49 protein-coding genes, 1 pseudogene and 1 riboswitch (2 of these 51 only partly in view) are annotated in these 56705 nt (G+C 64.6%); of the genes and pseudogenes, 18 read left to right on the forward strand and 32 right to left on the reverse strand.

The window, feature by feature from the left end:
- Together AC0IYS_RS21370 and AC0IYS_RS21375 are read right to left on the reverse strand one after the other, a co-directional pair.
- Positions 1-1275: the 5' portion of a flagellar assembly protein A gene (locus AC0IYS_RS21370; protein ID WP_471707067.1), read on the reverse strand. Its footprint begins 636 nt before the window's first position; 1275 of the gene's 1911 nt are visible here — the first part of the coding sequence; its start codon is at positions 1273-1275; the stop codon falls past the left edge of the window.
- Between the two features lie 253 nt (positions 1276-1528).
- Entirely contained in the window at positions 1529-1864 is a 336-nt protein-coding gene (locus AC0IYS_RS21375) for a hypothetical protein (protein WP_471708917.1), read from the reverse strand.
- 245 nt (positions 1865-2109) lie between these two features.
- Between AC0IYS_RS21375 and ompR the strand changes: the two genes are divergently transcribed.
- From ompR to AC0IYS_RS21390, 3 genes are read left to right on the forward strand one after another with little or no spacing between them, the layout of a single operon-like run.
- Positions 2110-2877: an osmolarity response regulator transcription factor OmpR gene (gene ompR, locus AC0IYS_RS21380; protein ID WP_090314399.1), complete on the forward strand. Its 768-nt coding sequence runs from the start codon at positions 2110-2112 to the stop codon at positions 2875-2877.
- A 24-nt stretch (positions 2878-2901) separates the two neighbouring features.
- Entirely contained in the window at positions 2902-4269 is a 1368-nt protein-coding gene (locus AC0IYS_RS21385) for a sensor histidine kinase (protein WP_471707068.1), read from the forward strand.
- Positions 4266-5015, forward strand: a complete 750-nt coding sequence (locus AC0IYS_RS21390; protein WP_471707069.1) for a hypothetical protein — start codon at positions 4266-4268, stop codon at positions 5013-5015. Before AC0IYS_RS21385 ends, AC0IYS_RS21390 begins: the two co-directional genes overlap by 4 nt.
- On the opposite strand, the gene AC0IYS_RS21395 is transcribed toward AC0IYS_RS21390, so the two are convergent.
- Positions 4999-5487, reverse strand: coding sequence for an Imm26 family immunity protein (locus AC0IYS_RS21395; RefSeq protein ID WP_471707070.1), 489 nt, complete (start codon positions 5485-5487; stop codon positions 4999-5001). The two genes, AC0IYS_RS21390 and AC0IYS_RS21395, sit on opposite strands and share 17 nt — an antisense overlap.
- A gap of 197 nt (positions 5488-5684) precedes the next feature.
- A riboswitch (TPP riboswitch) is annotated at positions 5685-5783 on the forward strand.
- A 56-nt stretch (positions 5784-5839) separates the two neighbouring features.
- On the opposite strand from AC0IYS_RS21395, the gene AC0IYS_RS21400 reads away from it, so the two are divergent.
- A complete protein-coding gene (locus AC0IYS_RS21400) occupies positions 5840-8005 on the forward strand; it encodes a TonB-dependent siderophore receptor (RefSeq protein WP_471707071.1) in 2166 nt (721 codons plus the stop codon).
- Positions 8006-8039: 34 nt separating this feature from the next.
- On the opposite strand, the gene AC0IYS_RS21405 is transcribed toward AC0IYS_RS21400, so the two are convergent.
- The 9 genes from AC0IYS_RS21405 to AC0IYS_RS21445 form a co-directional block, all read right to left on the reverse strand.
- A complete protein-coding gene (locus AC0IYS_RS21405; RefSeq protein ID WP_471707072.1) occupies positions 8040-8576 on the reverse strand; it encodes an AAA family ATPase in 537 nt (178 codons plus the stop codon).
- Positions 8573-9250, reverse strand: coding sequence for a nicotinamide riboside transporter PnuC (gene pnuC, locus AC0IYS_RS21410; protein WP_471707073.1), 678 nt, complete (start codon positions 9248-9250; stop codon positions 8573-8575). The genes AC0IYS_RS21405 and pnuC overlap by 4 nt, the downstream gene beginning before the upstream one ends.
- A complete protein-coding gene (locus tag AC0IYS_RS21415) occupies positions 9250-11388 on the reverse strand; it encodes a S46 family peptidase (RefSeq protein ID WP_471707074.1) in 2139 nt (712 codons plus the stop codon). Before AC0IYS_RS21415 ends, pnuC begins: the two co-directional genes overlap by 1 nt.
- A gap of 90 nt (positions 11389-11478) precedes the next feature.
- Positions 11479-13233, reverse strand: a complete 1755-nt coding sequence (locus AC0IYS_RS21420; protein ID WP_471707075.1) for a sensor histidine kinase — start codon at positions 13231-13233, stop codon at positions 11479-11481.
- The gene (locus AC0IYS_RS21425; protein WP_471707076.1) at positions 13230-15830 is read right to left on the reverse strand and encodes a chemotaxis protein CheB; all 2601 of its coding nucleotides are present in this window, start codon (positions 15828-15830) and stop codon (positions 13230-13232) included. The genes AC0IYS_RS21420 and AC0IYS_RS21425 overlap by 4 nt, the downstream gene beginning before the upstream one ends.
- A 147-nt stretch (positions 15831-15977) precedes the next feature.
- A complete protein-coding gene (locus AC0IYS_RS21430; protein WP_471707077.1) occupies positions 15978-17435 on the reverse strand; it encodes an efflux transporter outer membrane subunit in 1458 nt (485 codons plus the stop codon).
- A complete protein-coding gene (locus AC0IYS_RS21435) occupies positions 17432-20725 on the reverse strand; it encodes an efflux RND transporter permease subunit (protein ID WP_471707078.1) in 3294 nt (1097 codons plus the stop codon). The genes AC0IYS_RS21430 and AC0IYS_RS21435 overlap by 4 nt, the downstream gene beginning before the upstream one ends.
- Positions 20722-23841 (reverse strand): efflux RND transporter permease subunit, encoded by a 3120-nt coding sequence (locus AC0IYS_RS21440; protein ID WP_471707079.1) that lies wholly within the window; start codon positions 23839-23841, stop codon positions 20722-20724. The genes AC0IYS_RS21435 and AC0IYS_RS21440 overlap by 4 nt, the downstream gene beginning before the upstream one ends.
- Complete coding sequence (locus AC0IYS_RS21445; protein ID WP_471707080.1) at positions 23841-25211, reverse strand: MdtA/MuxA family multidrug efflux RND transporter periplasmic adaptor subunit; 1371 nt, start codon at positions 25209-25211, stop codon at positions 23841-23843. The genes AC0IYS_RS21440 and AC0IYS_RS21445 overlap by 1 nt, the downstream gene beginning before the upstream one ends.
- Positions 25212-25498: 287 nt before the next feature.
- Between AC0IYS_RS21445 and AC0IYS_RS21450 the strand changes: the two genes are divergently transcribed.
- Together AC0IYS_RS21450 and AC0IYS_RS21455 are read left to right on the forward strand one after the other, a co-directional pair.
- Positions 25499-26233 carry a response regulator gene (locus AC0IYS_RS21450; RefSeq protein ID WP_471707081.1) on the forward strand — a complete coding sequence of 245 codons (735 nt, stop codon included), beginning with the start codon at positions 25499-25501 and terminating at the stop codon, positions 26231-26233.
- Entirely contained in the window at positions 26233-27510 is a 1278-nt protein-coding gene (locus AC0IYS_RS21455) for an ATP-binding protein (protein WP_471707082.1), read from the forward strand. The genes AC0IYS_RS21450 and AC0IYS_RS21455 overlap by 1 nt, the downstream gene beginning before the upstream one ends.
- Positions 27511-27567: 57 nt before the next feature.
- Here AC0IYS_RS21455 and sppA read toward each other — a convergent pair whose 3' ends face one another.
- The 3 genes from sppA to AC0IYS_RS21470 all read right to left on the reverse strand — a co-directional run bounded on the left by sppA (position 27568) and on the right by AC0IYS_RS21470 (position 31810).
- A complete protein-coding gene (sppA, locus tag AC0IYS_RS21460) occupies positions 27568-29442 on the reverse strand; it encodes a signal peptide peptidase SppA (RefSeq protein ID WP_471707083.1) in 1875 nt (624 codons plus the stop codon).
- 32 nt (positions 29443-29474) lie between these two features.
- On the reverse strand, positions 29475-30938 hold the full coding sequence (locus tag AC0IYS_RS21465) for a sodium:solute symporter (RefSeq protein ID WP_471707084.1): 1464 nt from the start codon (positions 30936-30938) through the stop codon (positions 29475-29477).
- 89 nt (positions 30939-31027) lie between these two features.
- Positions 31028-31810: a DeoR/GlpR family DNA-binding transcription regulator gene (locus tag AC0IYS_RS21470; RefSeq protein WP_471707085.1), complete on the reverse strand. Its 783-nt coding sequence runs from the start codon at positions 31808-31810 to the stop codon at positions 31028-31030.
- Positions 31811-31994: 184 nt separating this feature from the next.
- Here AC0IYS_RS21470 and AC0IYS_RS21475 point away from each other — a divergent pair, with 184 nt between their 5' ends.
- The gene (locus AC0IYS_RS21475) at positions 31995-32525 is read left to right on the forward strand and encodes a sugar O-acetyltransferase (protein ID WP_471708918.1); all 531 of its coding nucleotides are present in this window, start codon (positions 31995-31997) and stop codon (positions 32523-32525) included.
- A 13-nt stretch (positions 32526-32538) separates the two neighbouring features.
- On the opposite strand, the gene AC0IYS_RS21480 is transcribed toward AC0IYS_RS21475, so the two are convergent.
- The gene (locus AC0IYS_RS21480; protein WP_471707086.1) at positions 32539-34173 is read right to left on the reverse strand and encodes an ATP-binding domain-containing protein; all 1635 of its coding nucleotides are present in this window, start codon (positions 34171-34173) and stop codon (positions 32539-32541) included.
- 154 nt (positions 34174-34327) lie between these two features.
- Positions 34328-35539 carry an MFS transporter gene (locus AC0IYS_RS21485; protein WP_471707087.1) on the reverse strand — a complete coding sequence of 404 codons (1212 nt, stop codon included), beginning with the start codon at positions 35537-35539 and terminating at the stop codon, positions 34328-34330.
- A 194-nt stretch (positions 35540-35733) separates the two neighbouring features.
- Here AC0IYS_RS21485 and AC0IYS_RS21490 point away from each other — a divergent pair, with 194 nt between their 5' ends.
- The 3 genes from AC0IYS_RS21490 to AC0IYS_RS21500 all read left to right on the forward strand — a co-directional run bounded on the left by AC0IYS_RS21490 (position 35734) and on the right by AC0IYS_RS21500 (position 37381).
- Positions 35734-35943: a DUF3820 family protein gene (locus AC0IYS_RS21490; protein WP_471707088.1), complete on the forward strand. Its 210-nt coding sequence runs from the start codon at positions 35734-35736 to the stop codon at positions 35941-35943.
- Positions 35944-36032: 89 nt separating this feature from the next.
- The gene (locus AC0IYS_RS21495) at positions 36033-37064 is read left to right on the forward strand and encodes a M4 family metallopeptidase (RefSeq protein WP_471707089.1); all 1032 of its coding nucleotides are present in this window, start codon (positions 36033-36035) and stop codon (positions 37062-37064) included.
- 17 nt (positions 37065-37081) lie between these two features.
- Positions 37082-37381 carry a protealysin inhibitor emfourin gene (locus AC0IYS_RS21500; protein WP_471707090.1) on the forward strand — a complete coding sequence of 100 codons (300 nt, stop codon included), beginning with the start codon at positions 37082-37084 and terminating at the stop codon, positions 37379-37381.
- Here the strand turns inward: AC0IYS_RS21500 and AC0IYS_RS21505 are convergent.
- The 6 genes from AC0IYS_RS21505 to AC0IYS_RS21530 form a co-directional block, all read right to left on the reverse strand.
- Entirely contained in the window at positions 37378-37767 is a 390-nt protein-coding gene (locus tag AC0IYS_RS21505) for a PPC domain-containing DNA-binding protein (RefSeq protein ID WP_471708919.1), read from the reverse strand. The genes AC0IYS_RS21500 and AC0IYS_RS21505 overlap by 4 nt on opposite strands.
- Entirely contained in the window at positions 37767-38132 is a 366-nt protein-coding gene (locus AC0IYS_RS21510) for a glutaredoxin (RefSeq protein WP_471707091.1), read from the reverse strand. The genes AC0IYS_RS21505 and AC0IYS_RS21510 overlap by 1 nt, the downstream gene beginning before the upstream one ends.
- A 130-nt stretch (positions 38133-38262) precedes the next feature.
- Positions 38263-38844: a BPSL1445 family SYLF domain-containing lipoprotein gene (locus tag AC0IYS_RS21515; protein WP_471707092.1), complete on the reverse strand. Its 582-nt coding sequence runs from the start codon at positions 38842-38844 to the stop codon at positions 38263-38265.
- A gap of 108 nt (positions 38845-38952) precedes the next feature.
- The gene (locus AC0IYS_RS21520) at positions 38953-41124 is read right to left on the reverse strand and encodes a putative bifunctional diguanylate cyclase/phosphodiesterase (RefSeq protein WP_471707093.1); all 2172 of its coding nucleotides are present in this window, start codon (positions 41122-41124) and stop codon (positions 38953-38955) included.
- Positions 41117-42127: an EAL and HDOD domain-containing protein gene (locus tag AC0IYS_RS21525; protein ID WP_471707094.1), complete on the reverse strand. Its 1011-nt coding sequence runs from the start codon at positions 42125-42127 to the stop codon at positions 41117-41119. The genes AC0IYS_RS21520 and AC0IYS_RS21525 overlap by 8 nt, the downstream gene beginning before the upstream one ends.
- A 112-nt stretch (positions 42128-42239) precedes the next feature.
- The gene (locus AC0IYS_RS21530) at positions 42240-43172 is read right to left on the reverse strand and encodes a LysR family transcriptional regulator (protein ID WP_471707095.1); all 933 of its coding nucleotides are present in this window, start codon (positions 43170-43172) and stop codon (positions 42240-42242) included.
- Between the two features lie 161 nt (positions 43173-43333).
- Between AC0IYS_RS21530 and AC0IYS_RS21535 the strand changes: the two genes are divergently transcribed.
- The 4 genes from AC0IYS_RS21535 (at position 43334) to AC0IYS_RS21550 (ending at position 47498) form a co-directional block, all read left to right on the forward strand.
- Positions 43334-44035, forward strand: a complete 702-nt coding sequence (locus tag AC0IYS_RS21535) for a pirin family protein (protein WP_471707096.1) — start codon at positions 43334-43336, stop codon at positions 44033-44035.
- A gap of 137 nt (positions 44036-44172) precedes the next feature.
- The gene (gene ribA, locus AC0IYS_RS21540; protein WP_315214733.1) at positions 44173-44826 is read left to right on the forward strand and encodes a GTP cyclohydrolase II; all 654 of its coding nucleotides are present in this window, start codon (positions 44173-44175) and stop codon (positions 44824-44826) included.
- A 30-nt stretch (positions 44827-44856) separates the two neighbouring features.
- On the forward strand, positions 44857-46500 hold the full coding sequence (locus tag AC0IYS_RS21545) for a S1 family peptidase (RefSeq protein WP_471707097.1): 1644 nt from the start codon (positions 44857-44859) through the stop codon (positions 46498-46500).
- Positions 46497-47498: an FHA domain-containing protein gene (locus tag AC0IYS_RS21550; protein WP_471707098.1), complete on the forward strand. Its 1002-nt coding sequence runs from the start codon at positions 46497-46499 to the stop codon at positions 47496-47498. Before AC0IYS_RS21545 ends, AC0IYS_RS21550 begins: the two co-directional genes overlap by 4 nt.
- An 82-nt stretch (positions 47499-47580) precedes the next feature.
- On the opposite strand, the gene AC0IYS_RS21555 is transcribed toward AC0IYS_RS21550, so the two are convergent.
- Positions 47581-48189: a TetR/AcrR family transcriptional regulator gene (locus AC0IYS_RS21555; RefSeq protein WP_471707099.1), complete on the reverse strand. Its 609-nt coding sequence runs from the start codon at positions 48187-48189 to the stop codon at positions 47581-47583.
- Positions 48190-48291: 102 nt separating this feature from the next.
- Between AC0IYS_RS21555 and AC0IYS_RS21560 the strand changes: the two genes are divergently transcribed.
- Positions 48292-49545 carry an MFS transporter gene (locus AC0IYS_RS21560; RefSeq protein WP_471707100.1) on the forward strand — a complete coding sequence of 418 codons (1254 nt, stop codon included), beginning with the start codon at positions 48292-48294 and terminating at the stop codon, positions 49543-49545.
- Between the two features lie 98 nt (positions 49546-49643).
- On the opposite strand, the gene AC0IYS_RS21565 is transcribed toward AC0IYS_RS21560, so the two are convergent.
- Positions 49644-49946, reverse strand: a complete 303-nt coding sequence (locus AC0IYS_RS21565; protein ID WP_471707101.1) for a hypothetical protein — start codon at positions 49944-49946, stop codon at positions 49644-49646.
- A 189-nt stretch (positions 49947-50135) separates the two neighbouring features.
- On the opposite strand from AC0IYS_RS21565, the gene AC0IYS_RS21570 reads away from it, so the two are divergent.
- A complete protein-coding gene (locus AC0IYS_RS21570) occupies positions 50136-50438 on the forward strand; it encodes a BrnT family toxin (RefSeq protein ID WP_471708920.1) in 303 nt (100 codons plus the stop codon).
- Positions 50338-50832, forward strand: coding sequence for a DUF433 domain-containing protein (locus AC0IYS_RS21575; RefSeq protein WP_471707102.1), 495 nt, complete (start codon positions 50338-50340; stop codon positions 50830-50832). Before AC0IYS_RS21570 ends, AC0IYS_RS21575 begins: the two co-directional genes overlap by 101 nt.
- Here the strand turns inward: AC0IYS_RS21575 and AC0IYS_RS21580 are convergent.
- Positions 50824-51729 (reverse strand): LysR family transcriptional regulator, encoded by a 906-nt coding sequence (locus AC0IYS_RS21580; protein ID WP_471707103.1) that lies wholly within the window; start codon positions 51727-51729, stop codon positions 50824-50826. The genes AC0IYS_RS21575 and AC0IYS_RS21580 overlap by 9 nt on opposite strands.
- Before the next feature lie 98 nt (positions 51730-51827).
- Here AC0IYS_RS21580 and AC0IYS_RS21585 point away from each other — a divergent pair, with 98 nt between their 5' ends.
- Entirely contained in the window at positions 51828-52550 is a 723-nt protein-coding gene (locus tag AC0IYS_RS21585) for an NmrA family NAD(P)-binding protein (protein ID WP_471707104.1), read from the forward strand.
- A gap of 10 nt (positions 52551-52560) precedes the next feature.
- On the opposite strand, the gene ispF is transcribed toward AC0IYS_RS21585, so the two are convergent.
- The 6 genes and pseudogenes from ispF to nuoN all read right to left on the reverse strand — a co-directional run.
- On the reverse strand, positions 52561-53049 hold the full coding sequence (gene ispF / locus AC0IYS_RS21590) for a 2-C-methyl-D-erythritol 2,4-cyclodiphosphate synthase (RefSeq protein ID WP_471707105.1): 489 nt from the start codon (positions 53047-53049) through the stop codon (positions 52561-52563).
- 13 nt (positions 53050-53062) lie between these two features.
- Complete coding sequence (ispD, locus tag AC0IYS_RS21595; RefSeq protein ID WP_471707106.1) at positions 53063-53767, reverse strand: 2-C-methyl-D-erythritol 4-phosphate cytidylyltransferase; 705 nt, start codon at positions 53765-53767, stop codon at positions 53063-53065.
- A 5-nt stretch (positions 53768-53772) separates the two neighbouring features.
- On the reverse strand, positions 53773-54474 hold the full coding sequence (locus AC0IYS_RS21600) for a hypothetical protein (RefSeq protein ID WP_471707107.1): 702 nt from the start codon (positions 54472-54474) through the stop codon (positions 53773-53775).
- A 4-nt stretch (positions 54475-54478) separates the two neighbouring features.
- Positions 54479-55033, reverse strand: coding sequence for an NUDIX domain-containing protein (locus tag AC0IYS_RS21605; protein ID WP_471707108.1), 555 nt, complete (start codon positions 55031-55033; stop codon positions 54479-54481).
- A 30-nt stretch (positions 55034-55063) separates the two neighbouring features.
- Positions 55064-55368 (reverse strand): annotated as a pseudogene (locus AC0IYS_RS21610) (DUF2818 family protein).
- A protein-coding gene (gene nuoN, locus AC0IYS_RS21615) for an NADH-quinone oxidoreductase subunit NuoN (RefSeq protein WP_471707109.1) crosses the window boundary here: on the reverse strand, positions 55368-56705 show its 3' portion. It continues 168 nt past the right edge of the window; 1338 of the gene's 1506 nt are visible here — the last part of the coding sequence; its start codon lies off the right edge, out of view; its stop codon occupies positions 55368-55370. The pseudogene AC0IYS_RS21610 and the gene nuoN overlap by 1 nt, the downstream one beginning before the upstream one ends.

A 56705-nucleotide genomic window follows, 5' to 3' on the forward strand; every position in this document is an offset into this window, starting at 1 on the left:
GGCCACCGAGATCACCACCTCGTCGCCGATGATCTCGCAATTGGAGGCCTCGTCGATCCTGACGCTGCTGCCCGAGATAACGCAATTCTCGGCGCGCGCTATCGTGATCGCGCCGCCGCTGGTGTGGATCACCGAATTCGACGCCACGCCGGCGATGCTGATCGAGCCGAGCGCGTTCTGCACGCTGCCGCTCACCAGGTTCTGGTCCAGCACCACGACGCCGCCGCGCGAATGGATATTGCCGTAGACGTTGCCGTGCACCGTGATGTCGCCGCCGGTGACGTCGCGCTGCTCCTGCACGTCGCCGTATTCCTCGTAGGCGCCCGCCAGCTGCAGGTTGCCCGTGGTCCGTCCGCTAACGCCTTCCAGGCTGACGATTTTATCGGTGATGGAAATGCGGTTGGACTTCGCATCCACGCTCAAGAAGCCCTCGCGGGTGGACACCAGATATTCGCCATCCTCCAGGGTTTGCGCCTCGGTGCCGTCGCCGGCATAGAAGCGCAAGGTCAGGTCCTGCGGCGGTTCCGGCGCCGTCATGCGTCCGGACAGATCGAAACCCGGCTGGCCGGGCACCGCCGGCACCTTTTTCAGCAGCCTGACATTCGCCTTGATTTGGGGGAAGCGGTTCTGGAAGCTTTGCAGATCGATGCGGCCGTCGGCGCGCGCCTTGGGGGCGTCGCTGCGGTGCAGATCGGACGACACCTCCATCACGGTCGCGTTCTGTCCCGGCTCCGGTTCCAGATCGGTGGCGAAGGTGATGCGATCCGGCTTGGCGGCCGCCATCGCCGACACCACCGCCGCCACCTCGATACCGAACCGTATGCCCTTGCCCCACATGTCGGCGACGAATTCGTCGACGTCCAGGCGGGTCTGGCGCTCCGGGATCACGGTGCCGTCGGGGAGCACCTCCTCGTCCAGATACAGCGGCTCGAAGTAGTATTCGGCGTAGCCGTGCCCCATCTTGGGATTTTTATACAACGGCACGCGCAGCGGGTCGAACAGGCGCACGTCGTCGCACAGGCGCACCGCCTGCGCCGCGCCCAGATCGGGGCCGACGCCGTACAGCGCCTTGATCATCAGCGGATAATTGAGGCCCGGCAGGTAATAACCGCTGCGGAATACCTGATTCATCGCGGCGATCAGCGCCGGCTGCGGCAGGCCGACATCGATATAAACGCCGTCGGCTCTGCGGACCAAACCAACAGGCAGGCCGGCGTCGGGAGCCGATGGCTCGTCAACGGGAAAGGGCGCTGCGGGCGCAACGTCTTGAACCACGATTTTCCTCCAGGCGTCACGCGGCCGAAGGGCGTTGCGTGCAATTAATTAATATTACACACAGACAAAGAAAAAGATAGCGATATTCGTGGTAAAAGCTCTACAACTGTAATGTTATTGTCACACATCAATAGCGATTTGCTATTTTTCGCGTCAAAAGAGCCTGAACAGCGCGGCGGACGCGTGCGGACGGAGGAAAAACCAAGGAAGGCAGGAAGAAATGGAGCACGGCCGGTGCGATCCCGGCCGATGCTTAGCGGCGTGGCGGATTGGCGTAAATATCCTGGCCCACTTCGTTGATTTGGCGGCGCAGATCGCGACGCTCGTCGGGCGTCAGGCGGCCGACGCGACGGTTCATCTCGGCGTTGCGGCTGGCTTCCTGCATGGCGCGGCGTTGCTCTTCCGCACGTGCCTCATAGTTATTGCGCTGCTCCGCCTGGCGCTGCTGGTCGGCCTGGCGCGAATCGGCTTGGCGCGGCTCGGCCTGGCGCTGGATTTGCACCTGCTGAGGACGATTATCATCTCGTCGCGGCCCGTCACCGGGCTCGGCATAGGCGTGCCCCACTCCCAACAAACCGCAGCACAGCAATAACGAACCCATGGAGGATCGAACGCAAAAAGATGCGCTTGCTGCCGCGTGTATTTTTTTGTGATCGATGAACATGATGTTCCTAAAAGCTGAATCCGTGCTTGAAGTGTATGATGCTTTAACCGAGGGGGTAAGACCAATTGGGTAAAGTTTGTAACACTTTGTAATGGGTCGTCACAGACGTTTTCGCAAAGCGGATATGACGTTACCATAGCAACATCAATAAGACAATTCTGACAGAGCAAATGACTAGCACAACGACTGAATCCGGCAACAACTCCGCCAACCAGCATGGCCATCAAGCCAAGATCATGGTAGTGGACGACGACGTTCGTCTGCGCGATCTGCTGCGGCGCTACTTGACCGAACAGGGCTTCAACGTCTTCACCGCCGAAAGCGCGACCGCCATGAACAAGCTGTGGCTGCGCGAGCGCTACGACCTGCTGGTGCTGGACCTGATGCTGCCCGGCGAGGACGGCTTGTCGATTTGCCGCCGCCTGCGCGGCGCCGGCGACCAGACGCCGATCATCATGCTGACCGCCAAAGGCGAGGACGTGGACCGTATCGTCGGCCTCGAAATGGGCGCCGACGACTATCTTCCGAAACCGTTCAACCCGCGCGAACTGGTGGCCCGCATCGGCGCCGTGCTGCGCCGCCGCGGTCCGGACGAAATCCCCGGCGCGCCGTCGGAAACGCCGCAATCGTTCGAATTCGGCCAGTTCGTCCTGGACCTCGGCACGCGCACGCTGAAGAAAAACGGCGAGACGGTGCCGCTGACCACCGGCGAGTTTTCGGTGCTTAAAGTATTCGCCCGCCATGCGCGCCAGCCGCTGTCGCGCGAGAAGCTGATGGAACTGGCGCGCGGGCGCGAATACGAAGTGTTCGACCGCAGCCTGGACGTGCAGATTTCGCGCCTGCGCAAACTGATCGAACCCGATCCATCGAGCCCGCTGTACATCCAGACCGTCTGGGGCCTGGGCTATGTGTTCATCCCGGAGGGGCAGCCGCGCTAAGTCGCGACAACCGCGAAGATGCGCATGAAGTCTCTTTCGAAGTTCCGTTTCGCTTTTCGGCTGGCCAGCATGAAAAGCGGCCTTTTCTGGCGCACCTTCTTCCTGCTCGGCGCCTTGACGACCACCAGCATGACCGCGTGGGTCGGCATGATCAGCGTGGTGCAGCACGAGCCGCAGGTACAGCAGATCTCCGCGCAGGTGATCTCGGTCGTCACCATCACCCACGCCGCCCTCACCCATTCCGCGCCCGAACTGCGGCGCGAGCTGCTGTTCGACCTGGTGTCGAACGAGGGCATCCGCGTGTTCCCGCTGGAGGAGGACGACAAGGTCGAACCGCCGCCGAAGAACGCGCTGATGCCCGACATCCAAAAACTGGTCAAGGCCAAGCTTGGCGCGGACACGCGCTTCTCGGCCAAGGTGAACGGCGTCTCCGGCTTCTGGGTCAGCTTCAAGATCGATGACGACCAATACTGGCTGATGCTCGAACGCGAACGCATACGCGGACTGACCGGCATCCAGTGGCTAGGCTGGGCCAGCGTGGTGTCGGTGGTGTCGCTGCTTGGCGCGGCCTTCATCTCCAGCCTGATCAACCTGCCGTTGCGGCGCCTGACCAAGGCCACCCGCGCCTTCGCGCAGGGCAAGCGGCCGGACCCGCTGCCGGAAAGCGGCCCGGCCGAAATCATGGAGGCCAACCGCAGCTTCAACCAGATGGTCGACCAGCTGCAGCAGGTCGAATCCGACCGCGCCGTGATCCTGGCCGGCATCTCGCACGATTTGCGCACGCCGCTGGCGCGCATGCAGCTCGAAGTGGAAATGGCCAATCTGTCGACCGAGGCGCGCGAAGGCATCCAGTCCGACATCGGCCAGATGGACGCCATCATCGGCCAGTTCCTCGACTACGCCAAACCGACCGAGGCGTCGAGCTTCACCAACGTCGACATCAGCGAACTGCTGGCCGATACCGCGCACGAAGCCGGACGTTTGCAGGACGTGCGCGTGACCACCGACATCGCCGCCGACGCCCATGTGATGGGCAACGGCACGGACCTGAAACGCGTTTTCAACAACCTGGTCGAAAACGCGCGCCGCTATGGCAAGACACCGGACACCGACATCACCGAGATCGACATCCAATGCGCCGTTAAAGGCGCGGGCGCGTCCAGGCGCGTCGTCATCGAGGTGGGGGACCATGGCTGCGGCGTGCCGGACGACCAGATCGAACAACTGCTCAAGCCCTTCACCCGGCTCGACGCCGCGCGCGGCCAGGCCAACGGCGCCGGACTGGGACTGGCGATCGTCGACCGCGTGCTGCTGCGACACGGCGCCGAGCTAACCTTGAGCAACCGGGAAGGCGGCGGCCTGGTGATCCAGATCGCGATGAAGGCGGTATGACCCGGCTGACCATTTTTGCGAGCGCGTTTTTATCGGCGTTGCTGGCCGCGCCGAGCGCCGGCGCGGCGGCGCCCTTGAAAGCCGGCACCGGCTCCGGGCCTGACAAGGCAGCCAAGCCGCGTATCGAACAACGCGCGCCGACGGCCGAGGAGCGGGAATCCTTCGATGATTTCTTCCGCGCCCGCAACGCGGCGCAACCGCAACGGCCGTGGGGCGCCGCGCCGCTGTTCGCCCCCGCGTTCGAGATCGAACGCCAGCGCGGCAAGCCATGGCACGTGATCGCCCGCGTCGACTCCGCGCCGCGCCGCTCGGCGCCGGAGCTGTGCCGCCAGATCCGCTCCAGCTTTGTCTACGACGCCGCCAAACCAAGCGGCGAACGCTGGAGCGACGCCGCCGAGGCGCCGCAATGGTATGTATGGCTGGCGCAACCCAACGTTCCATGCCACGCGGCCAGATATACGGTATTGATGGATCAGGCAGTGCCGCAGGCCGATGCGGTGGCCTTGCTGTGGCAGCACCGCGAGCTGCTACTGCGCGCGCGTCTGCTGTTTGCCGGCAACTCCGGCTGCGCGCGGCAACGCGCCCTGACCTTCCGGCTGGCCGCGCTGAAACCGGCGGCCGCGATGGCGGGCGCGCCGGTGATGTTCGGACTGGTGTTTGAAAGCGACCGCGACACTGTCGCCACGGTCGCCGTGCGCAAGCACCGTGGCGAATACGCCGCGTGGAACGTCAGTTGCTCCGGTTGATCGGATGCTCGCGCGACTCCAGTAGCTTGGTCAGCAACAACTCGGTGGAACCGTAGCCGTACAGCGAATCGGCCTCCAGGCCGGGCGTATCGTAGGGCACTGATTCTTCCCGCTCGGAACGGCTTGGATCGTTGTCGGAATAGGTCACGCGCCAGGCCCGCTTCAGCGCGTCGGCGCGGCGCAGGAACTGCGGCATCGGCCACAGCGCCGGATTCCAGTCCACCGCCTCGCCCAGCACGCGCCAATGACCGCTGGCCAGCGCCATGTCGCCCACGCGCAGCACCTTGACGGCGTCCTGCGGCTGCAGGGTGTTGAGTTCTTCGATCGACGGTATCCTGTCGAGCTTGGGCCCGAACAGATAGGCCAGCATGATCTTGCTGCCCGGCGACAAGCGCGCGACGAGCCCCCAGCCGTAGCCACCGTCGAGCAACGGCACCGCAAACCAGCTTCCTTCATGATACGACTGCCTCATTCCACTCCTTTCGCTAGCACGAACCAGCAAAGTGGCGCCGAAATGCACTGACGAACAGGACATACCGCCGCCTCCACATATGCTGTGACTGCTTCATTGGCGCCGTGCGGCGCAAATCCAAAGTGTATCGGCGCGCCGCAAATTGTGTCGCACGCCACTGCGCGCGCGCCGGCCACCGTAACGAGTGTGATACACTGCCGGCTCGCTAGGGGTCCTGGGCATTTTGTTCCGGGTGAGAGATACCCTTCGTACCTGATCTGGATAATGCCAGCGAAGGAAAGCGCAAAGTAGTTCTCCCCTCCTTTGATGGCTCTCCTCGCGGCTTCCAGCCGAGAACAAGTAGAGAGCAGACATGTCCACACCACATTTCGCAGTTTCGGTCATCGCCTTGGCGGTGTTCCACGCATTTTCCGGCGCCGCCATCGCTGCCGACACCCCCTTCGCCACTGACGCTGCCGAGGCCGCCGCTGAGCAGTCCATGCCGGAAGTTATCGTCAGCGCCACCAAAGTGCGCGCCAACACCGCCTCGGTCGCCGGCTTCGGCAACGCCCCACTGCTCGAAACGCCGGCTTCGGTCAGCGTGTTGACGTCGCAACAGATGCTGGACCTGCAAATCCGCTCGACCACCGACGCCGCCAAATTCGACGCCAGCCTGAGCGACTCGTACAACGCCGTCGGCTATGCCGAGCAGTTCTCGATCCGCGGCTTCAAGCTCGACAACGCGTCGAGCTATCGCAAGGATGGCATGGTCATCCCCGGCGACACCCAGATCCCGCTGGAGAACAAGGAGCGCCTGGAAGTGCTCAAAGGCCTGTCCGGCCTGCAGGCCGGCGTCTCGGCGCCGGGCGGCATCGTAAACTACGTCACCAAGCGGCCGACCGACACCCCGGTGCGCACCGTCGTTCTGGAGGCGCGCGAGCGCGGCACCCTGTACGGCGCCGTCGATGTCGGCGGGCGTTTCGAGGACGACCGTTTCGGCTACCGCGTCAATGTCGCCGGCGAGCGCCTGCGCTCCTATATCAAGGGTGCGGACGGCAACCGCAAGTTCGTCTCCGCCGCCTTCGACTGGCGCATCTCGCCGCGGGCGCTGCTGCAGATCGACGCCGACTACCAGCGCAAGTCCCAACTGACCGCGCCGGGCTTCCAGCTGTTGGACAATACCACCTTGCCGGTGGTCGACGCCGACACGATGCTGAACAATCAACCGTGGAGCCGTCCGGTGGAAACCACCACCAGCAACATCGGCGCGCGCTTCGAATACAAGTTCTCGTCCGACTGGAGCACCACGGTCAGCGCCAACCAGCACCACTTCAAGCGCGACGACTACACCGCCTTCCCTTATGGCTGCGGTCCCAATTTCTACCCCGGCTACTGCGCCAACGGTGACTACGACGTCTATAACTACGTCAGCCTGGGCGAGAAGAAATCGCCGCTGACGGTGCAGGCGCTGGTGCAGGGCCGCTTCGCCACCGGCGCGCTGGCGCATGAATTCACCGGCGGCGCGTCGTTCCAGAAGAACAGCGAAAAATGGGGCGATTACATTTACACGGAATCAGGCCGTAGCAACATCTACCGGCCGGTAGTGGTTGCGCCGGTGGGCGGCGATGTCAACTCCCCCGCCTTCGAACGCCGCCACGGCAACGAGCGCTCGTTGTTCGCGCAGGACATCGTCAGTTTGAATGCGCAGCTCAAGCTGCACGCCGGCGCACGCTATGTTCAAGTCAGACGCGTGGAGTACGTGGGACCCAACGACAAGAATGTCATGCTGCCGGATGCGAATACCGACGTTGGTTTCTGGCTACCGAATGTGGCGCTGGTGTACAGCCTGCGTCCCAACGTCTCGCTCTACACCTCGTACGCGCAGGGTCTGGAGCTTGGTGGCATCGCGCCGATGCAGACCGAAAACGAAGGCCTGGCGCTGACGCCGTCGAAGTCCAGGCAGGTGGAAGTCGGTATCAAGGCCGACATCCGGCCGGACCTGAGCGCCACTATCGCGCTGTTCGAGATTCGCAAAGGCCTGGAATACACCGATGCGCAGAGGTTCTTCGTGCGTAATGGCGAAGCCCAGAACCGCGGTCTGGAAATGGCGTTGAACGGCCGCGCCACGCGCGAGCTGACGGTCGGCGTTTCGGCCACCGCGCTCAATACCCGGCAAAGCGATACGGGCTTGGCCAGTTTGGACGACAAGCGCGTGACCAACGTCGCCGCTTTCAAATCGTCGGTGTATGCGGATTACGCGGTGCCGCAGATTGAAGGCCTGAAGCTGAACGCGAACTGGCAGTACTCGGGCAAGAAGGCGTTCGATCCGGAAAACCAGGTGTTCGTGCCAAGCTACCACGTGCTGAACTTGGGGGCGTCGTATGCCACGCGCATCGGCGGTGTATCGACGACCTTGCGCGCCAGCGTAAACAATGCGCTGGACAAGTTCTACTGGCGCGATGTGACGCAGGATCTGGGTGGATATTTGATGCCGGGGGCTTCGCGCACGTTCCGCGTGTCGGCCCAGTTCGACCTGTAACGCCTATAGCCGCAGGTGGATCGGCGATGGCGGATTACCGCGTCGCGCTCAACAAGCGCTCCACCTGCGCCAACCGCTGCTGCGGATCGCCGGCTACCAGCACATAAGGTATCCGGCGCGCCGCCAACTCCTCCATCAACATTCGGTTGATGATCACGCTGACTTCTTCGCAATCGCGCTGCAAACCATCGGCGACCCATGGAATATCGGGCGCGGTCACCACCGTGAGCGCATAGTCGCGCTGGTGCTCGTCGGCCAGCCGCGCCAACTGGTCATCGATGCCGCCAAAATAATGACGGCTGTAGATCGCCGTCATCAGCGGCGCCGTGTCGCAGAACAGATACTTGTACGCCTGTTGCGCCGACGCGTTCTCGCGTTCACGCTGCGTACTGGCGATATAAAACTGGTCCGCAGCCACCGGCACCCGTCCCTCCACATCGACGAACTCGCGCAAATACTCCGGCACCCAAACCGTCCCATGGCGCTCGGCCAAAGCGGCCGCCAAGGTGGTCTTGCCCGAAGAAGCCGGCCCCAATATCGCCACGCGTTGCGGCAACCCCGCCGATGTCATTCGAGCACCAGCCTGCGGCCGCCGGTCTCGTCGCCTTTATCGCCACCGCCCGTCCCCATGCCGGCCGACTGCTGCCAGGTGCGCAGGCCGACCACCGCCATGCCGACGAAGACGGCGTACAAGATCGCCGTCAGCATCAAGTGCTTGTGCAAATACAGCCCGACGTACAGTACATCGACAACGATCCAGACGTGCCAGTTCTCGATCTTCTTGCGCGACAGCAGCAGCTGTCCGACCAGGCTGCCGGCGGTCAGGAAGCCATCGGAGCGCGGCACGTCGGTATCGGTATAGGTCTTGAGGAACCACGCCAGCAGCACAAAGCCCGCCAGCCACGCCGCCACGGCGATCCAGCGGCCGCGCGCGTCGAGCGCGGTGACCGCCAGCCGTTCGTGGCGTTCATCCCCGTGCAACCACTGGTACCAGCCGTAAAACGAAACGCTGATGAACACCAGTTGCAGCCCCATGTCGCCGTACAGCCGCGAGCCGTAGAACACCAGCCCGTAGGTGGCCGACGAGATGATGGCGAACAGCCAGGCCCAATGGCTCTGGCGGATGTTGAGCCACACCGTGGCCACCGCCAGGATGAACGACACCAGTTCCAACGGGGTCGTGGCGAATACCGCCAGATGCAGCGGCAAATTCAGGTACCCCAACAGAACCGATAATTCGTGCATTATTTTTTCGCCGGATATTTGATCGTCATCTCTTGGAGCACGTTGTCGGCGTGATCGACTTCGCTCATCACCCACAGCATATACCGGATATCCAGATGGATAGCGCGGGTGATGGCGGGGTCGAAGTACCAGTCCTTGGTGATCGACTCGTAGGTCGAATCGAAGTTCAGGCCGATCAATTCGCCCCTGCGGTTCATCACCGCCGAACCGGAATTGCCGCCGGTGGTATCGGCGCTGCTCAAAAAGTCGACCGGCACGGTGCCGAGGATGGGATCCTTGAACCGCCCGTAGCGCTTGGCCTTGATGGCGTCGAGCTGCCTTTGCGGCGCGTTGAACGGATCCTTGCCGGTATGCTTCTCGACGATGCCTTCGACGGTGGTGAACGGCCCCTTGCTGATGCCGTCGCGCGGCGAGTAAGGCGCCACGGTGCCGTAGGTCACGCGCAAGGTGCCATTGGCATCCGGGTAAACCGGCTTGCCCTGCGATTTCTTCCACGCGATGACGGCCGCCATATAGCGCGGGATCACGCGCTCCAGATTGCCGTCCAGTTCCTTGCGGCGCTCCTTGAGCGACTGCGCCGCGTCGTCCAGCTTCGCCGCCAGTTGCATGAACGGGTCATCCGAGGCCTTGACGGCGGCGGCGTCCTTGCCGATCCACGCCAGCCGCGTGGCGGTGTCGCCCAGCCGCGTCTTCGCATACATCGCCGGCACCGCCTCCGGCGCAGGCAGCAGCGGATCGAGGCCCGCCACATGCATGGACTTGGGCAGTTTGGCGTAGCGCCGCAGCGACGCCACGAAACGCGCCTGGTCCACCTCGGCCACGTACGACTGCTCCAGACGGTTCAGGCGCGCCTTGATGAAGGTGGCGTCGCGCTGCTGGAAGCCGGTTTCGCGTTCGGCGTCCGGCTTCGCGCTTTCCAGCGCAAGGCGGTGCAGCGTATTGGCGCTTTTCAGCAGATCGCCGGTGGTGGCGACGCTGTAGCCGAATTCCTCGTCGCTCAAAGCGATATCGGCCGCGATCACCGCGTCCAGTTCGGCCGGCAGCGTTTTCGACACGTCCTTCTGCGCCGCGTACCAGGCGCGGAACTCCGCGTCCTGCACGTCCTTGACGGCGGCGATGTCCTTGCGCGCGAAGCCGTCCATCAGGCCCTGCGATTTCTTCATCACGTTGTTCAGGCCTTTGGCGACGCTGGCGTAGCGCACTTCGGCAGCAGGGCTGCCCTTGGTGGCGGCGGCGATGACGTCGAGATCGGCCTGAATTTCGGCCACGCGTGCCGGATAGCCGACATCGCGCGCGGCGCGGATTTCCGACGGCAGCTTGTAGCGGCTGGTGCGGCCCGGATAGCCGGCCAGCAGCACCGGGTCGCCGTTCTTCAGTCCCTCGGCCGACAGCACCAGGAAATCCTTCGACCGATAGGGTACGTTGTCCGGCGACGGATCGGCCGGACGGCCGTCCTTGCCCACGTAGGCGCGCAGGAACGCGAAGTCGCCAGTATGGCGCGGCCATTCGTAGTTATCGACGTCGCCGCCGTAGTTGCCGATCATGTCGGGCGGCGCGTAGACCAGGCGCACGTCGCGTATCATCATCTGGCGGATGCGGTAGTATTCCAGCCCGCGATGGAAGGCCGGCACCGAGCAGCGGTAGCTCTTGTCGCTTTCGCATTCGGCGATCAGCGCCTTGACGGCTTTGTCCACCGCATCGTGGCGCTGCTTGCCGCTCATCGACGACGTCACGCCTTTGAGCACGCGGGCGGTGACGTTTTCCACCTTGTCAGTCACGTACACCAGCGAATTCGGGCCACCCGGCAGCTCTTGCGCGCGGGTCCTGGCCAGGAAGCCATCGACGATGTAGTTGTGCTCCGGCGTCGCGTTGCGCTGAATGGCGCCATAAGCGCAGTGGTGGTTCGTGACCACCAGGCCGGCGTCGGACACGAACGACGCCGAACACCCCGGCAGCGCGACAATGGCGCTCATCGGATGCTTCGACAGGTCGGCCAGCTTTTCGGCCGGGATGGTGATGCCGATACGTTGTAGTTCGGATTTCAGCTGCGGCAATTGGTATGGCTGCCACTGCCCTTCGTCGGCGTGAGCCGCCGCCGCGCCGAGGATAGCGGCCGGCAGCACTAGATATTTTAACAAGATAAAAGCCCCTGATTGAGTCCGGCAGTATATTCCTTATGCGGATGGCTGAAAATGCTTTTTGCGCATCCGGCGCCGCCACCAGCGCAGCTAACCGGCACCGCTTTCCTCCGGCAGGTCGAAGCCCAAGGTCAGCTTGCAGCCGCCGTCCGGCACATACTGGCCGATCTCGAAGCTGCCGCCCAGCGCAGCCACCCGCTGCGCCATGCCGATCAAGCCGAAGGACTCGCTCTTGGCCCGCTGGTGCGGCGCGATGCCGATGCCGTTATCGGCCACATTGAAGACCAGGCGCCCGCCGCGCACCGCCAGTTCGATGTCGACATGGCTGGCGTGGGCGTGGCGGCGCACATTGCTCAGCGCTTCCTGCATGCCGCGGAACAGCACGATCGCCATGTCCGACGTGATCGTCGCGAAGGTCGCCTCGTCGGGCAAGGTGAGCGCGCAGGTCATGCCGCTGCGCTTGCGGAATTCGGCGGCCTGCCACTCCATCGCCGCCTGCAGGCCCAGGTCCAGCACTGCGGGGCGCAATTCGTTCATGATGCCGCGCACATTGCGGATCGTCGTGTCGATATTCTCGAGCACCCCGTTGACGCGCCGGTGCAGGCGCGCGTGCCGCTCGCCGGTGCGGGCGCTAAGCATGGAAATGTCGATGCGCAGCGCCAGCAGGTTCTGTCCCAGTTCGTCGTGGATGTCGCGGGCGATGCGCTTGCGTTCATCCTCCTTGACCGTCTCCAGGTGCTCGGCAAGTTTGCGCAGCTGGTCGCGCGATTCGTGCAGCGCGGCTTCGGTGCGTTTGCGCTCGGCCACCTCCAGCATCAGCAGCCGGTTCGCCTCGGTCAGCTCGGCGGTGCGCGCCGCCACGCGCCCATCGAGCTCGCGCGACAGTTTCAGCAGGTCGGCCTCGGCGCGCTGGCGCGCCGTAATGTCGGAGAACACACCAATGAAATGGCTGATGGCCCCGTCCTCGTTCCGGATAACCGTCAACGACATCGCAGCGACGTAAGGGACGCCGTCGCGCCGGCGGTTGAACACCTCGCCCTGCCATTTCCCATAGGTGCACAGGCAACGCATCGCCTCCGCGTGGTAACCCACGGGATGGGCGCCGGGCCGGCCCAGGAAGCGCGGATCGCGGCCCAGCGCCTCCTCCACCGGATACCCGGTGAGCGCGGTGAAGGCGGGATTGACGGAGACGATGCGCTTTTCGACGTCGCACACCATCACACCCTCGCCCATGCTGTCGATCACCTGGAAGGCACGGCGGCGCGCGGTCTCGCGGGCATCTGCGCTGCCGATATCGGTCAGGATCATGCGGCACTTACGCGCGCCGGTGTCCAGATTGGCCTCGATGTGCACCCGGCGCTGCGCGTCGCCTCGTTGTGCGGCAAACAGCGGCACCTCCAGCACCCCGCGCCGCCCGCTCACCAGCAGCTCGGCCAGGAACCGGCGCAGGCCGGCCTGCGCCTGCGGCGCCACGAACTGCTCGAACGACCGGCCGGGCAGCTCCTCGCGGCGGCAACCCAGCAAATCGCCGGCGGCGTGGTTGGCGCGCGTGATGCGGCCTTCGGGATTGAGCGACAGGTAACCGGCCGGCGCCTGGTCGTACAAGGCCGCGTAATGCTCGCGCGCCGCCTCGGCCAGATCGCGCTCGGTCTGGACCTCGGCCAGCGCCACGTTCTGCATATCGAGCTCGATCTGGCTCACCTGCAGCTCGTGCCAGCGCTTGAGCGTCTCGCTGTCGGCGTCGGCGGGCGGCGGACGGCCGGTCTTGGCCAGCGCCGCAACCGCCTGCTCGGCCACATAGCGTAGCCGGTCGGGATCAAGTTCGGGGCGCTGGCGCTTGTTCATGCCGGCCCAGGACCTTTTTGCATGGAACGCAGCTGCGCCTCCAGCAGTTTCGATTCGGTGATGTTGATGAAGGTGACCACCACGCCGTCGATCACGTTTTCCACCGTCCGATACGGCATGATGCGCACCGTGTACCAGCCGCCGCTGCGCGTGGGGATCTGCTTTTCGCAGAACACCAGCGTGCGCAGCACTTCCTGCGCGTCGGCCTCCAGCTCCGGATACTGCAGGTCGTTGACGATGTCGCCCAGCGGCCGCTGCACGTCGCTCGGTATCAGCTTGTAGATCTGGGTGGTCTGGTCTGTGAAGCGGCGGATGCGCAGCTTGTTGTCGAGGAAAATGGTCGCCACGTCGGTGCTATTGAGCAGATTTTTCATGTCGCCGTTGACCAGCGACAGATCGTCCACCTTCGACTGCAGCTCGGCGTTGACGGTGTACAGTTCCTCGTTCAGCGACTGCATCTCCTCCTTGGAGGTGGTCAGCTCCTCGTTGGTCGATTGCAGCTCCTCGTTGGTCGACTGCAGCTCCTCGTTGGCCGACTTCAGCTCCTCGCGCGAGGCCTGCATCTCGTCGCGCACCGCCTGGATCTCCAGGCGCGCCTGCGCCAGTTGCTGCTCCAGCTCCAGCACCTGCGGGTTGGCGGAGCGCGAGCGGCGCTTTTCCGGCGGCAGCGGCAAGGTGGAGAAGGTTAGCATGACGGTGCCAGACAGCGGTCCCGAATCGGGCATCGCCTCCGCCGTCAGGTCCAGCGCCTGCGACGGTTTTCCGGCCGCGTCGCGCTGAATCAGGCCGCGCACGGCAATCATCTCTTCGCTCTGCGAGGCGCGTTTGAGCAGGTCGGTCAGTTCGTGGCGCAGGCTGTCGCGCGCCATCGCGTGGATGTTCCAATTGGCCTTGCCGGCGGCCGGCTCCAGGTAGGCGCCGGTGCGGCCATGGATGTACAGGATATCGCCATGGACGTTGAGCAGCACGGCGGCCGGCGCGTGCTTCTTCAGCAGCAGCTGCTCGACCTGGGTTTGAAGATTTCCGTTCATGGATGGGTTGATAGGCTCGCTAACAGAAGGAATCGACACGCTGTTGACACGCGTGGGGAAGTAGTTGGCCACGCGGTGGGTGGAAGCGTCCAGCCGCCGGTAGATGCGGCCGGCGCCGGTCATCGGCGCGAATAGTTCGTTGAAGTGGCCGGGCGTGTCGGCGCTGCCGAGCATCAGCAGGCCGCCGGTCTTGAGCGCGTAGTGGAACAGCGGGATCAGTTGTTCCTGCAGCTTGGCGGTGAAATAAATCAGCAGGTTGCGGCAGCAAAGGATATCGAGCTTGGTGAACGGCGGATCGGAAATGACGTTTTGGCACGCGAAAATGATCGTGTTGCGCACGTCCTTGCGGATCCGGTAGCCGCCCTTCTCGGCCGGCATGAAGTAGCGCTGCAGCAGTTCGCTCGAGACGTCGGCCTCGATGGCGGCGTTGAAGACGCCCTGGCGCGCGCGGTCGATGGCGTCTTCGTCAAGGTCGGTGGCGAAAATTTGCAGCGTGTAGCGCGCCGCGGGCCGCAGCCGTTCGAGCACCTCGTTGAACGCGATCGCCAGCGAATACGCCTCCTGCCCGGTCGAGCAGGCCGGCACCCACGCTTTGAAGGCGGCGCCGTCGGGGTGTTCCGCCAGCAGTTGCGGCAGCGCGCTCGCCATCAGGTATTCCCACACCTTGGGATCGCGGAAAAAGCTGGTCACGCCGATCAGCAGTTCCTTGAATAGCAGCTCGACTTCGGCCGGATTGGCGGCCATGTGGCCAACGTAGGCGCCCAACGAGGCGCACTGGCACAGCTTTATGCGGCGCTCGATGCGGCGCATGACGGTGCTCAGTTTATAGTCGGAGAAGTTGGCGCCGGTTTGTTTGAGCAGCAGCTGGAACAACTGCTGCAGGGCCTCGCGCTGTGCCGACGCCTGCGCCGGCAAGCCGCCTTCGTGCCCGCCGCGCCATTCGGCGATATGCGCCGGCATCTCCGCAGGCGGCGCGACGATGTCGACCACCTCGGCGTCGACGGCGCTGCGCGGCATCGGATCGAAACGGGCCGACCCGGGCGGCTGCGCCATGGTCAGGCCGCCGTTATCGCGGATCGCCGCCAGCCCCTGGGTGCCGTCCACGCCCATGCCGGAAAGGACGATGCCGACCGCGCGCTCGCGGCCATGTTCGGCCAGCGCGCGGAAAAAGCTATCGATCGGCAAGCGAAAGCCGCGTTGTCCCGAAGATGGCAGCACGGCGAACCGGCCATCGTCGAAGCCAAGGTCGCGGTCGGGCGGAATCACGTAGACATGGTCCGCTTCGACCGGCATGGCGTCGGTCACCTCGAGCACTTTCATCGGCGTCACCCGCTGCAGCAATTCGGGCAACATGCCCTTTTGTACCGGGTCGAGATGCTGCACCACCACGTAGGCCAGGCCGCTGGAGGATGCCACCGCCACGAAGAACTCGCAGATCGGATCGAGGCCGCCGGCCGAGGCGCCGATGCCCACCACCGTCACCGGCGCGACGGACGAACGCACCGGCGCGCTATCGACGACAGCGAGCGGCGGGGTTGGGGCGTTGGAAAGCGGGCGTTTCGTCATCGTGGCATTAAACCAACCGTCGGGCCCCGCCGCCTGCTACACAACAAAGGATGCGGGCAGCAGGGAATGTGGTTTTTGTCTACATCTTGCCAGATGATTATACAAAGGTCGCGCCCAAAAACCAAGCGGGCGCGCCCCTCCACCGCCTTAGTCGCTTGCGGAATGCCAGCCGCCGCCCAGCGACTGGATCAATGCGATCGCCGTGGTCTGGCGGTCGGCCTGCGATTGCACCAGCGCGCGGCGCGCGTTCAGCGCCGTGGTCTGCGCGGTCACCACATCGGTGTAGCCTACCTGGCCGGCGCGGTAGCGGTTCAGCATCTGCACCTCCACCTGGTCGGCCGCCTCGGAGGCGATCCTGCGCAAGTCCTGCTGCTGCGCCAGCGCCCTGGTGGCCGACAGCTGGTTTTCGACGTCGGCGAACGCGGTCAGCACCGTCTGGCGGTAGCGGGCGATGGCGGCGTCGCGCGAGGCTTCGGCGCCGGCCACGCGGGCCCTGGTGGCGCCGGCGTCGAACAGCGTCTGCGCCGCCGACAGTCCCAGCGACCACAGGCTGTTGGAGGCGTTGAACAGGCCCGATGCCGCGTTCGAGCCGAAGCCGTAGGAGCCGGTCAGGTTCAGGCTGGGGAAATAGGCGGCGCGCGCGATGCCGATTTGCTCGTTGGCGGCGGCCACCGAGCGCTCGGCCGAGGCGATGTCCGGACGGCGCTGCAGCAAGGTCGAAGGCACGCCCGCCGGCACGTCGGGCACCGTCACATTCCACGGCGCCGGCGCCAGCGCGAAATCGCTGGCGGCCTTGCCCAGCAGGACCGCGATCGCGTGTTCGAGCGTGGCGCGCTGCTGCACCAGCGTGACCTGGTCGATGCGGGCGTTGGCCAACTGGGTTTGCGCCTGCAGAAGGTCCGACTTGGTGGTGACGCCGGCGTCGAAACGGTTCTGCGTGATCTGCAGCACGCGCTCGTAGCCCTCGGTGGTGGCGTCGAGCAGCGCTTTTTCGGCGTCGGCCTGGCGCAGCAGGAAGTAATTGGTGGCCAGCTCGCCCTGTGCGGACAAGCGGGCGGCCGCCAGGTCGGCGGCGCTGGCCTGCAGGCTGGCCTGGGCGCTGTTGGTGCCGGCGCGCAGCCTGCCCCAGATATCCGGCTCCCAGCTGCCGCCGATGTTGGCGCGGTACTGGCTGATGTTCTGGGTGTTGCCGCCGCCACCGGAGCGGGTGGCGCTGCCGTTCAAATCGACCGCCGGGAACAGCGCGGCGCGCTGCTCGCCGACCAGCGCCCGCGCCTGCGCGTAGTTGGCGGCGGCGATGGCGACATTCTGGTTCGAGACCTCGATGCTGTCGGCCAGCTGGTTCAGCAACGGGTCGCCGAACAACTGCCACCACGGCCCGCGTTCGAGCGTGTCGGCCGGCGCGGCGGCGGTCCATCCGGCGGCTGCCTTCTCGGCATCGGTGGCGGTTTCCTTGAAGGCCGCCGGCGACGGCGTCTCCGGCAGCTTGTAGGCCGGACCGACGGCGCAGCCGGCGGTCGCCAGCGCGGCCAGGGTCAGGACGGCCAGCGCGATGGCGCGATGGCGCGGCGCCGGACGGATGATGGTTGGTGCGTATGTGCTCATGGTGTGCTCGGCGACGGGTCGCTGTGAATTTTGCTTAATTGTTCTTCGGACGGGCCGCGGCGGCGCAGCTTGTCCATCAGGATGTAGACCACCGGCGTGGTCAGGAGCGTCAGCAACTGGCTGGCGATCAGGCCACCGATGATGGCCACGCCCAGCGGCCGGCGCAGCTCCGAGCCCTCGCCGAAGCCGATCGCCAGCGGCAGCGCGCCCAGGGCGGCGGCCAGTGTCGTCATCAGGATGGGACGGAAGCGCAGCAGGCAGGCTTCGCGCACCGCTTCGAGCGGCGACAGGCCGCGCGAGCGCTCCGCCTCCAGTGCGAAGTCGATGATCAGGATGGCGTTCTTCTTGACGATGCCGATCAACAGGAAGATGCCGATCAGGGCGATGGTCGAGAACTCCATCTTGAAGATCAGCAGCGCCAGCACCGCGCCCACGCCCGCCGACGGCAAGGTGGTGAGCACGGTCACCGGATGGACCAGGCTTTCGTACAGGATGCCGAGCACGATGTAGATCACCACGATGGCGGCCAGGATCAGCAGCGGCAGCGACTTGTTGCTGTCCTGCGCCGTCTTGGCGGCGCCGGCGAAGCTGCCGCGCACATTGTTCGGCATGCCGATCTCCGCCTCCGCCGCCGCGATGTCGGCGGAGGCGTCGGACAAGCTGGCGCCGTCGGCCAGGTTGAAGGCGATGGTCGTCGCCAGCTCGCCGTCCTGGTGGTTGATCGACGTCGCCGTCGAGCTTTCCGCGAACCTGGCCATCGCCGACAGCGGCACCATGGTGGTGGCCGTGGTGCTCAGCGCGGAACCGGACGATGCGTCCCGGACCGCCGGCGCGGCGACGTTGGCGGCGGTGGCCGTGCTGGCGCCGGCGCCGGCGGTGGTCGCGCCGGCCGTTGTCGTCGCCGTCGCGGCGACCGTCGGCGCGCCGCTCGGGTTACTGGCCGTGGGCGCCGGCAAACCCTTCGACGGCACATAGACGTCCTTCAGCGATTCCGGGCTCCTGCTGTAGTCGCGCGCCACCTCCATGATGACGTGGTACTGGTTCACCTCACCGTAGATGGTCGCCACCTGGCGCTGCCCGAAGCTGTTGTACAAGGCGTTGTCGATATCCTTGGCCGACACGCCCAGCCGCGAGGCGCTGTCCTTGTCGACGGTGACGAAGGTTTCGACGCCGTTTTCCGCCTGGTCGCTGTCGACATCGACCATCGACTTCCTGGCCTTCATCGCGTCCGCCAGACGGGTGGCCCATTTCTTCAAATCGGCTTCGTTGTCGCTTTTGAGCGTGTACTGGTTGTTGGCGTTGGCCGAGCGTCCGCCCGCGCGCAAATCCTGCACGGGACTGAGGAACAAAGTCACGCCCGTCACCCTGGCCAGCTTGGGCCTCAGGCGCGCGATGACGGCGTTGCCCGCCACGGTGCGTTCGCTGGCCGGCTTCAGGTTGATGAACATGAAGCCGCCGCCGGCGCGCCGCCCGCCGGTGAAGCCGACCACGGTGGCGACATCGGGATCGTCCTTGATGATGTTCACCAGCTGGCGCAGTTTGCCCTGCATGGCCTGGAACGAAATGCTCTGGTCGGCGCGGATGCCGCCGCTGATCTGGCCCGTGTCCTGTTGCGGAAAGCCGCCCTTGGGAATGGCCGCGAACAGATAGACATTCAGGCCGATCACGAACACGAGGCTGAGCATCACCAGCCAGACGCTCGACAGCGCCCAGTCCAGGCTATGTTCGTAGCCTTTGAGGACCCGGTCGAAGCCGGCCTCGAAAAAGCGCGCCACGCGGCCCGGCGGCTTGCCATGCTGGTCCGGCTTGAGCAGCCAGGCGCACATCATCGGCGTGGTGGTCAGCGAAATCACCAGCGAAATCATCACGGCCGCCGACAGGGTGATGGCGAACTCCTTGAACAGCGCCCCGAACTGGCCGCCCATGAACAGCAGCGGAATGAACACCGCGATCAGCGAGAGGCTGATCGACAGCACCGTAAAGCCCACCTCGCGCGCGCCGAGCAGCGCCGCCGACAGGCGGTCCATGCCGGCCTCGATATGGCGCTGGGTGTTTTCCAGCACCACGATCGCATCGTCGACGACAAAGCCGGTGGCCACGGTCAGCGCCATCAGCGACAGGTTGTTCAGGCTGAAGCCGAGCAGGTACATCACGCAGAAGGTGCCCAGCAGCGACACCACCGTCGCCACAGCCGGCACGATGGTGGCGCGCAGGTTGCGCAGGAAGACGCTCACCACCAGCACGACGAGCAGGATCGAAATGATCAAAGTGACCTCGATCTCGTGCAGCGACGAGCGGATCGAGTTGGTGCTATCGCTGGCGATGGCGACGTTGACGTCGGGCGGCATCTGCGCCTGCAGCGCGGGCAGCTGCGCGCGCACGCTGTCGACCGTCTCGATCACGTTGGCGCCCGCCTGCGGCCGGATCAGCACGACGATCGCCGGCTGGCCGTTGAACAGGCCCAGATTGTTCACGTCCTCGACCCCGTCGACCACCTCGGCCACGTCCTTGAGGCGGATCGCCGTCTCGTTGCGCCATCCGACCACCAGGTCCTGATAGTCCCTGGCGTTGCGCCCGCCGCTGGCGTTGGCCGACTCGGTGTAGATCTGCAGGCGGCGGCCCTGACCTTGCAGCGCGCCGCGCGGGCGGTTGGCGTTGGTGGCCTGGATCGCCGCGCGCACATCCTCCATCGACAGGCCGTAGCGGTTCAGCGCATAGGGATTGAGTTCGACGCGCACCGCCGGCAGCGAGCCGCCGCCCAGTTCCACGTCGCCGACGCCGGTCACCTGGGACAGGCGTTGCAGCACGGTGTTGGAAACGGCATCGTAAATCTGGCCCGGCGTGCGCGTTTTGGACGTCAGCGCCAGGATCATCACCGGCGAGCCGGAAGTGTTGGCCTTGCGGTAGGTCGGATTGCTGCGCAAGGTGGCCGGCAGGTCGACGCGACTGGCGTTGATCGCCGCCTGCACCTCGCGCGCCACGGCGTCGACGTTGCGGTTCAAATCGAACTGCAAGGTGATATTGGCGGAGCTGGTGCTGGAACTGGACGTCATTTCATTGACGCCCGCGATCACGCCCAGATGGCGCTCGAGCGGGGTCGAGACGCTGCTGGCCATGGTCGACGGGCTGGCGCCCGGCAGGTTGGCGTTGACCGTGATGATGGGGAAATCGACCTGCGGCAGCGGCGCCACCGGCAGCACGAAGAACGCGCCGATGCCGGCCAGCGCGATGCCGATCGTAAGCAGGACGGTGGCGATCGGCCGTTTAACGAAGGGCGACGACAGGTTCACAGCGCACCACCTTCGGCGGGCGCCGGTTTGGCCGCCGGCGCATTCGGCTTGCCGCCGCCGAAGCGGCGCGCCAGGCTATCGAAGCCCAGGTAGATCACCGGCGTCGTAAACAGGGTCAGAAGCTGGCTGACGATCAATCCGCCGAAGATCGCCAGGCCCAGTGGGCGGCGCAATTCGGCGCCCTCGCCCCAGCCCAGCATCAGCGGCACGGCGGCGAACAGCGCGGCCAGGGTCGTCATCAGAATGGGACGGAAGCGCAGCAGCGCGGCCTGGTGGATCGCCTCGCGCGGCGGCTTTCCGCCCTCGCGTTCGGCCTCGATGGCGAAGTCGATCATCATGATCGCATTCTTCTTGACGATGCCGATCAGCAGAATGATGCCGATGATGCCGATCACGCCCAGATCCTGGCCGCTGATCCACAGCGCCAGCAAGGCGCCGACGCCGGCCGACGGCAACGTCGACAAAATCGTCAGCGGGTGCACATAGCTTTCATACAGCACGCCCAGCACGATGTAGACGCACACCACCGCCGCCAGGATCAGCCAAAGCTGGTTGGACAGCGAGGCCTGGTAGGCGCCGGACGCGCCGAGGAAGGTCAACGTCACCGACGGCGGGAACTTGATCTCGGCGGCGGCCTGCTTGATGCTGTCGACCGCCGTGCCAAGGGAGACGCCCGGCGCGGTATCGAAACCCAGGGTGGTGGCCGGATACTGCGCCACGTGCGTCACCTGCAAAGGCGCCGCGCGCTCGCTGATGGTCGCCAGCGCCGACAGCGGCGTCGATTTGCCGGAACCGGTGCGCAGTTGCAGGTTGCCCAGGTCCTGCGGCGTTGTGATGTCGTCGCTTTTCGCCTCCAGGATTACGCGGTACTGGTTGGTCTCGGTGAAAATGGTCGAGACGATGCGCTGGCCGAAGGCGCTGTACAGCGCATCGTCGATCGAGGCGGCGGTGACCGACAGGCGCGAGGCGGTATCGCGGTCGACGGTGATGTAGGCGGCGTTGGCGCTGGCGCCGACGTCCGAGACGACGTTGCGCAGCTCCTTCTTGGTGCGCATCTGCTCGGCCAGCCTGGTGGCCCACTCGTTGACGGAGGCGTTGTCGGCGCCTTCGATCGACACGCGGAACTGGGTCGGCCCGGTTTCGGCGTCGATGGTCAAATCCTGGGTCGGCTGCAAATACAAGGTCAGGCCTGGGATCGTCGCCACGCGGTTGCGCAGGCGCTCCATGGTTTCCTGCTGGTTGCCGGTGCGCTCGCGCTTCAGGTTGATCAGCATGCTGCCGGTATGGAGCATGGTGTTGTTGGCGGCGTCGACGCCGACCACGGAACTGAGCGTCGCCACGTCCGGGTCTTCCAGCACCAGGCGGGCGGCCTGCTGCTGCAGCTCGGCCATCCTGGCGTAGGAAACGGCCTTGCCGGTTTCCAGGCGCGCCTGCAACTGGCCGGTGTCCTGGGTCGGGAACAGTCCTTTAGGGATCACCACGTACAGCAGCACCGTCAACAGCAAGGTGGCCAGCGCCACCAGCAAGGTCAGGCCGCTGTGTTTGAGCACCCAGATCAGCGCGCGGTCGTAATGGCCGATCACCCAGTCGAAGAACTGCTGGAAGCGCACGGCGAAACGGCTCGGCTGCTCTTCCCCGTGGCCCTTCAGCCAGCGCGCCGACATCATCGGCACCAGGGTCAACGACACCACGGCGGAGATCAGGATCGTGATCGCCAGCGCCATCGCGAACTCGCGGAACAGCCGGCCCACCACGTCGCCCATGAACAGCAGCGGTATCAGCACCGCGATCAGCGACACAGTCAGCGAGATGATGGTGAAGCCGATCTGCTTGGCGCCCTTGAGCGAGGCTGCCATCGGCGTCTCGCCCTCCTCGATGTAGCGGGCGATATTCTCGATCATGACGATCGCATCGTCGACCACGAAGCCGGTGGCAATGGTCAGCGCCATCAGCGACAGGTTGTTCAGGCTATACCCGAGCAGATACATGATGCCGCAGGTGCCGATCAGCGAGATCGGCACCGACAAGCTGGCGATCACGGTGGCGCGGATGCTATGCAGGAAGGCGAAGATCACCAGCACCACCAGCAGCACCGCCAGCACCAGCTCCATGCCGACGTGGGTGACCGAGGCGCGGATGCCGGTGGTGCGGTCGCTCAGCACCTCCAGCTTCATGGCGCCGGGCAGGCCGGCCTCCAGCTCCGGCAGGCGGGCCTTGATGGCGTCGACGGTGGCGATGACGTTGGCGCCAGGCTGGCGCTGCACGTTGAGGATGATGGCCTGCTTGTTGCCGGACCACGCGCCCAGCTGCACGTTTTCCGCGCTGTCGACCACCTGCGCCACGTCGGCCAGGCGCACCGGGGCGCCGTTCTTGTACGCCAGGATCAGGTTCTGGTAGTCCTTGGCGGCCACCAGCTGGTCGTTGGCGTTGATGGTATAAGCGCGGGTCGGGCCGTCGAAACTGCCCTTGGCGCCGTTGGCGTTGGCGGCGGTGATCGCCGTGCGCAAGGTGTCCAGGCCCAGGCCATAGGACGCCAGCGCGTTGGTGTCGGCCTGGATCCGCACCGCCGGACGCTGGCCGCCGCTGAGCGTCACCAGGCCGACGCCGGAGACCTGACTGATCTTCAGCGCCAGGCGCGTGTTGACGATATTTTGCACCTCGGTCAGTGGCATCGTGTCGGAAGTGATGGCCAAGGTCAGCACCGGCGCGTCGGCCGGATTGACCTTGGCGTAGATCGGCGGCGCCGGCAAATCGGTCGGCAGCAACGAGGAGCCGGCGTTGATCGCAGCCTGCACTTCCTGCTCGGCCACCTCCAGCGTCTGGCCCAGGCCGAATTGCAGCGTGATGATGGAGACGCCGGCGGCGCTGGTGGAGCTCATGCGCTGCAGGCCCGCCATCTGGCCGAACTGGCGTTCCAGCGGCGCCGTCACGGTCTGCCCCATCACCTCCGGACTGCCGCCCGGGTACAGCGTTTGCACCTGGATGGTGGGGAAGTCGACCTGCGGCAGCGCCGACAGCGGCAGGAACTTGAAGCCGACCAGGCCGGCCAGCACGATCGCCAGCATCAGCAGCGAGGTCGCCACCGGCCGCTGGATAAATGGAGCGGATGGACTCATTATTGTGCCGCGCCCTGTTCTTTACGGTGGCGGCGCTCGGCGGGCGGCGCCGACGCGGCGTCGGCGGCGGCCGGCGTGCCCGCGGCGGAACCGGCAGCACCAGCGCCATGCGCGCGGCGACCGCCCCCGGCGCCCGGCAAAGTCACCTTGGCGCCTTCCTTGAGGCGGTCGGCGCCCTCGGTGATCACCTGCTCGCCCGCTTGCAGGCCGCTGGCGATCTGCACCCTGTCGACAGTCGCCTCGCCGCGCGTGATGCTGCGCATGGTCACGCTCTTGTCGTCCTTGAGCACCCAGACGAAATCGCCCTTGGTGCCATGGCGCACGGCGTTCACCGGCACCATGATGGCGTCCTTGATGGTGCGCAGCTCCAGGCGCACGTTGACGAACTGGCTCGGGAACAGGTTCGACTTGGCGTTGTCGAAGCGCGCCTTGGCCTTGACGGTGCCGGTTTGCGTATCGACCTGGTTGTCCATCGCCGCGAACTTGCCGCTGTCGAGGGTATTGGTGCGGGTGCGGTCCAGCGCCAGCGCCGGCAGCGCGGCGCCCTCGTTCACGCGCTGCATCACGCCCGGCACGCTGTCCTGCGGAATCGAGAATTCCACGTCGATCGGCGACAGCTGGGTGATCACGGCGATGCCGGTGGCGTCGCCGGAGCCGACCAGGTTACCGATATCGACCACGCGCAGGCCGACCCGGCCCGTAATCGGCGCGATCACCTTGGTGTAGCCCAGATTGAGCTTGGCCGTGCCCTCGGCGGCGCGGTCGGTCATGACCGTGCCTTCGAGCTGCTTGACCAGCGCCGCCTGCGTATCGACGTCCTGGCGGGCGATCGAGTCCTGCTTGAGCAGCGTTTGATAGCGCTGGAGCGTCAGTTTGGCGTTTTCCAGCTGCGCCTCGTCGCGCTGGCGCTGGCCGCTGGCCTGCAGCAGCGCCATCTCGAACTGGCGCGGATCGATCTGCGCCAGCACCTGGCCGGCCTTGACCATCTGGCCTTCCTTGAACAGCACCTTCTGCAAAATGCCCGATACCTGCGGCCGCACGGTGGTGGTGGCGGCGGCGGTCACGGTGCCCAGCGCATCGAGGGTCACCGGAATATCGACCTTGAGCGCCGTCGCCACGCCAACCGTGGTTGCGGGCGCGCCGCGCCGGCCGCCGCCCGCTCCCGGGCCACCGGGCCCGCCGGGGCCTCCCGGACCGCCGGCACCCGGCGGCCCGCCGGCCGTCGTCGGCGCCGGCTGGTGGGTCAGATACCATGCCAGGCCGCCCAGCGCCGCCATCGCGGCGACAGCGATCACGCCGCCGACGACTTTACTGCGGCGGCTGCGCTTCGGTGGGTTGACGTTCTGAGTCGGCGTGGCTTGCGAATCCATTGTTATCCTTTTAGAGGCTTGCGTGTCCATGGCAAAAACACCATGGCGGTTGATGCGTGGACTCTAGCATATGCACCCTTGCCTGTCAGGGGCCCGCAACCCCGGGTTACAAACTCGCTACAAAACAGACGATTTCCCCACGAAGTGTTCATCCCGCTTTACATTTCTTTACGGGTTTGACATTCCCGCGACATGCTGAAACAGCACACTTGCACCTTTGAGACCTGGTACATGGCGGCGGGTGCCCAACCTTGTGAAGCCGCGCGCCTGTCCGTAGAATGAACCGCATGAATACGACAAACGACCGCATACTGCTGGTGGAGGACGATCCCCGCCTGGCCGAGATGCTCACCGAATACCTGAGCCAATCCGGCTTCCGCGTCACCCACGCGCCCAATGGCCGCACGGCCGTCGGCCACATCGGCGCCGGCGAGGTCGACGCCGTGGTGCTGGACCTGATGCTGCCCGATATGGACGGCCTGGAGGTCTGCCGCCAGGCGCGCGCCGTCTCGGACGTGCCGGTGCTGATGCTGACCGCGCGCGGCGACGCCATCGACCGCATCGTCGGCCTGGAAATGGGCGCCGACGACTACCTGCCCAAGCCTTTCGAGCCACGCGAGCTGCTGGCGCGCCTGCGCGCCATTCTGCGCCGCCGGGTCGATCTCGGCCATCTGGACAGTGCGCCGCGCGGGGCGGGAACGCTCGGGCGAGGCGAATTCCTGCGCTTCGGCCGGCTGGAGATCGATCCCGATTCGCATTCCGCCCGGATCGACGGCGTGCCCTGCGAACTGACCGCCTACCAGTTCGACCTGCTGCTGGTGCTGGCGCGCCACGCCGGGCGCGTGCTCTCGCGCGACAGCCTGATGGAACTGCTCAAGGGCGAGCCGATCGAAGCGTTCGACCGCTCGATCGACGTCCACATGTCGCGCATCCGCGCCGCCGTCGAGGACGACCCCAAAAAACCGCGCCGCATCATTACCGTGCGCGGCGCCGGCTACCTGTTCGCCAAGGTGCAGGATTGATGAAGCGCCCGAACTTCGGCATCGGCGTCGGGCTGCCGCGCCTGTACCTGCGCTTCTACGCGGCGATCCTGATCATCCTGTTGCTGTTCTCGCTGGCGGTGAAGCAGGTGTGGAGCCGCAGCGGCGGGCCGCTGGAGCGCTCCAACGTCACCTTGTCGCGGGTGATGCAGAACGTGCTGGCGCCGCCGGACGCGCCGCGCGCTCAGCAGCAGGCGGCGCTGGAGAACGTGGCCAGGGGCCTGAACGCGCACATGACGCTCTACACCCGCGACTGGAGGGCGCTGGCGGTGGTCGGCGAGCAGATCCCGGCGCGCCACTGGCGCCAGCGCGGCATCACCGGACCGCCGCCGGAATCGTTTGTGCGGCTGCCCGACGGCCGCAAGCTGCTGTCGAGCGAGCCGCTGGGCTTCGCGCGCCCAAGGGGAATGCTCAACAACGCGCTGATGCTGCTGGCGGTGGGACTGGGCATCGCCGCCTTTCCACTGGTGCGCGGGCTGACCAAACGGCTCGAGCGCCTGCAGCACGGGGTGGACTTGCTGGGCGCCGGCGATCTGAAGGCCCGCGTCCAGGTCGAGGGCAAGGACGAAGTGGCGCGACTGGCGCTCAGCTTCAACCGCGCCGCCGACCAGATCGAGCAGCTGGTCGGCGCCCACAAGACGCTGCTGGCCAACGCCTCGCACGAATTGCGCACGCCGCTGGCGCGCATCCGCCTGGCGCTGGAGCTGATCAAGGACGGCGTCGACGCCAAGCGCCGCGCCGGCCTGGAACAGGACATCGCCGAACTCAATGAACTGCTCGACGAAATCCTGCTGGCCAGCCGGCTGGGGGCCGTGGTCGACGACACCACCCTGGAGGAAATCGACCTGCTGGCACTGGCGGCGGAGGAATGCGCGCGCTACGACGAAGCGGTGCTCGATGGGGAATCGGCGGTGATGCAGGGCGATCCGCGCCTGCTGCGACGCTTGTTGCGCAATCTGCTGGAGAACGCGCACCGGCACGGCAAGCCGCCGGCGAATGTGAGCATCGCCAATGACGGCGGCACGGCCAGGCTGACGGTGTGGGATAACGGACCGGGCGTGCCGGAAGCGGAATTCGAACGCGTGTTCGAGCCGTTTTATCGCCGCCGCAATACGCGGGACAACAGTGGCGCGGGGCTTGGATTGGCGCTGGTGCGGCAGATCGCGCGCCGCCATGGCGGCGAGGCGCGTTGCGTGTTGATGGCCGATGGGCGGAGCGGTTTCAAGATCACGTTACCGCTGGCATCGGGTAAAGCATAAAGAATAGCGCATAAAACGTCGGCGGCCCGCACAAGCGCCGCCGACAACGTCAATCAATTATGGCGACTCGCACAGGCAATGCGTGATCGCGGTGAACGGCTTGCGCGACGCCGTCAATTCGGACAACCAACCCAGATCCTTGGCAATGCCGGTCGCCGCGCCAGGCGGCAAACCGGTGCTGGCCGCCACGCCCAGATTCACCTGCCGGCTGATCGCCTTGGCCACCGCCTGCGCCGCCGAACCGCCCAGCATATCGACAATGCGATCGAACTTGCTGGTTTCACGCTCGATATACACCACGCGGAAATCGCCGCCAAGGCTGGCGCGCTTGGCCGCCGACTTCAACGCATCGTTGTAGCTGCCCAGCGTATCGACCAACCCGCGCTCCTTGGCCTGGGCGCCGGTCCATACACGGCCCTGCGCCACCGCGTCGATTTTCTCCGGCGTCGTCTTGCGCGCCTTGGCCGCGCGGGTCGTGAACTCGGCGTAGATATGGTTGATGCTGCCCTGGATGACCTGCGCGAAGCGCGGATCGAGCGGACGCAATGGATTGCCCGCGTCGCCCAGCCAGGTGGTCGGCTGGCCGGCGGTGTGGATGCCCAGCTTGTCGATCACCTTGTCGGCGGTCGGCAGGATGGCGAACACGCCGATCGAACCGGTGATGGTGTTGGCGTCGGCGATCACCTCGTCGGACGCCATCGACATCCAGTAACCACCGGAAGCGGCCACGTTGCCCATCGAGACCACCACCGGCTTGCCGGCGGCGCGGGTCAATTCCAGCTCGCGGCGGATCAGCTCCGAGGCGAAGGCGCTGCCGCCGGGCGAATCGACCCGCAGCACGATGGCCTTGATGCCGTTGTCCTCGCGCGCCGCGCGTATCAGTTTGGAGGTCGAATCGCCGCCGATGGCGCCGGGACCGGCGGTGCCGTCGCTGATCTCGCCCTGCGCCACGATCACGCCGACGGCGTCGCCGGTCAGCTTGTGCGGCGCGCGCGCCAGGTATTCGTCGAAGCCGACCTGGCGGAAGCTCTTGCCGTCGAGGTCCAGCGCGCCGCGATTGATCATCATCTGGCGGATTTCATCGCGGGTTTTCAGGCCGTCGACCAGCTTGGCCGCCAGCGACAGCTTGGCCAGGTCGCCGTTGACCGCGACCACCTGCGCCGGCAGGTCGTTGATGGTCTTCATGATCTGACCCTGCGGCATCTTGCGCGCCTTCTCGACGTCGTTGGTGTAGGACGTCCACAGCGCGGTGTTCAGATACGACTCAGCCTCGCTGGCCGCCTGCGACGGGCCGTTGGCGATATACGGCTCTCCGAAGCTCTTGTAGGTGCCCACGCGCAGCAGGTTGACCGTCACGCCGACTTTATCGAGGGCGTCGCGGTAGTAGTTGCGATAGCGGCCGAAGCCCTCCATCAGCACCATGCCCATCGGGTGCATATAGACCTCGTTGGCATGGGCGGCCAGCAGATACTGGCGCTGGTCGTAGCTGGAACCCCAGGCCACCACCTTCTTGCCGGACGCCTTGAAGCGATCTAGGCCCGCCGCCACTTCGCGCAGCATGGCCTGGCCGCCGCCTTCCATTTCGTCGGTCAGCAGCACGGCGGCGCCGATCGACGGATCCTTGGCGGCCGTGTCGAGCACCGTAAGCACGTCGCGCAGCTGGATCATCTTCAGCGTTTCGCCGCCGCGCGCGCTGGTGACCAGCGCCTCGCGCGCGCTGACGCTGGACTGTTCGACCAGTTGCCCTTTCAGGTCCAGCACCAGGGTGGTCTTCGGTCCCAGCGGTTTGAAGCCGCCGCCGAAGATGGCGTAGGCCAGCGCGATCAGCAACGCCAGGAACAGCAGGTTCAGAATCGTGCGGCGGCCGGCGTCGAGCGCCCGCCAGAAGAAAGCGAAGCCGCTACGAATATAGGAAAACGGTGATCGGGCCATTGATACTCCAAGTGATTGCGTAATTTACAAGATCATACTTCATGCGGCCTGCGCTGTCCCGGTACGGAAATAAGGAGCAAGCCTCCAAACACCAGCAAACCGTTCATGATAAGCAATTCCAAGCCCAAACGATAGTTACCAAATAGTAATTTCTGATTGACGTCAACGATGTAACACAGCGCGGGACCGGCCAGTGCCACCAGCGGCACCCAGCGGTCGTGCACCGCGCGGCGCGTCAGGATGCCGAAGGCGAACAGGCCCAGCAACGGACCGTAGGTATAGCCGGTCAGCTTCAGCACCAGTCCCACCATGCTGGCGTTGTCTATCCATTTGAACATCAGCACCAGCAACAGGAACAGCGCGCAGAAGCCCAGATGGACGCGATGACGCCATCGTACCTTGGCCGCTTCGGCCAGATCGGTGCGGCGCTGCACGCCGAGGATATCGATGCAAAAGGTGGATGTCAGCGCGGTCATCGCCCCGTCCGCGCTGGGGAACAGCGCCGAGACCAGGCCGATGAAGAAAATCAGTTGCAGCGCCGCCGGCATGTGGCCCATTACCACCGCCGGGAAGATCTTGTCGCCGCTGGCCGTCAGCCCCACCGTCGGCGCGTACAGGTACAGCAGGCCGCCGAGGAACATGAACAGCACCAGCACGGTGGACAGGATCACCGTTAGCATCAGCATGTTCTTTTGCGAGTCGCGCAAGGTCTTGACGGAGATATTCTTCTGCATGATCTCCTGGTCCATGCCGGTCATCGCCAGCACGATGAAGAAGCCGGCCAGCACCTGTTTCCAGAAATAGGCGGGACTGTCGACCGACGTCGTGATCACGTGGGTCAGGCCCTGGGCCTGCATGCGCGCCAGGCTCTCGGGCAGGCTGAGGTTCATGGCGTGCAACAGCCAGCCGACGCAGACCACCAGCCCCAGCACCATGCCGGTGGTTTGCAAGGTGTCGGTCCAGACGATGGTTTTTACGCCGCCCTCGTAGGTGTACAGCAAGATCATGCCCAGGATCACCAGGGTGGTCAGCCAAAATGGCACGCCCAGGTTGTCGAGGATGGTGATCTGCAGGATGTTGACAACCAGATAGAGCCGAGCGGACGCGCTCAAGGTGCGCGACAGGATGAAAAACGCGGCGCCGCTCTGATATGAGCGCTTGCCGAGCCGGACATCGAGGTAGTGATAGATCGAGGTCAGCTTGAGGCGGTAGTACAGCGGCAGCAGGATGGTGGCGACGGCGATATAGCCGAGCACGTAGCCGAGGATCACCTGCAAATAGCCGAACCCGTCGCGCCCCACGGCGCCGGGCACGCTGACGAAGGTGACGCCGCTCAGGGTTGTGCCGACCATGCCGAACGCCACCAGCATCCAGTTGCTGCTTTTATTACCGATAAAGAAACTGTCGTTGGTAGCGTTGCGGGAGGTGCGCCAGGCGACCGCCAGCAATAAGGCGAAGTAAGCGAAAACCAGGCAAAACAGCGTGACAGCAGACATAAGGATTATCCAGCGGCAAGTAATTCAAATCGCCGCCAATATACACCCCGGCCCTCTTCCCCGTGCGGGACCTTACGCAGGCTGGCGAATCACGCCGCTTCCCATGGTCCCGCTCTGGACACCACGGCATCCGCTTCCAGCAGCGGCTGGAGCGCCGCGTCGGTCACATCATGCTCGAGGATGAAGCCGCTGATGCCGTTGATGTGCGCCACGCGGAACGGCGCGCTGGTGCCGAGCTTTTCGTTGGTGGCCAGCACCGTGATCCTGGCGCTGGCGGCGACCAGCGCCCGCTTGAACTGGGCGTCGGCCGGGTCGAAGGCGCTGACGCCGGTGGACGCGGCGATCGCGCACGCGCCGAGGAACAGGCGGTCGATATTCATGCCCGACACGGTGGCGATGGCGCCGGCGTCGACGCTGCCGCCCAGCGCCGGCGTAACCACGCCGCCGACCAGGATCAGCCGCAGATCGGCGCGCTTGAGCACGGCGGCGGCGATGTCGATGGAATTCGTGGCCACCGTCAAGTCCAGGCCGTCCCTCAGAAACTCGACGATGAGCAGGTTGGTGCTGCCGCAGTCGAGAAAAATCAGCTGTCCGGGCTCGACCGTGGCCGCCGCCGCGCGCGCCAGCGCCGCCTTCTGACGCTGCGCGGTCTGTTTTCTGACCGCGATCGGCTGTGCCGCCGCCGAGGTCGGCATGGCGCCGCCATAGATGCGCTGGCACAGTCCCTCCGCCGCCAGCGCGCGCAGATCACGCCGCACGGCATCTTCGGAGACGGCGAATTCGGCCGCCAGCAAGGCGGCGGAAACCGTTTGGCCATCGGCCAGCCGCTGGGCGATGGCGGCGCGCCGTTCAAGAGGGAGAATTGGGTTCATGCGTCATGATAACACGCACAAACGTGCATAAACAATCGACAATCGTCGCCTTCCAATGCGCCGAATGTGCGTAAAACCGTTGCATTGAAGATGGGATTGGCGTATCTTCGCATCCACGTTAGTGCACGTTCATGCACGTTTATGCATAAAGGATACGAAATTGGAACAAACGCAAAAACAGAAAATGCTGGCTGGCGACTTCTACAACGCCGCCGACGCCGAGATTCAGGCCGACCAAGCGGCAGCGCGCGACTGGATGGAACGCTACAACCGCAGCGTTGGCTTGACGCCCGCGCAGCACCGTGACGTGCTGGTCGAGCGCCTCGGCGGCGTCGGCGAAGGCGTGGTGATCCGCCCGCCGTTCCACGTCGACTATGGCTACAACATCAAGGTCGGCAACGGCGTGTTTTTAAACTTCAACTGCGTGATCCTGGACGTGGTGCAAGTCGAGATCGGCGACATGACGCAAATCGGCCCTGGCGTGCAAATCCTCACCGCCGACCACCCGCGCGAGCCGGCGCTGCGGGCGCAAGGGCTGGAGTTCGGGCGTCCGATCCGCATCGGCCGCAATGTGTGGATAGGCGCGGGCGCGCTGATCATGCCTGGTGTGACCATCGGCGACGACGCGCTGATCGGCGCCGGCAGCGTGGTCACGCGCGACGTGGCGCCGGGCGTGACGGTGATGGGCAATCCGGCGCGGCCGCGCTCCGCCTGAGCGCGGGGGCGGGTCACATCCGGTCGAGCAACTGCTGCCCGGCGCGCTCGCTGAGCACCAGCACCAGCTTCAGCCTGGCGCGCGTCATGCCGACGAACAGCTTGCGCAGCACCCGGTCGTCGATCTCGGCGAAGTCGATCTCGGTGAAAATCACCGCCGGGGCCGACTGGCCCTTGAAGCGGTAGACCGACTCGGCCAGCAAGCCCCCTTCGCGGTACTCGGGGTTGCCGAACAAGTCATACACGCCGGTGAACGACTTCAAGGTGTGGGCATCGCTCAGTTTGTCCAGATTGAGGATGGCCGACTTTTCGCGCCCGCGGAACGAGGCGATGGCGATATCCTGGCGCGCGAAGCCGGCGCCCAGGCACAAGGTGACGGCCTTGCGGGTTTGCGCCAGCATCGCCTCGGTATCGCCTTCCGGATACATCAACTCCTCGATATCGGCGCCCTTGAACGGGCTGCCCGCCTCCACCGGCGAGGTGGTCGCGCCGATCGAGGCCAGCATATCGACGATCTGGCGCGGGCTGCGGTAATTGGTGTTCGAATGCAGCGTGACCCAGCCCGGCAGCGGCACCATCGCGCGGCCATACAGGTTCTGGTTGGGGTCCTCGAGCCAGATCGCCCGGCCGTCGTCCTTGAGCATGCGCAGCAGGATATCGCGCCAGGCCGGCGAAAAATCCTGGCCCTCGTCGACGATCACCACGTCGTAGCGCCACTCGCCGGGCAGCGGCGAGGCCGTCATCTTCGCCTCGATCTCTTCCCACACGCCGGGGGCGCCGTACTCGGGCACCTGGTCCTGGGCACGCATGAAGGCGTCGCTGAGCATGTGGAAACTGGCGACCTTGCCGCCGGGCGGCACCAGGCGTTCGATATGGTCGGCCAGCGGCCGGTTGTAGCAGACGTACAGCGGCGACAGGCCGGCATCGATGGCGGCGGAATATTCGGCCAGCGCCAGCTGCGTTTTGCCGCTGCCGGCGGTGCCCACCACGTGCAGACGGAACGGCGTAAACTCCAGCCGCCGCGCCCAGGTCGCCAGGCCGCCGGACAGCCGCGCGACCATTTGCGCGGCGTTGCCGATCATCGAACTGGGATCGGGCCGCAGGCTCAGCATGTTGCCGAGGAAGCGCGTGACCTTGTCGAATTGTTCGCCGGGCTTGGGATCGGTGATGGGCAGGATGTCGCGCACCACTTGCGCCAGGCGGTCCTTGCTGGTGGCGTCGATGATGTGGCGCGGATCGATGCCGGCCAGATTCGCGTTGCGTACGGTGTAGTCGGGGCAGTACAGCAGGTAATCGATGGAGACCTCGCCGCCGAAGCGCTCGGTCAAGCCCTTGATCGAACGCATGATGTGGTTGGCCACCTTGCGCGGTTTGCCTTCATAGTTGCGGACCAGGCCCTCCTGCGTCTCGTTGAGGAAACCGGACTTCTGCTCGATCAGCAGCATGCGCCCGTTGGGGGCGACGATGATGAAGTCGATCTCGCCGTACGCCGAGAAACCGTTCTCGACATTGGTCCAGTGGACGCCGTGATAGATGCGATAGGGAGCGCTGGCGAGCGTGGCGTCGAGATAGGTCAGCGTCTCGATCTCGCGGGCGGCGGTGCCGGTGACGGCCATCTCTTGCCAGCCGGTAGGATGAAGATGAGCCATGAAATGTGGGCGGGTCTGCCGTCAATGGAAAAAAACATTGTAAAACAGATCCGGGGTCAGGTCCGCCATTGCTACACGAGCTCTGCGTAATAGCGCTCATACGGACCAGCACGTGTAGAATTGGCGGACCTGACCCCGGAGTATCCACAGAGTATTAGTGGGCGGCGACGCGGGCGCGCTTGGCTTCGCCCGCCGCTTGTTGGTGCGGATTGAGCCGGTCGAGGCGGCCGCTGAGCACGGTCAGGCCGAAGGCGCCCAGCACCACCAGCGCGCCGATCCAGCCGGTGTGCACCAGCCCGGCGTGTTCGACGATCAAGCCGCCACCCCAGGCGCCGCCCGCGATGCCCAAATTAAAGGCGGCAATGTTCAGGCCGGAGGCGACATCCACCGCGCGCGGCGTGAAGTGCTCGGCTTGCTGCACCACATACACTTGCAATCCGGCCACGTTGCCGAAGGCAAAGGCGCCCCACACCAGCACCGTCGCCAGCATCAGCCATTTGAACGGCGCCACGAACGTGACCACCAGCAGCACGGCGGCCAAGCCCAGGAAGATGATCTTGAGCGCGCCGATCGGTCCGCGTGTATCGGCCAGCTTGCCGCCCCAGATGTTGCCCACCGCGACCGAGACGCCGTACACCAGCATCACCAGCCCCACCGCGCCGGCGCTGAAGCCGGAGATCTCCTGCAGAATCGGCGCCAGATAGGTGAAGGCGATAAAGGTGCCGCCGTAGCCGACGGCGGTCATCGCGTACACCAGCAGCAGGCGCGGCTCGCCGAGCACCTTGACCTGCTGCAGCAGCGAGGCAGGCTTGCTGTGCTGGATCGTCGACGGCACGAACAGCAGGCTGCCGATGAACGCGACCACACCCAGCGCCGAGACCGCCAGGAAGGTTTCGCGCCAGCCGAAATGCTGGCCGATGAAGGTGCCGAGCGGCACGCCGGTCACCAACGCCACCGTGAGGCCGGTGAACATGATGGCGATCGCGCTGGCGGCCTTTTCCTTCGGCACCAGCGAGGTGGCGATGGTCGAGCCGATCGAGAAGAACACGCCGTGCGCCAGGCCGGTCAGGATGCGGGCGATCACCAGCGATTCGTAGCTGGGCGCTTTCCAGGCCAGCAGATTGCCGGCCGTGAACAGCACCATCAGCGATACCAGCAGCGTCTTGCGCGGCAGCTTGCCGGTGAGCGCGGTCAGCACCGGCGCGCCGACGGCGACGCCCAGCGCGTACAGGCTGACCAGCAGGCCGGCCGACGGCAGGTTCACGCCCAGATCGGCGGCGATGGTTGGCAACAGGCCGACGATGACAAATTCGGTGGTGCCGATGGCGAATGCGCTGATGGTCAGCGCCAGCAAGGCAAGTGGCATGACTTCACTCCTTAAAAGTTAATGTCACGCAGTATCCGGGGTTTCGCTGCTGAGAAAAAGACACGAAAGGGTAGAAGATATTTGCTTGTGGCGCAAATATAAGTCCGTATAGCTTGAGCTCGTGTAGAAATGGTGGACCTGACCCCGGAGTGATTTATGATGGCGGGCTGCCGACTTCCTCCATCCTTTCCGAAATGAATTCAGAAAAGCTCGCGCTGTTGCTGACGCGTGAAATGCCTTACGGTAAATATAAGGGGCGCAAGATCGCCGACCTGCCCGACCATTACCTCGGCTGGTTCGCGCGCGAGGGCTTTCCGTCCGGCGAACTGGGGACGCTGATCGCGTTGATGTACGAGCTAGACCATAACGATTTGCGCGCCCTGCTCGATCCGCTGCGGCGCTGACGTCAGTGCCTTCTCCGTTGCAATAGGTGACATCGGACAATTTGGATTCCGTGTATAAAGTCATTTATCGCTCACAGAGGAGATTGCCCATGGCGCACCACCCGTATCGCTGTACTTGCTTCATCATTTCATCGAAAATGCTGCGCCTGCTGGCCGACAAGACGACCGATGAACACGAGCGCTGCCTGCTCCTGGACCAGGCCGAGCTGTCGGCGCATTTGCGCGGCCAGCGCTCGGTCGCGACGCCGACGACCGCCGCCTTCGGCATCACCACCACCGGCGAAAAACGCCGCACCGTCTACGACGCCAGGAACAAGAGCGCCCTGCCCGGCAAGCTGGTGCGCGGCGAAGGGGCCAAGGCCAGCAGCGACGCGACCGTCAACCAGGCCTACGACGGCGCCGGCGCCACCTACGATTTCTTGTTCGAGGTGTTGAAGCGCAATTCCATCGACGACAAGGGCGTGCGGCTCGATTCGACCGTCCACTATCAAAAGAATTTCAACAACGCTTTCTGGAACGGCCAGCAAATGGTCTACGGCGACGGCGACGGCAAACTGTTCATGGGCTTCACCGGCGCCATCGACGTTATCGCCCACGAGCTGACCCACGGCCTGACGCAGAACGCCGTGCCCGGCGGCCTGGTCTACGAGGACCAGAGCGGCGCGCTCAACGAATCCATCTCCGACGTGTTCGGCAGCATGGTCAAGCAATGGAAACTCAAGCAGAGCAGCGACCAGGCCGACTGGCTGATCGGCGCCGGCATCATGGGACCAACCGTAGGCAAGGCCCTGCGTTCGATGGCCGATCCGGGCAACAAGGAACTTACCTGGTCCGGCGATGACCAACCTAAAACGATGGCCGGTTATATCGAGGACGGCGACGTCCATACCAACTCGGGCATTCCCAACCACGCCTTCTACGCGGCCTGCATCGCGCTCAAGGGCAACTCCTGGGACAAGGCCGGGCCGATCTGGTACAAGTCGCTGTCCTTGCTGACGTCCAACGCGAGCTTTGCGGACATGGCCAAGGCGACGATGCAGTCCGCCGAGCTGCTGTATGGGGCCGATTCGAAGGAACAACACACCGTGCGGGCCGCGTGGAAGCTGGTCGGTGTGATTTGAAAGGAAGCACGATGCGGATGACTTTGCGATGTACAGGCGGCTTCGCCGGACCGGCCGGGGCGCAAACGCGCACCATCGATCTGGCGCAGCTGCCGAATGAGCAGGCCGAGCAAATGCAGCAGCTGGTGCAGGCCTGCGACTTTTTCGCGTTGCCGGAAAAGCTGGTCAAGAGCGAGCCGAAGTCCTGGGATTTCCAGTACGACCTGGAGGTCGACGAGGGCCGGCAGGCCCACACCGTGCGCTACCACTTGGATGCGGTGCCGGAACAATTGCGGGCGTTGACCGAGAAGATCAACGACGAGGTCGATCCCGACTAGTCGATTGTCAGTTCCGGGTAACCGGTGAGCGGGTCGTGTTCGCGCGTGAAACGCCGCTCCGGCAGCAAGGCCAGCAGCAATTCGGCCGTGGTGCGCACCACGCAGCCGGGGGCGACATGCCCGCCGGACACCTGCCCGCGCGCGTCGGATACCGACATGTGCAGGTGGGCGCCGTCCGGCGCGATCGAGCCGGCCAGGGTCAGGATTTCCAGGTCGCCGTGCAGCGCGGTCGCTTGCGGCTGTCCGGCGTAGCGCAGTTGCGCCACGCTCAGGCTGCCGATCCCTTGCAGCACGAAGCCGGCCTGGTGGCCGCTGGCCAGCAAGGCCGCGACCACCGCGCCGCGCAGATCGTCGCCGGGCTGCAAACGTAGCGGCAAGGTCAGCATCAAGCCACCATCGTCGCGAACTCGCCGCTCTTGATAAGGCGTTGCAGGTCGGTGGCGCCGCCGATCAGCACGCCCTTGACGAAGATCATCGGAAAGGTCGGCCAGCCGGTCCACATCTTCAACGCGGTGCGCGGGCGCCATTCGGAGAAGTAATTGCCGTAGCTGAGGTATTGGTACGGGGTGCCGTTGGCGTCGAGGATCTGGCGGGCTTTGCGGGGAAAAGGATTGAGCCCCATGCCAACCACGACGACGCTGTTGGCGGCGATGGCGGCCTGGACTTCGGCGATGAGGTCGCGGCGATAGTCGCTGATGGGTGCGCGGATGGCGGGATGGATGTGGGCTTCGTCCAGGATGTTACGGCTCATCGTGTTCCTCGTAGTCATGAAAACCGCAAGCGTAGCCGGTACGGGCGCGAAGAGCCAGCGTTTTCCGTGCGGGTGGATTAGCGGGCAAGGCCCACATATCCGCCCCGCGTGGGATTTATAAACAATCCCGTTACAGCGCCAGCTTGGTGACCTTGGTGCCTTCCAGGCTGAGGTTGGCCATCAGTCCCGCGTTGGTCAGCACCAGCGCCTGCACCGGGCCGGTAGCGGTGGTGGTGTCGATCTCGCCATTGGCGCCCACCTTGAGCAGCGCCACCGAACCATCCACACCCGCCGTCCAGCCTTTGCTATTGCGGAATTTATCCAGCGCTTCCCGGGTCATGAACAACATCACCACGGCCTTCGACTGCGCGCCGGCCTGGAAACCGACCGACACCGACGTCATGCTGTAGTAGTCGGCCGTCTGCCCGCCCGCGCGCAGCACGCCGCGCCCATATTCGCCGCCCACCACCAGCCCCGCCGCCAACACGCGGGGGAACACCAGCACGCCATTGGCCTTGCGCACCAGCTCGCGCGAACCCTTGACCTCCTTGTACAGCCGCTCCAGGGTATCATAGGAGCCGCGCTCGATCTCGGTCTTGACGGCGGCCGGATCGGACTTGGCATCGGTGGTGGTGGTCGTGCATCCGCCCAGGGCCAGCCCCGCGAAAGCGACGGCGGCGGTGGCGCGCATCAGAAATGTACGTTTTTGCATAGAAGTCTCCTGAAGAATAGTGAGCCAGCTTGCCAAAATAGCAGTCCGATTTTGGCACCTTTATTAAAAACGTGCCAACTCGCCGTGTCTCAGGTGCGCGACAGTGGGCTAGGCCCGCGTGCCGAACGCCAATCGCTTGCCTTCGCGTAACATCGCGGCGAATTCCACCGCCGGCACCGGCTGGCTGAACAGGTAGCCCTGCAACTGGTCGCAGCCCAGCTCGCGCAGGAAACTCATCTGCTCGACCGTTTCCACGCCCTCGGCGACGATTTCCTGGCGCAGTTGCTGCGCCATCGTCACGATCGCGCGCGCGATGGCGCAATCGTTTTCTTCATATGGCAAGCCGACCACGAAGGAGCGGTCGATCTTCAAGGTGCTGATAGGGAATTTCTTCAGGTAGGCCAGGCTCGAATAGCCGGTGCCGAAGTCGTCCAGCGCCAGCGACATGCCCATCGCCACCAGCTCGTTCATGATGGCGATGACGTTGTCGGTGCCGCGCACCAGCAGGCTCTCGGTGATTTCCAGGTTGATCTGGTCCGGCTGCACGCCGTAGCGCTCCAGCACCGCCGCGATGCGCTGCGGCAGCTGGCTGTCGAACTGCCGCGCCGACAGGTTGACGGCGACCGGCGGCATAATAAGATTGTCCTCGCGCCAGTCGCGGATCTGGCGGCAGGCCTGCTCCAGCACCCAGGTGCCAAGGTCGAGTATCAGCCCGCTCTCCTCGGCCACCGGAATGAATACGCCCGGCGAAACCAGCCCGCGCACCGGATGGCGCCAGCGCAGCAGGGCCTCGGCGCCGACGATGCGGCCGCTGCGCAGGCTCACCTTCGGCTGGTAGTACAGCAACAGCTCGTCGTTGACGAGCGCCTGGCGCAGCTCGCTCTCAAGGCGCAAATGCTCCTTGGCGCGCTGGTTCATTTCCTCGCTGTAGAACAGGAAGTCGGCCTCGATGTTCTGCGCCGCCTTGTTCATGGCGACGTCTGCGTAGCGGATCAAGGTCGGCACGTCGGTGCCGTCCTCGGTGTAGACGGTGATGCCGATATGCGCGCCCACCTGCAGGCTGTGGACGTCGATACGGATCGGCGCGGCCAGCGCCGCCAGCAGCTTTTGCGCGACGATGGCGGCGTGTTCGCGTTTTTCGATGTGCAGCAGCGCGACGGCGAACTTGTGGCCGTCGAGCCGCGCCAGCACGTCGGCCTCGCGCAGCACCGAGCGGAACAGACGCCCGATCTCGCACAGCAGCTCGTTGCCGACGTCGTTGCCGAGCGTGTCGCTGATGGCGCCGACGCGGGTGATTTCAATCACCAGCATGGCGCCGTACTCCTGCGAGCGGCGGTTCTCGGTCATCGCCTGGCCGACCAGCTGCGTCAGCAAGCACAGGTTGGGCAGGCCGGTCAGCGTGTCGTAGTTGGCCATGCGCTGCATGCGCGCCTGCGCGTCCTTGTGTTCGCTGATGTCGGAGAACAGCGAGAACGTGTGGCTGATCTTGCCGCGTCCGTCGCGCACCACGCTGATCGTCACCGATTGCGGGAACAATTCGCCGTTCTTGCGTTTGCCGATGATCTCGCCGCGCCAGGGGCCGGCGCCCTGCATCGCCGCGCGCACCTTGGCGCGGAACTCGGCGTCGTGCACGCCCGAGCGCAGCAGGTCCGGCGTCTTGCCGATCGATTCCTCCGGCGTGTAGCCGGTGATGCGCGTGAAGGACGAGTTGATCGAGACGATGCGCTCGTTGGCATCGGTGATCAGCACGCCCTGGTCGCTATCCTCGATGATGCGCGCATGCAAGGTGATCTTGTCGGCCGCCGACAGCGCCTCGCCCACCCCGGCGAGCCGCACCAGCATGCCGACCGGCTCGCCGCTGTCGTCGTGGCGCAGGAAAATGTGCATGCGCACCCAGATGATCTCGCCGTTTTTCTTGCGGCGGCGCACCTCGGCGGTGGCGCCGGCCTCGCCGCCCGGCTCGCCGCCGTTTTCGACGCTGAGCTCGGCGATGGCGCCGTCGTCGTCATCCTCGGCGTACAGGAACAGCACGTGCTGGCCCAGCGCTTCGTCGGCGCTGTAGCCGAACATCTGCGCCGCGCCAGGGCTCCAGGCCGTCAGGTAGCCGGTCAGGTCCAGTTCCAGCACCGCGTGGTCGTCGGCATCGACCGACGGCGCCATCGCCGCGCGCGTCTCGACCAGCGCCGCCTCCAGGCTCGCCAGCGTGAGCGCCAGCGCCTCGCCCTGCTCGCCGCGGGCCCGCTGGCTCAGCGCCAGACAACGCTCTATCGCGTCAAACATTGGGTTTGCCCGCCTTGCCGGATGCGACCGTCTGCATCCATAAATACGCGTCGGCGGCGACCTGGTTGAAATTGCCGGTGTCGATCTGCAGCGCTTGCAGACGCCCGGCCAGCGCGGCGTGATCGTCGCGTTCGGCCGCCTCCACCACGCCCAGCAGCTCGCCCAACTCGCCCTCGTGCGCCAGCAGCGCCTGTTGCACGGCCTCGCTCATCGTCAACGGCTTGAGCACCTCGGGCAGCGACAGGCCGAACAGCACGCCCAGCAGCGAGAACATGCCGACCATGAACGCTTGCTCCTGCTGCGCCTTGCCCAGGCCGGCGTCCCGCGCCAGCAATTCCATTGCACGCGCCCGCACCGCCACGCGCGCCAGCAGCATCGGCGAGCGCTGGTCGCCCTCGCGCGACGAGAACAGCATCAGGTTGAGCCAGCGCCGCAGCTGCGAACGCCCCAGGATCAGGATCGCCTGCGAAAAACTGGTGACGCGGCGGCCGGCGCCCATGCCCAGCGAATTGACCAGCCGCAGCAGGTGATACGACAGGGTCGGGTCCTGGCGCAGCAGCGCTTCGATCTCGTGGGTGTCGGCGTCGGCCGACACCAGTTGCACCAGTTGCAGCGCCAGCGCGCGCGAGGCGACCTGGCTGCCCACCGGCTTGGACGGCGGCGCCAGGAACCATTCGCCCTCGATCCACGCCACGCTGGACGGCAAGGCGCTGCCAAGTTCAGCGTCGGCGCGGTGCAGCTTCTCGACGGGCATTTTTTTCCAGCCCGCCTGGTCCAGCAATGTGCCGAGGGCGGCGCTCAGGCCGGCGCGGTAGAAACACCCCATGCTGCCGCCCGCCACGTCGCGCAACACATCGACGATGGCATCCGGCAACGCGGGCGGCTGGTCGGACTGATCGGGTTGCTCAAAAACGCCGGCGTCAAACAGCAGCGCGCCGGGCTGACCGTTGCGGTCGGCCAGCGGGTGCAGGAATACAGGCGGGATGGCAATCAGGGCGGTCATACATGATCCAGCAAAAACAGTCAGTTATGCTGCTATGGTACTCCGAAACAGTTGGCCTCGGTCAACATTGTCACGCCGAGTGACGCTTTCGCCCACGGTTTCCTGTTCTGCATCAAACGGATTGCGTGTGGTGGGGTAAATGACGCAGCAAGCGCTCGAACAGGCCCGGCTGGCGCATGCGGGCGATCCACCAGTTCAGCGCGGCGCCGTGCTCGCCGCTGCGCCAGGCCAGGTAGAAGGTTTCGGCCGGCTTCGGCTCCTCCACCTGTTTTTCCACCAGCAGGCCGGCGTCGATGGCGGCGCGCGCGCACGGCTCCGGCAGGAAACCGAAGCCGGTGCCGGCCAGCTGGAATTGCAGCTTGGTTTTCATGTCCGGCACAGTCAGGGTATCCTGCCCCAGCAGCAGGCCGACGGTGCGCGGCGCCAGCTGGCGCGCGGAATCGGCAACGCTGACGGCCCGGTATTGTTGTAAATGCACGCGGCCGAGCGCGCCGTCGACGGCGGCCAGCGGGTGCGACGGCGCCACCGCAAAGACGAACTCGACCTTGCCGATCGGCTCGGAGACATAGCCGCCGCCGGCCGGACCGTCGCCGGCCACGCCCACCAGCAGGTCGGCGCGGCGGTCCAGCAGCGCCTCCCAGGCGCCGGACAACGTCTCCTTCACCACGCGCAGCCGGGTTTGCTGGGCGACCTCGTAGAAGGCGTTGATGTCCTCCAAGAACATGCAGGGCGAGAACATCGAATCCATGCCCACCGCCAACTCGGTCTCCCAGCCGGACGCCACGCGCCGTACCCGGTGCTCCAGGTCCTGCGCGGCCTTGAGCAGGTAGCGCCCTTCTTTCAACAGTTCGACGCCGGCCGCCGTCAGGACCACGCGCGGGCCGTTGCGCTCGAACACCTGGACGCCCAGGTCATCCTCCAGTTTGCCGACCGTATAAGAGATGGTCGACGGTACGCGGTGCAACTCCTTGCCGGCGGCCGAGAACGATCCGCGACGGTCGATGGCGTCGACGATTTGCAGCGCTTCGAGGCTTAATCTGAGCATTCGATTTTTTCGATAGTAGATGGGTAAATTTTCCGTTTTTTAATCCGGAATGCGGGGTCTATACTGTGATTCATGGATGCGGCGATAACGAAATGTCTTTCAAAATTATCGCACATCAGCTGAACACAACCTTGAAAACAATCGAAGAAACGGAGCTCATCATGTTGCAAATTCGTAAAAGTGAAGAACGCGGTCTGGCAAATCACGGCTGGTTGAATTCCCGCCACAGCTTCTCGTTCGGCAGCTACCATGATCCGAAACACGTCGGTTTCGGCCCGCTGCTGGTGATCAACGAAGACCAGGTCGAAGCCGGCCAGGGCTTCGGCACCCACGGCCACCGCGACATGGAGATCATTTCGTACGTGCTGAGCGGCGCGCTGGAGCATAAAGACAGCATGGGTACCGGTTCGGTGCTGCATTACGGCGACGTTCAACGCATGAGCGCCGGCACCGGCGTGCGTCACAGCGAGTTCAACGGTTCGCAAAAGGACCAGGTGCACTTCCTGCAAATCTGGATCCAGCCAGGTCAGGCCGGCATTCCTCCAAGCTACGAGGAAAAGCACTTCACGCCGGAGAGCAAACAAGGCCAGCTGCGACTGATCGCTTCGAACGATGGCCGCGAAGGCTCGGTGCTGGTGCATCAGGATGCCGCGATCTATGCGACGATCATGGCTGCCGGCGACAACCTGAAACACGAGCTGGGCAAAGGCCGCATCGCCTATGTCCATGTGATCCGGGGCGACGTGACCGTGAACGGCACCGCGCTCAAAGGTGGTGACGCTCTCAAGCTGACCGAGGAAAACCTTGTGACGCTGGAACAGGCAACCGATGCCGAAGTGCTGATGTTTGATTTACCAAATTAACCCTTCCCCATGGGAAAGGCTGGCCTAAAATAATTTTTCGCCAGTTTTGGTATGATGAAGGGCGCGCCGGGTCTGTTCGAACAGCCCGGCGCGCCTTTTTTACTTTATTACATCATCAATATTTGAAGAGCATAGCTATGTTGCAGAGCGCGGAAACACCGGCAAAAGACGAATTGGACTACATGACTTCGTGCGCCCTGCCGACGCCCTGGGCACAGTTCACCTTGCACGCCTTTGTCGAAAAGGCCACCGGCAAGGAACATCTGGCCATGGTGCTGGGCGATATCGGCGACGGCGAGCCGGTGCTGGCGCGCGTGCACTCCGAGTGCCTGACCGGCGACGTGTTGTTCTCGCAACGTTGCGATTGCGGCGCCCAGCTGGAAGGCGCGCTCAAGAAGATCGCCGCCGAAGGCCGCGGCGTGCTGCTGTACCTGCGCCAGGAAGGCCGCGGTATCGGCCTGATCAACAAGATCCGCGCCTATCGCCTGCAAGAGGCCGGCGCCGACACCGTCCAGGCCAACGAACAACTGGGCTTCAAACCGGACCAGCGCACCTACGGGCTGGTCAAGCCGATGCTGGCCCAGTTCGACGTTAAAAGCCTGCGCCTGATGACCAATAATCCGCGTAAGATTGATGCCATGACCAAACTTGGCATCGAGGTGGCCGAGCGCGTACCACTGCTCGTCAACCGCAATGCGTTCAACCAGCATTATCTGAACACCAAAGCTGCCAAGCTGGGCCATATGATGACGCCTTTGACGCCCGCCGCAGTGGAAGATGGCGCGCTCTGAGGTTGCCGATAGAATAAGTCTAAGGTTTGCATGAAATTCACAGCGCTTGCCACATCCATCGCCTTGACCGGGGCCTGCGCTGGCGCGCTGGCTACCTCTACCACCTCGCCCCCCGCTGCGCCGACGCTGGCAGCCGCCGCCAACGCGGCCACCGCAGCAGCGCCCACGACCGCGACGGCAGCGACCACCACTGCAACGACCGCCACCACGCCGGCCAAGGGCAAGCAGCTACCGGCCGCGCAGGCGTCCCCGCCCGCCCCGCCTGATTCGGCCGCCCCGTCTGCTGCCGGCACTGCGGCGGCAGATACCGCGCCGCTGCCGCCGCCGTCGAGCGCGGCCCAGCATTTATATGCGTCGGCCAAGAACGACATACTGCAGGTGCGCTCGCTGCTGAAAAGCGGCCGCACGCAGTCTTCCGTTGGCTCGGGCTTTTTGATCGGCACCAGCAACCTCGTCGTTACCAACTACCACGTGGTGTCGCAGTTCGCGCTCGATCCGGACACCTACGTCGGCGAATGGGTCGACACCAGCGGCCAGCGCGGCAATGTGGAGCTGCTGGCGGTCGACGTGTTGCACGATCTGGCGGTGCTGCGCGTCAACCGCAACGGCACCGGCTTCTTCAAGATGCCGGACCAGCTGGCGCGCCTGACGCAGGGCCAGTATTTGTACTCAATGGGCAATCCGCTCGATCTGGGCTTCGCCATTTCCGAGGGCGCCTACAACGGCGTCATCGCCCGCAGCTTCTACGACCAGCTGATGTTTACCGGCCCGATCAACTCCGGCATGAGCGGCGGCCCCAGCGTGACGGTCGACGGCTCGGTGGCCGGCGTCAACGTCTCCAAGCGGCTCGATGGCGAGTTGGTCAGCTTCCTGGTGCCGGCCCGCTTCGCCCAGGACCTGCTGCGCAAGGTCGAGCAACAAGCCAAGGCGCCGGCCGATTTCACGTCGGTGGTGGCCGGCCAGCTGCTCAGCCATCAGCGCGCGATGGTCGATCAATTGCTGTCTAGCCCGCTTAGTCTGAAACCGATGGGACCGTACCAGGTGCCGGTGCGCGAATCGGAGCAGATGCGCTGCTGGGGCCGCTCCAACGTCAAGGCCGACAAGCCGTTCACGGTCGACGACGCCAGTTGCGCGATGGAGTCGGCAATCTTCGTCAGCGGTTCGCTGCAAACCGGGCAGCTCAGCATCCGCCACCAGTTCATCCGTAGCGCCGGCCTCGACAAGCTGCGCTTCGCGCAGCTGGCCAGCGCCTCGTTCAAGAACGAGCACTTCGGCAGCAACAAGGACACCCGCCTGACCGGCCCCAACTGTACCGAAGAGTTCGTCAAGAACAAGACCCTGCCGCTGCGTGCCGTGCTGTGCGTGCGCGCCTACCGCAAATTCGCCGGCCTGTACGACTTCGCGCTGTTGACGGCCACCACCGATCAAGGGTTGATGAGCCTGCAAAGCCGATTGGATGCGCGCGGCGTTTCGTACGACAACGGCATGCGCGTGTCGCGCGTATTCCTCGAATCGCTGTCGCTGGCGTCGGCGGGCGCGCCTGTGCCCGCGCGCGCTCCGGCCGTGAAAGCGTCGGGCAAGCCGTCGACGACGACGCCGGCCAGCGGAGCCGCCGGCAAGGCGCCTATCCCCGCCCCGCCGCCGGCCAAGCCGGTCACGGGAGGCGCGCAATGATGGCCCCCTACTTCGTGGAAATCCTCGCCCGCAACGGCGACGTGCTGCACCGGCACAAGGCCGATACTTTGCCGATCCGCCTGGGACGCAGCTACGACAACGACGTCATCCTCGACGACGCCCACAGCGCCGCCGCGCATGCCATCGTCGACCTCGATGACGCGCGGGAAAAGCTGGTGTTGCGCGACCTCGGCAGCAAGAACGGCACCTACGCGCGCGGCAAACGCCAGACCGATGTGGTGCTGGGCGGCGACACGGTCGTGCGCCTCGGCCACACGCGCCTACGCATCCGCGCCGCCGACTTCCCGGTGCCGGCCGAAATCGCCGACACCACCATGCACGGCTGGGAAGGCGCGACGCCGGCCACCATCGGCCTGGTACTGATTGCCGTCTTCAGCTGTCTGGAAACGTGGCTGTCCGATGTCGAACCGTTTGCCCTGATCCGTTATCTGCTGGTGCTTGCATCCAGCCTGGCCGCGGGCTTGCTGTGGAGCGGCGTGTGGGCGCTGGCCAACCGCCTGTTCGGCAGCCACGCGCGCATGGGCCGGCACCTGTTCATCCTGGGCAGCGGCCTGGCGGCGGTGGGCATCTGGCGCGCGGCCAGCAGCACCATGGCGTATGCGTGGTCGGCCGAAGCGTTCACGCGCTATGGCAACCTGGTCAGCCTGGCGATCGTCTGCGGCATGCTGTTCTTCCACCTGAAGACGATCAAGCCGCATTTGACGAGGCAGTTCGCCACCACCGCCACGATCATGATGCTGGTCGGCGCCGGCCTGATGCTGATGGCCAACCTGCAAGGGACGGGCCGCTTGTCGGACGAGCTCTACATGTCGGTGTTGTTGCCGCCGGAAGTCAAACGCAGCCCCGACCGCAGCGTCGACCAGTTCATGAGCAACGCGGCCGGGCTCAAGGCCGACACCGATGCTGCGCGGGTGCGCGGCGTCAAGGACGGCGTGGACGAAACGGACGATGACGACGATGACGCCAGCGCCGAGTGAGCCAATCAGTAACCCGGTAAGGCGGGGTCGTACCCATCGGGTACGACCCCATGTATGCCGCTGTGCGGGTTAAACGCTGGCATCACGGCCAACCGCGCAACACCTGATCGACCACGCCCTGCAACTGTTCGCGTGTCGCACCGGCGGCGGCTTGCACTGCCATGCCGTTCGACACCGTCATCACATAGCGCGCCATCTGCCCCGAGCAGCTGTCGGCCGGCAAATCGCCATCGACCTTGGCCCGCTCGAAACGCTCGCGCAGCTTTTCCTCGCTCGCCGCCCGGCGCTCGATCAGTGAATTACGGATAGGCAGCGCATCGTCGCTGCACGCCAGCGCGCCGTTGATCACCAGGCAGCCGTGCGGCTTGTCGGTCTCGGTCTGCGCATCGGCATTGCCCCGCAAGAAATGCTCAACCACGGCGCGCGCCGTCGGCTCCTTCAACGCCGCGTTGAACAGCGGGTCGTGCGTCGCCCCATACCGGTCCAGCGCCAGGCGGAACAGGTTTTCCTTGTTGCCGAACACGGCGTACAAGCTGGGGCGGTTCATGCCCATGGCTTCGGTCAATTCCGGCAGCGAGCTACCCTCGTAACCCTTCTCCCAGAACACCTTCATCGCTTTGTCCAGCGCGGTTTCAGCATCGAACGTGCGCGGACGGCCCGTCTTGCGGGCTGCTGCAGTAGATTCTTTCATACCGATCGGTTAAAAATTATATTGACAACGTGATCTCCAACCGTCATTATGAACCGATCAGTAAAAAACTCAAGCATTTTTACTTCACCCTGGGACTATTCCATGCAATCTACCTCCACCGCACAGGCCTTGCCGCCTGCTGGCGAGGCGTCGGCGTCGCTGCCGGCCGCCACCGCCCCCACCCGCGCCGCCTGGCTGGCCGTGCTCTCTGTCGCCGTCGGCTCGTTCGCGCTCGTGACGACGGAATTCCTGCCGGTCGGCCTGCTGCCGTCGATCGCCGCCGAGCTGAAGGTCACCGAAGGCATGGCCGGCATGATGGTCACCATCCCCGGCATCGTGGCCGCGTTTGCCGCCATTCTGGTGACCATCGGCGTCGGCAAGACCGACCGCCGCTATGTAATCTGGGGGCTGACGGCCACCCTGATCGTTTCCAATCTGATGGTGGCGTTGTCGGATTCGTTCATCGTGATTCTGATCGGCCGCGCCCTGCTCGGCATTGGCGTCGGCGGCTTCTGGGCCATCGGCGGTGCGCTGGGCAACCGGCTGGTGCCGCCCGAATATGCGACGCGGGCGACCTCGATCATCTTCGCCGGCATCTCGCTGGGCACGGTGGCGGGCGTACCGGCCGGCGCGCTGATCGGTGAACTGGTCGGCTGGCGCGTGGCCTTCCATGCGGCCGGTGCGGTCGCCGTGCTGGTGCTGCTGACGCAAATGTGGCTGCTGCCGCGGCTGCCGACGACGCAGTCGCTGACCTTCGCGCAACTGCCGGCGCTGCTGCGCGTCAAGAAGGCGCGTCTCGGCATGCTGGCCACCTTGCTGATCTTCATCGGCCAGTTCGCCGCCTACACCTATGTCACGCCATTCCTGAGCCAGGTTGTCGACCTGAACGCGACCACCATCAGCGCCCTGCTGCTGACCTATGGCGCGGCCGGCTTCGTCGGCAACCTGATCGGCGGATGGACGGTGGCGCGCAGCGTGCGCATGTCGATGATCGTCACCGGCCTGGTGATGGGTCTGTCGGCAGCCGCGCTGCCGCTGATCGGTACCTCGCTGCTGGGCGCCACGGCGCTGATCGTGATCTGGGGCCTGGCCTTCGGCATGATGCCGATCTCGGTGCAGACGTGGATGTTCCGCGCCGCGCCGGATGCGATGGAAAGCGGCGGCGCCGTGTTCGTCGCCACCGCGCAGATCTCGCTGGCCAGCGGCGCGCTGGTCGGCGGCGTAGCGGTCGACCATCTGGGCGTATCGAGCGCGATGGTGGTGGGCGGCGTGTTCGCCGTGGCGATGGCGGCGGTGATCGCCAAATGGGGCGAGGACGACGGCAAGCCGTCAGGCAAACTTCACGCCGTGCCCTGACCACATGCCGATGCGAAAATCAGGAAACACGTAGGGCGGATTAGCGCGCAGCGCGTAATCCGCCATGCATGCGCCGTCGGCGGCGCATGCATTCCCACCTAAATCCTGCCACGCCTGAACTCTGCCAAAAAGGCCTTGGTCTCCTTGGCCGACAACACCTTGATGTCATCGCCGTGCCAAGCGAAAAGATACGGCGTGCCCCCCTGACGATCAGTCAACTTGGCATCCAGCAAAAAGCAAGTCCCCAACGGATACAAGGACGTGTCGCTGATCCGCCGCGAGCACTGCACCGCCAGCTCGGGTGAAAACGCCTGCCCCGGCACCGGATGAATTTCAACCGCGCCCCCGCGCTGCACCGAGTGCACCGCCACCTGCCGGTAAGCATATATATCGCGCGCCATGGTCATCCTTGCTGAAAAACCGCCATGGTAGCAGATCGTTTTCCGCAAGCATGACCTTAAACACACACCATTGATCCGGTCGAAGGACCGATGAGAAAGCCGGGCGCAGGATGTCGAGAGACGTCCTGGCAGCCTGGTTTTTTTTATTCAGTGCCGCTTGAAGGATATCCTCAAGCTACTACACTGAACATGACCACCTACACTTGGGACGAGGCCAAACGCAAAAGCAACTTGCACAAGCACGGGCTGGATTTTGCTGATGCGCCCGCTGTGTTGGAGGAAGACTGCTACACAACGGAAGACACCCGTTTTAGCTACAGTGAGCGTCGATACAATGCATTGGGCTATTTGCATGGCAACGTGGTTTCAATTACATACACGGAGCAAAACGATGAAATACGAGTCATCTCTTTTAGATGGGCAACTCGCCGAGAAAAACGAGACTTCATACGACGAGCCCATCAGTTGGATCGAAGTGATGCCAAACCATGACGACGAGATCGAAATCGACGAAGACTGTCCAGAATATGATCCACGGTACTTCACAAAACCAGTTCATCGATTTAGAGGTCGCATCATTCCGCCACGTAGATCATCCAGCGATCCTTATGACCCCGAGGTTCTGGCCTTCATGAAATCGATCACACCTTTGGTACAGATGGAACCCGACATTCTCGGTGGGATGCCGGTGTTTAAAAACACGCTAGTACCAGTCAAGCGCATGTTCGACTATCTGCTCGAAGGAAAAACCATGGATGATTTTCTGAGCAATTATCCAACGGTATCCCGAGAGACGGCGATTGCCGTACTGAAGAGCGATGCGACACTGTTTTACGAGGAGATCAGTAAGACCATGGATTCACCGCCCCTTCCCACATCACGCTAAAAGCGACTGAAAGAACTCCAGAAACGCCCGCGTCTTGGCCGGCGGATGCTGGCGCGATGGGTACAGCGCGTACAGCGGAAAACGTTCATCCGGCCATGCCGCGAGCACCGGCGTCAGCGCGCCGAAGCGCAGCAGCGGCTCCACGGCGATATCGATGACCTGCGCCAGGCCGTAGCCTGACAGCAGCACACTCTCCATGATGCCGGCGTCGTTGAGGGTGACCTGGCTATGCGGCTGCACGCGGGTGACCTTACCTCCACGATGAAACTCCCAGTCAAAAGGCCTGCCCGTTGCCGGATTGCGGAAGTGGATGCAGGTATGGTCCGTGCTCTCCAAGTCCGACGGCTTCTTCGGCACGCCATGTTTGCGCAGGTAGGCAGGCGTGGCGACGGTGAGCACGCGCGTGTCCATCAGCTTGCGGGCGATCAGTGACGAGGTCTGGGGCTGGCCGAGTCGAATGGCCAGGTCGACGCCGTCGCCGACCATGTCGCCGATCTGGTCACGGGCGTAAAGGTCCAATTCAAGCTCCGGGTGCCGCTTTAAAAAATCGCCAAGCCTCGGGCCAAGCAGCAGGCGCGCCAACAGCGGATCGGCGTTCACACGCAGCTTGCCGCGCACGGCCACCGCCCCTTCTCCCGCCGACACCACCGCCTCCTCCAGTCCCTCCAGCAATGGGCCGATCTGCGCGTAGAAGCGGCGCCCCTCATCGGTGAGCGAGACCTTGCGCGTGGTGCGGTCAAACAGCCGGATATTGAGACGCGACTCCAGCCGCGCAATGGCACGGCTAACGCCCGATTGCGACATCTCGAGCGCCTCGCCCGCGCGCACAAAACTGCCGCTGTCCACGATCGCGGCCAGCACCCGCATGCCGTTCACCACCCGTTCGTCAAAAACCATATATGCCGCGCAGTCATTAATGATATGCATCCCATGCTATCGGAGTATGGGCCGGTTTGCATCAAAATTCTCCTTATCGATTTTCAAAGGAGAACACCATGTATGCAATCACCGGTATCACGGGGCAGGTCGGCTCGGCGCTGGGCCATCAACTATTGGCAGCGGGGTTGCCATTGCGCGCCGTGGTGCGCGACGCGGCCAAAGGCGAAGCCTGGGCTGCGCGCGGCGCTGAAGTGGCGCTGGCCGACGTCAATGACGCTGCTGCGCTGACGCAAGCCTTCACGGGCGCGGAAGCGGTATTCGTACTGCTGCCGCCGACCTTCGATCCGTCCGACGGCTACCCTGAACAGGAATTGGGCGCGCTGGATTTGCCCGTCGCCTTCCTGCGGGCGGCATGGTTTATCGAGAACAGCCTGTGGGACGTGGCGTCCGCCCGTGCGAGCGGCGACATAGCCAGTTTCCTGCAACCGCTCGACCGCCCCGTGCCGATGGTCGCCTGCGCGGATATCTCGAGGGTGGCGCAAGAGCTGCTGCGGCAAACCTGGAGCGGGCTGCGCGTGGTGGAGCTGGAAGGTCCGGGGCACATCAGCCCAGCCGATATCGCGGCAAGCTTCGCCAGGTTGCTTGGCACCGACGTCAAAGCGCATGCAGTGCCGCGCGATACGTGGGCAGAGCTATTCGTTTCTCAAGGTATGAAGAATCCCGTTCCACGCATGCTGATGCTGGACGGGTTCAACGAAGGCTGGATCGCCTTTGAAGGAACGCCGCGCAAGGGCGTCGTCACACTGGACGAGGCCATTGCGGGACTGCTGGCGCGCTAACCCGGCATGCTTATGCGGCAATCAACATCGCGATCGATTCGGCCGCGATGCCCTCTTCCCGGCCCAGATAACCCAGCTTCTCGTTGGTCTTGGCCTTGACGTTGACCTGGCTGATGTCCAGGCCCAGATCTTCGGCGATGTTCGCGCGCATGGACTGGATATGCGGCGCCATCTTCGGACGCTGGGCGATGATGGTGCAATCGACGTTGCCGATGCTGTAGCCGGTAGCCACCACGCGGCGCGCGGCTTCCTTCAGCAAGGTGCGCGAATCGGCGCCCTTGAACTGCACGTCCGTATCCGGAAAATGCTTGCCGATGTCGCCCAGCGCGGCCGCACCCAGGATCGAATCGGTGATCGCATGCAGCAGCACGTCGGCGTCCGAATGGCCCAGCAGGCCGACGTGGTGCGGGATGTCGACGCCGCCGATGATCAGCTTGCGGCCTTCCACCAAAGCATGGCAGTCGTAGCCCTGGCCGATGCGGAACGGGAGTTTTTTCATATAGATTCCTTGGTTATTCGTCGGCGGCCAGATACATCTCGGCGATGCGGATGTCGGCTGGCAGCGTGACTTTCAAATTTCGTGGGTGGCCTTCGATCAGGCGTGGCGACATGCCCAGCATCTCGACGGCGCTGGCGTCGTCGGTGATGGCGTTGGCGTCGGGCGCTTCGCCCAGCGCCCGCAGCAGCAGCGCGTAGCTGAACATCTGCGGCGTCTGCGCCAGCCACAGGCCGTCGCGCGGCACGGTGGCGACGTCGGCGCCCGCCTTGCGCTTGACCGTGTCGACCACGGGCAGCGCCAGCAGGCCGCCGGCGGCATAGTCGCCAACTCCTTCAATCAGTTTGGCGATCAAGGCCGGTGTCAGGCCGGGACGCGCTGCGTCGTGCACCATGATCAGATCCGCGTCCGCGACAACGCCGTCCAGCGCGCGCAAGGCGTTGAGCACCGTGTCCATGCGCGTGGCGCCGCCGCAGCGCAGCACCGTGACACCATCCAGGTCCGGTGGCAGCACGGCGTCGATCTGGCCGTCCGCCGCGCTGACGACGACGTAGGTGTGCGCCACCAGATCGCTGGCGCGGAAGGCGTCGACGGCGTGGCGCAGCATCGGCTTGCCGCTGACGGTCAGGTATTGTTTCGGTCCATCCGCCACCATGCGCGCGCCGACGCCGGCGGCGGGCAGCAGCGCAAAGTAGCGCGGGGGTTGAGTATGTGCTGTCATCTTCTTTATCTTCTGCGCCTGCGCTGAACGATTTCCCGGATCTCGCCGTTGCAGGTGGCGGCCAGGCGCGCGTATTCGGCGGGGGTATCGATTTTAGCCTGCTCCGACTTGCCTTTGTCGAATTCGGCCTGAATAAACGGCATCCACTGGCTGTTGATCTCGTGCTGCAGCGCCGATTGCGCGGTGCCGGAGGGCGCGTACAACGGCTTGCCTTCGAAGCGGCGGTTCAGCGCATCGCGCACCACCTTTTCGACCCGCGCCAGATTGTCCATGTAGGCTTTAAGGTGGCGCTGTTCATGCTCGAGGATCGTGTTGTAGCCGCAGCTGCCGGGCACGAACTCGTTGCCGACATAAATCAGCACCGGCGAGTAGTTCAATTTGATCTCCACGCGCGGCGCCACGCATTCGTAGCCACTGACCTTATCCTGCAAAATCGGCCCGCCCATCGTAGCGGCATACTGCGCGCGCGTGACGGTCAGGCCCAGGGTTTCGCTACGGCCGTCGATGCTGCCGGTTTTTAGCGTCAACGCGCGGTAAGGCAGCTGGTTGTTGATCGTGAAGCCATTGGTCTTCGTCGATAGCACCGAGATGGTTTTGCTGATCGTGTCCTCGCAGCGGATCTGGAACGGCGTGCGCTCTGCCGCCTGGGTAACGCCGGCGCCGGCGCCGGCGCCGCAGCACAACAGGATCAGCGCCGACGGCTTCATGTCTTTAGTCCAGCTTCCAGTCGCCGGCGCGCAGCTTGTCGAGCCAGAAAGCGCCGATGATGGTTTTGACGTCGGTGACTTTACCTTCACGCACCCATTGCAGCAATTCGTCGATAGTTGCGGTGAACAGTTCGAGGAACTCGCCGTCATCCAGCTTTTGCTCGCCCAGCGTCAAGCCGCGCGCCAGATACAGGTCCAGATGTTCGTCCGAATAGGCGATGGCGTTGTGGATCTTGCTGACGAACTGCCAGTCGGTGGCGGTGTAGCCGGTTTCTTCTTCCAGCTCGCGTTTGGCGCTGGCCAGCGGATCTTCGCCCGGATCGATTTTCCCGGCCGGGAATTCGATGAACACGTCGTGCAGCGGATAGCGGTACTGGCGCTCGAGCAGCACCTTGCCGTCGTCGAGCAGCGGCAAAATCACGACCGCTCCGGGATGCAGGATGTATTCGCGGCCGGTGCGTTTGCCGTCGGGGAGTTCTATGGTGTCGCGTTGGACTTTGAGGAAGTGGCCGTCGTAGACCAATGCACCGTCGATGCGGGTTTCTGTCAGTGTCGACATGTCGGCTCCTTGATTGAAGCCGCTAGTGTATCAGTCGCGGTGCTTGCGCAGGTAGCGCGCGATGAATCCGGGGAAGCCGAAAACCAGGAACAAGCAGCCGGAGATCGCGTAAAACTCCCAGGTCTGGGGGAAGCGGGTGCCGATGCGGCCTTCCAGGGCGAAGCCGAGGAAGCCAACGACAAGGTACAGCGCCGCCATTTCGATCAGCCGCACGATCAGCGGCTTGCGCCGCCACGTGGCCGGAATCAGGGCGAATACCTTGTCGTTGAAAAAGGCAGGTTGGCGGCCGCGATGGCTATCGCGATCACCAACCAGCTTGCGACGGATACATCCATCAGGTGGCGAGGGTCGCTTGCATGGCCTTCACGCACATCGCCAGCAGCGGACCTGGCAGGATGCCCAGGACCACGATGGCCAGACCATTCAGGCTCAGGACAAACTTCATGTCGCCATGGGCGACGATAGGCGACGTGTCGGTCGGCTCGTCGAACCACATCAGTTTAACGATGCGCAGGTAGTAGAACGCGCCGATCAGCGAGAACATCACCGCGACCACGGTCAGCCAGATCTGGCCCGTACCCAGCACGGCGCTCAGCACCGAGAACTTGGCGGCAAAGCCCATCATCGGCGGCACGCCGGCCAGCGAGAACATCAAAATCGTCATGACGACCGCGAACCAGCCACTGCGCTTGCTCAGGCCCTTGAAGTCGTTCAGGTTTTCAGCTTCGAAGCCGGCACGCGACAACAGCATCAACAGACCGAAGCTGCCGACGGTGGTCAGCACGTACGTGAGGATGTAGTACATCGACGAGCTGTAAGCTGCGGCGATGCCGGTGCGGTCGGTGGTGCCGACCACGCCGGCCAGCAGGCCAAGCAGAACGAAACCGATTTGCGCGATGGTCGAATAAGCCAGCATGCGCTTCAGGTTCGTCTGGGCGATAGCGGTCAGGTTACCGATGGCCAGCGACAGCACGGCCAGGACCATCAGCATCTGCTGCCAGTCGAACGCCATCGGCAGCAGGCCCTCCACCAGCAGGCGGATGCAGATCGCGAAGGTGGCGATCTTCGGCGCGCCGCCCAGCAGCAGGGTCACTGCCGTTGGCGAACCTTCGTAGACGTCCGGTACCCACATGTGGAACGGCACCGCGCCAAGTTTGAATGCCAAACCGGCGACCAGGAAAACGATACCGAACACCAGGATGGTCGGCTTGATGGTGCCCGCTGCGACGGCGGCGGCCACTTTGCTGATTTCCAGCGTGCCGGTGGCGCCGTAAAGCATCGAGATGCCGTACAACAGGAAACCGGAGGCCAGCGCGCCAAGGATGAAGTACTTCATCGCCGCTTCGGTGGCCTTGTGGTTATCGCGGCGCAGCGCGACCAGCGCGTACAGCGACAGCGACATCAGTTCGACGCCCAGGTAGATCGTCAGGAAGTTCGAACCCGAGATCATGACCATCTGGCCCAGCATCGCGAACAGCGCCAGGACGTAGAATTCGCCGCCCAGGTTACCGCTCATCATGCCGCGCTGCGTGACGTACTGGCGCGAATACACCAGCGTCAGCGCCACCGCCACGTAGGTGGCCAGCTTGAGCAGGTTGGCCATCGGATCGTTGACGTACATGCCATGGAAGGTGTACGCGGTGGTGCCGGCGCTGAAGTCGCCGAAGGTGAT

It is taken from the genome of Duganella sp. AC237 (genome assembly GCF_979254035.1).

What these genes read in the sequence shown, in the direction of transcription:
- ompR (WP_090314399.1), top strand. Translation starts at nt 2,110, where the DNA reads ATGACTAGCACAACGACTGAATCCGGCAACAACTCCGCCAACCAGCAT.
- AC0IYS_RS21385 (WP_471707068.1), top strand. Translation starts at nt 2,902, where the DNA reads ATGAAGTCTCTTTCGAAGTTCCGTTTCGCTTTTCGGCTGGCCAGCATG.
- AC0IYS_RS21390 (WP_471707069.1), top strand. Translation starts at nt 4,266, where the DNA reads ATGACCCGGCTGACCATTTTTGCGAGCGCGTTTTTATCGGCGTTGCTG.
- AC0IYS_RS21395 (WP_471707070.1), bottom strand. Translation starts at nt 5,487, where the DNA reads ATGAGGCAGTCGTATCATGAAGGAAGCTGGTTTGCGGTGCCGTTGCTC.
- AC0IYS_RS21400 (WP_471707071.1), top strand. Translation starts at nt 5,840, where the DNA reads ATGTCCACACCACATTTCGCAGTTTCGGTCATCGCCTTGGCGGTGTTC.
- AC0IYS_RS21405 (WP_471707072.1), bottom strand. Translation starts at nt 8,576, where the DNA reads ATGACATCGGCGGGGTTGCCGCAACGCGTGGCGATATTGGGGCCGGCT.
- pnuC (WP_471707073.1), bottom strand. Translation starts at nt 9,250, where the DNA reads ATGCACGAATTATCGGTTCTGTTGGGGTACCTGAATTTGCCGCTGCAT.
- AC0IYS_RS21420 (WP_471707075.1), bottom strand. Translation starts at nt 13,233, where the DNA reads ATGAACAAGCGCCAGCGCCCCGAACTTGATCCCGACCGGCTACGCTAT.
- AC0IYS_RS21425 (WP_471707076.1), bottom strand. Translation starts at nt 15,830, where the DNA reads ATGACGAAACGCCCGCTTTCCAACGCCCCAACCCCGCCGCTCGCTGTC.
- AC0IYS_RS21430 (WP_471707077.1), bottom strand. Translation starts at nt 17,435, where the DNA reads ATGAGCACATACGCACCAACCATCATCCGTCCGGCGCCGCGCCATCGC.
- AC0IYS_RS21440 (WP_471707079.1), bottom strand. Translation starts at nt 23,841, where the DNA reads ATGAGTCCATCCGCTCCATTTATCCAGCGGCCGGTGGCGACCTCGCTG.
- AC0IYS_RS21445 (WP_471707080.1), bottom strand. Translation starts at nt 25,211, where the DNA reads ATGGATTCGCAAGCCACGCCGACTCAGAACGTCAACCCACCGAAGCGC.
- AC0IYS_RS21450 (WP_471707081.1), top strand. Translation starts at nt 25,499, where the DNA reads ATGAATACGACAAACGACCGCATACTGCTGGTGGAGGACGATCCCCGC.
- AC0IYS_RS21455 (WP_471707082.1), top strand. Translation starts at nt 26,233, where the DNA reads ATGAAGCGCCCGAACTTCGGCATCGGCGTCGGGCTGCCGCGCCTGTAC.
- sppA (WP_471707083.1), bottom strand. Translation starts at nt 29,442, where the DNA reads ATGGCCCGATCACCGTTTTCCTATATTCGTAGCGGCTTCGCTTTCTTC.
- AC0IYS_RS21465 (WP_471707084.1), bottom strand. Translation starts at nt 30,938, where the DNA reads ATGTCTGCTGTCACGCTGTTTTGCCTGGTTTTCGCTTACTTCGCCTTA.
- AC0IYS_RS21470 (WP_471707085.1), bottom strand. Translation starts at nt 31,810, where the DNA reads ATGAACCCAATTCTCCCTCTTGAACGGCGCGCCGCCATCGCCCAGCGG.
- AC0IYS_RS21475 (WP_471708918.1), top strand. Translation starts at nt 31,995, where the DNA reads ATGCTGGCTGGCGACTTCTACAACGCCGCCGACGCCGAGATTCAGGCC.
- AC0IYS_RS21480 (WP_471707086.1), bottom strand. Translation starts at nt 34,173, where the DNA reads ATGGCTCATCTTCATCCTACCGGCTGGCAAGAGATGGCCGTCACCGGC.
- AC0IYS_RS21485 (WP_471707087.1), bottom strand. Translation starts at nt 35,539, where the DNA reads ATGCCACTTGCCTTGCTGGCGCTGACCATCAGCGCATTCGCCATCGGC.
- AC0IYS_RS21490 (WP_471707088.1), top strand. Translation starts at nt 35,734, where the DNA reads ATGAATTCAGAAAAGCTCGCGCTGTTGCTGACGCGTGAAATGCCTTAC.
- AC0IYS_RS21495 (WP_471707089.1), top strand. Translation starts at nt 36,033, where the DNA reads ATGGCGCACCACCCGTATCGCTGTACTTGCTTCATCATTTCATCGAAA.
- AC0IYS_RS21500 (WP_471707090.1), top strand. Translation starts at nt 37,082, where the DNA reads ATGACTTTGCGATGTACAGGCGGCTTCGCCGGACCGGCCGGGGCGCAA.
- AC0IYS_RS21505 (WP_471708919.1), bottom strand. Translation starts at nt 37,767, where the DNA reads ATGCTGACCTTGCCGCTACGTTTGCAGCCCGGCGACGATCTGCGCGGC.
- AC0IYS_RS21510 (WP_471707091.1), bottom strand. Translation starts at nt 38,132, where the DNA reads ATGAGCCGTAACATCCTGGACGAAGCCCACATCCATCCCGCCATCCGC.
- AC0IYS_RS21515 (WP_471707092.1), bottom strand. Translation starts at nt 38,844, where the DNA reads ATGCAAAAACGTACATTTCTGATGCGCGCCACCGCCGCCGTCGCTTTC.
- AC0IYS_RS21520 (WP_471707093.1), bottom strand. Translation starts at nt 41,124, where the DNA reads ATGTTTGACGCGATAGAGCGTTGTCTGGCGCTGAGCCAGCGGGCCCGC.
- AC0IYS_RS21525 (WP_471707094.1), bottom strand. Translation starts at nt 42,127, where the DNA reads ATGACCGCCCTGATTGCCATCCCGCCTGTATTCCTGCACCCGCTGGCC.
- AC0IYS_RS21530 (WP_471707095.1), bottom strand. Translation starts at nt 43,172, where the DNA reads ATGCTCAGATTAAGCCTCGAAGCGCTGCAAATCGTCGACGCCATCGAC.
- AC0IYS_RS21535 (WP_471707096.1), top strand. Translation starts at nt 43,334, where the DNA reads ATGTTGCAAATTCGTAAAAGTGAAGAACGCGGTCTGGCAAATCACGGC.
- ribA (WP_315214733.1), top strand. Translation starts at nt 44,173, where the DNA reads ATGTTGCAGAGCGCGGAAACACCGGCAAAAGACGAATTGGACTACATG.
- AC0IYS_RS21545 (WP_471707097.1), top strand. Translation starts at nt 44,857, where the DNA reads ATGAAATTCACAGCGCTTGCCACATCCATCGCCTTGACCGGGGCCTGC.
- AC0IYS_RS21550 (WP_471707098.1), top strand. Translation starts at nt 46,497, where the DNA reads ATGATGGCCCCCTACTTCGTGGAAATCCTCGCCCGCAACGGCGACGTG.
- AC0IYS_RS21555 (WP_471707099.1), bottom strand. Translation starts at nt 48,189, where the DNA reads ATGAAAGAATCTACTGCAGCAGCCCGCAAGACGGGCCGTCCGCGCACG.
- AC0IYS_RS21560 (WP_471707100.1), top strand. Translation starts at nt 48,292, where the DNA reads ATGCAATCTACCTCCACCGCACAGGCCTTGCCGCCTGCTGGCGAGGCG.
- AC0IYS_RS21565 (WP_471707101.1), bottom strand. Translation starts at nt 49,946, where the DNA reads ATGGCGCGCGATATATATGCTTACCGGCAGGTGGCGGTGCACTCGGTG.
- AC0IYS_RS21570 (WP_471708920.1), top strand. Translation starts at nt 50,136, where the DNA reads ATGACCACCTACACTTGGGACGAGGCCAAACGCAAAAGCAACTTGCAC.
- AC0IYS_RS21575 (WP_471707102.1), top strand. Translation starts at nt 50,338, where the DNA reads ATGAAATACGAGTCATCTCTTTTAGATGGGCAACTCGCCGAGAAAAAC.
- AC0IYS_RS21580 (WP_471707103.1), bottom strand. Translation starts at nt 51,729, where the DNA reads ATGGTTTTTGACGAACGGGTGGTGAACGGCATGCGGGTGCTGGCCGCG.
- AC0IYS_RS21585 (WP_471707104.1), top strand. Translation starts at nt 51,828, where the DNA reads ATGTATGCAATCACCGGTATCACGGGGCAGGTCGGCTCGGCGCTGGGC.
- ispF (WP_471707105.1), bottom strand. Translation starts at nt 53,049, where the DNA reads ATGAAAAAACTCCCGTTCCGCATCGGCCAGGGCTACGACTGCCATGCT.
- ispD (WP_471707106.1), bottom strand. Translation starts at nt 53,767, where the DNA reads ATGACAGCACATACTCAACCCCCGCGCTACTTTGCGCTGCTGCCCGCC.
- AC0IYS_RS21600 (WP_471707107.1), bottom strand. Translation starts at nt 54,474, where the DNA reads ATGAAGCCGTCGGCGCTGATCCTGTTGTGCTGCGGCGCCGGCGCCGGC.
- AC0IYS_RS21605 (WP_471707108.1), bottom strand. Translation starts at nt 55,033, where the DNA reads ATGTCGACACTGACAGAAACCCGCATCGACGGTGCATTGGTCTACGAC.